This is a genomic window from Enterobacter sp. KBR-315C3_2022 (assembly GCF_041399425.1).
Classification (GTDB): domain Bacteria; phylum Pseudomonadota; class Gammaproteobacteria; order Enterobacterales; family Enterobacteriaceae; genus Enterobacter.
Genome location: NZ_JBGKEB010000007.1, coordinates 170,703 through 225,085 on the forward strand (window position 1 = coordinate 170,703; position 54,383 = coordinate 225,085).

45 protein-coding genes and 5 tRNA genes (1 of these 50 only partly in view) are annotated in these 54,383 nt (G+C 57.4%); 29 read left to right on the forward strand and 21 right to left on the reverse strand.

The genetic code is table 11. The annotated features are described in order from the left end of the window. The 3 genes from AB8804_RS09970 to selB form a co-directional block, all read left to right on the forward strand. Nucleotides 1-598, forward strand: partial view of a glutathione S-transferase gene (locus tag AB8804_RS09970; protein ID WP_371185501.1) — the 3' portion only. Its footprint begins 11 nt before the window's first position; 598 of the gene's 609 nt are visible here — the last part of the coding sequence; its start codon lies off the left edge, out of view; its stop codon occupies nucleotides 596-598. A 102-nt stretch (nucleotides 599-700) separates the two neighbouring features. Beyond that, nucleotides 701-2,086 (forward strand): L-seryl-tRNA(Sec) selenium transferase, encoded by a 1,386-nt coding sequence (gene selA / locus AB8804_RS09975; protein WP_371185504.1) that lies wholly within the window; start codon nucleotides 701-703, stop codon nucleotides 2,084-2,086. Then, nucleotides 2,083-3,921 carry a selenocysteine-specific translation elongation factor gene (selB, locus tag AB8804_RS09980; protein WP_371185507.1) on the forward strand — a complete coding sequence of 613 codons (1,839 nt, stop codon included), beginning with the start codon at nucleotides 2,083-2,085 and terminating at the stop codon, nucleotides 3,919-3,921. Before selA ends, selB begins: the two co-directional genes overlap by 4 nt. 42 nt (nucleotides 3,922-3,963) lie before the next feature. Here the strand turns inward: selB and AB8804_RS09985 are convergent, their stop codons facing one another. Next, on the reverse strand, nucleotides 3,964-4,251 hold the full coding sequence (locus AB8804_RS09985) for a hypothetical protein (RefSeq protein ID WP_371185509.1): 288 nt from the start codon (nucleotides 4,249-4,251) through the stop codon (nucleotides 3,964-3,966). 175 nt (nucleotides 4,252-4,426) lie between these two features. After that, entirely contained in the window at nucleotides 4,427-5,404 is a 978-nt protein-coding gene (locus AB8804_RS09990; protein ID WP_371185511.1) for a LysR family transcriptional regulator, read from the reverse strand. A gap of 117 nt (nucleotides 5,405-5,521) precedes the next feature. Between AB8804_RS09990 and AB8804_RS09995 the strand changes: the two genes are divergently transcribed. After that, nucleotides 5,522-6,262, forward strand: a complete 741-nt coding sequence (locus AB8804_RS09995) for a MipA/OmpV family protein (protein ID WP_371185513.1) — start codon at nucleotides 5,522-5,524, stop codon at nucleotides 6,260-6,262. Between the two features lie 108 nt (nucleotides 6,263-6,370). Beyond that, nucleotides 6,371-6,832, forward strand: coding sequence for a 4Fe-4S dicluster domain-containing protein (locus AB8804_RS10000; protein ID WP_371185516.1), 462 nt, complete (start codon nucleotides 6,371-6,373; stop codon nucleotides 6,830-6,832). On the opposite strand, the gene AB8804_RS10005 is transcribed toward AB8804_RS10000, so the two are convergent. From AB8804_RS10005 to AB8804_RS10020, 4 genes are all read right to left on the reverse strand, one after another. Beyond that, nucleotides 6,816-8,534, reverse strand: coding sequence for a ShlB/FhaC/HecB family hemolysin secretion/activation protein (locus tag AB8804_RS10005; protein ID WP_371185518.1), 1,719 nt, complete (start codon nucleotides 8,532-8,534; stop codon nucleotides 6,816-6,818). The genes AB8804_RS10000 and AB8804_RS10005 overlap by 17 nt on opposite strands. A 90-nt stretch (nucleotides 8,535-8,624) precedes the next feature. Further along, complete coding sequence (locus AB8804_RS10010) at nucleotides 8,625-9,509, reverse strand: collagen-like triple helix repeat-containing protein (RefSeq protein ID WP_371185521.1); 885 nt, start codon at nucleotides 9,507-9,509, stop codon at nucleotides 8,625-8,627. 684 nt (nucleotides 9,510-10,193) lie between these two features. Further along, nucleotides 10,194-11,450, reverse strand: coding sequence for a valine--pyruvate transaminase (avtA, locus tag AB8804_RS10015; RefSeq protein WP_371185523.1), 1,257 nt, complete (start codon nucleotides 11,448-11,450; stop codon nucleotides 10,194-10,196). A 232-nt stretch (nucleotides 11,451-11,682) separates the two neighbouring features. Next, nucleotides 11,683-13,713 (reverse strand): alpha-amylase, encoded by a 2,031-nt coding sequence (locus AB8804_RS10020; protein WP_371185525.1) that lies wholly within the window; start codon nucleotides 13,711-13,713, stop codon nucleotides 11,683-11,685. 314 nt (nucleotides 13,714-14,027) lie between these two features. Here AB8804_RS10020 and AB8804_RS10025 point away from each other — a divergent pair, with 314 nt between their 5' ends. After that, entirely contained in the window at nucleotides 14,028-14,855 is an 828-nt protein-coding gene (locus AB8804_RS10025) for a protein bax (protein WP_371185527.1), read from the forward strand. Between the two features lie 41 nt (nucleotides 14,856-14,896). Here the strand turns inward: AB8804_RS10025 and xylR are convergent, their stop codons facing one another. From xylR to xylF, 4 genes are all read right to left on the reverse strand, one after another. After that, nucleotides 14,897-16,075: a D-xylose utilization transcriptional activator XylR gene (xylR, locus tag AB8804_RS10030; RefSeq protein WP_371185529.1), complete on the reverse strand. Its 1,179-nt coding sequence runs from the start codon at nucleotides 16,073-16,075 to the stop codon at nucleotides 14,897-14,899. A 32-nt stretch (nucleotides 16,076-16,107) separates the two neighbouring features. Continuing rightward, entirely contained in the window at nucleotides 16,108-17,289 is a 1,182-nt protein-coding gene (gene xylH / locus AB8804_RS10035) for a xylose ABC transporter permease XylH (RefSeq protein ID WP_371185531.1), read from the reverse strand. Continuing rightward, the gene (locus AB8804_RS10040) at nucleotides 17,267-18,808 is read right to left on the reverse strand and encodes a xylose ABC transporter ATP-binding protein (protein ID WP_371185533.1); all 1,542 of its coding nucleotides are present in this window, start codon (nucleotides 18,806-18,808) and stop codon (nucleotides 17,267-17,269) included. Before AB8804_RS10040 ends, xylH begins: the two co-directional genes overlap by 23 nt. A 72-nt stretch (nucleotides 18,809-18,880) precedes the next feature. Then, on the reverse strand, nucleotides 18,881-19,873 hold the full coding sequence (gene xylF / locus AB8804_RS10045; RefSeq protein WP_371185535.1) for a D-xylose ABC transporter substrate-binding protein: 993 nt from the start codon (nucleotides 19,871-19,873) through the stop codon (nucleotides 18,881-18,883). A 371-nt stretch (nucleotides 19,874-20,244) separates the two neighbouring features. Between xylF and xylA the strand changes: the two genes are divergently transcribed. Both xylA and xylB read left to right on the forward strand, forming a co-directional pair. Then, nucleotides 20,245-21,567: a xylose isomerase gene (gene xylA / locus AB8804_RS10050; RefSeq protein ID WP_371185605.1), complete on the forward strand. Its 1,323-nt coding sequence runs from the start codon at nucleotides 20,245-20,247 to the stop codon at nucleotides 21,565-21,567. A 60-nt stretch (nucleotides 21,568-21,627) separates the two neighbouring features. Next, complete coding sequence (gene xylB / locus AB8804_RS10055; protein WP_371185537.1) at nucleotides 21,628-23,082, forward strand: xylulokinase; 1,455 nt, start codon at nucleotides 21,628-21,630, stop codon at nucleotides 23,080-23,082. A 52-nt stretch (nucleotides 23,083-23,134) separates the two neighbouring features. Here the strand turns inward: xylB and AB8804_RS10060 are convergent, their stop codons facing one another. Next, nucleotides 23,135-24,130, reverse strand: coding sequence for an acyltransferase (locus AB8804_RS10060; RefSeq protein WP_371185539.1), 996 nt, complete (start codon nucleotides 24,128-24,130; stop codon nucleotides 23,135-23,137). Between the two features lie 202 nt (nucleotides 24,131-24,332). On the opposite strand from AB8804_RS10060, the gene AB8804_RS10065 reads away from it, so the two are divergent. The 4 genes from AB8804_RS10065 (at nucleotide 24,333) to AB8804_RS10080 (ending at nucleotide 29,622) form a co-directional block, all read left to right on the forward strand. Next, on the forward strand, nucleotides 24,333-24,620 hold the full coding sequence (locus tag AB8804_RS10065; protein ID WP_371185607.1) for a YsaB family lipoprotein: 288 nt from the start codon (nucleotides 24,333-24,335) through the stop codon (nucleotides 24,618-24,620). Between the two features lie 161 nt (nucleotides 24,621-24,781). After that, nucleotides 24,782-25,693 carry a glycine--tRNA ligase subunit alpha gene (gene glyQ, locus AB8804_RS10070; RefSeq protein ID WP_003860141.1) on the forward strand — a complete coding sequence of 304 codons (912 nt, stop codon included), beginning with the start codon at nucleotides 24,782-24,784 and terminating at the stop codon, nucleotides 25,691-25,693. Nucleotides 25,694-25,702: 9 nt separating this feature from the next. Beyond that, nucleotides 25,703-27,772, forward strand: coding sequence for a glycine--tRNA ligase subunit beta (gene glyS / locus AB8804_RS10075; protein ID WP_371185545.1), 2,070 nt, complete (start codon nucleotides 25,703-25,705; stop codon nucleotides 27,770-27,772). A 230-nt stretch (nucleotides 27,773-28,002) separates the two neighbouring features. Continuing rightward, nucleotides 28,003-29,622, forward strand: coding sequence for an ABC-F family ATP-binding cassette domain-containing protein (locus tag AB8804_RS10080; protein WP_371185547.1), 1,620 nt, complete (start codon nucleotides 28,003-28,005; stop codon nucleotides 29,620-29,622). Between the two features lie 41 nt (nucleotides 29,623-29,663). Here AB8804_RS10080 and AB8804_RS10085 read toward each other — a convergent pair whose 3' ends face one another. Further along, nucleotides 29,664-29,951 carry an HTH-type transcriptional regulator gene (locus tag AB8804_RS10085; RefSeq protein WP_371185550.1) on the reverse strand — a complete coding sequence of 96 codons (288 nt, stop codon included), beginning with the start codon at nucleotides 29,949-29,951 and terminating at the stop codon, nucleotides 29,664-29,666. A gap of 332 nt (nucleotides 29,952-30,283) precedes the next feature. Between AB8804_RS10085 and AB8804_RS10090 the strand changes: the two genes are divergently transcribed. After that, complete coding sequence (locus tag AB8804_RS10090; RefSeq protein WP_371185552.1) at nucleotides 30,284-30,994, forward strand: DUF3053 domain-containing protein; 711 nt, start codon at nucleotides 30,284-30,286, stop codon at nucleotides 30,992-30,994. A gap of 245 nt (nucleotides 30,995-31,239) precedes the next feature. Beyond that, nucleotides 31,240-31,452: an RNA chaperone/antiterminator CspA gene (gene cspA / locus AB8804_RS10095; RefSeq protein WP_003860775.1), complete on the forward strand. Its 213-nt coding sequence runs from the start codon at nucleotides 31,240-31,242 to the stop codon at nucleotides 31,450-31,452. 58 nt (nucleotides 31,453-31,510) lie between these two features. Here the strand turns inward: cspA and ghrB are convergent, their stop codons facing one another. The 6 genes from ghrB to AB8804_RS10125 all read right to left on the reverse strand — a co-directional run bounded on the left by ghrB (nucleotide 31,511) and on the right by AB8804_RS10125 (nucleotide 37,613). Then, complete coding sequence (ghrB, locus tag AB8804_RS10100) at nucleotides 31,511-32,485, reverse strand: glyoxylate/hydroxypyruvate reductase GhrB (protein WP_371185557.1); 975 nt, start codon at nucleotides 32,483-32,485, stop codon at nucleotides 31,511-31,513. Between the two features lie 26 nt (nucleotides 32,486-32,511). Next, the gene (locus AB8804_RS10105; RefSeq protein ID WP_371185559.1) at nucleotides 32,512-33,792 is read right to left on the reverse strand and encodes an MFS transporter; all 1,281 of its coding nucleotides are present in this window, start codon (nucleotides 33,790-33,792) and stop codon (nucleotides 32,512-32,514) included. A gap of 169 nt (nucleotides 33,793-33,961) precedes the next feature. Continuing rightward, nucleotides 33,962-34,900: a sugar kinase gene (locus AB8804_RS10110; RefSeq protein WP_371185561.1), complete on the reverse strand. Its 939-nt coding sequence runs from the start codon at nucleotides 34,898-34,900 to the stop codon at nucleotides 33,962-33,964. A gap of 3 nt (nucleotides 34,901-34,903) precedes the next feature. After that, nucleotides 34,904-35,653 (reverse strand): sugar phosphate isomerase/epimerase family protein, encoded by a 750-nt coding sequence (locus AB8804_RS10115; RefSeq protein WP_371185564.1) that lies wholly within the window; start codon nucleotides 35,651-35,653, stop codon nucleotides 34,904-34,906. Nucleotides 35,654-35,754: 101 nt separating this feature from the next. After that, the gene (locus AB8804_RS10120) at nucleotides 35,755-36,771 is read right to left on the reverse strand and encodes a LacI family DNA-binding transcriptional regulator (RefSeq protein ID WP_371185566.1); all 1,017 of its coding nucleotides are present in this window, start codon (nucleotides 36,769-36,771) and stop codon (nucleotides 35,755-35,757) included. A gap of 179 nt (nucleotides 36,772-36,950) precedes the next feature. After that, nucleotides 36,951-37,613: an OmpA family lipoprotein gene (locus tag AB8804_RS10125; protein WP_371185568.1), complete on the reverse strand. Its 663-nt coding sequence runs from the start codon at nucleotides 37,611-37,613 to the stop codon at nucleotides 36,951-36,953. A 212-nt stretch (nucleotides 37,614-37,825) separates the two neighbouring features. On the opposite strand from AB8804_RS10125, the gene AB8804_RS10130 reads away from it, so the two are divergent. Further along, on the forward strand, nucleotides 37,826-40,105 hold the full coding sequence (locus tag AB8804_RS10130; protein WP_371185609.1) for a molybdopterin guanine dinucleotide-containing S/N-oxide reductase: 2,280 nt from the start codon (nucleotides 37,826-37,828) through the stop codon (nucleotides 40,103-40,105). On the opposite strand, the gene AB8804_RS10135 is transcribed toward AB8804_RS10130, so the two are convergent. Both AB8804_RS10135 and tag read right to left on the reverse strand, forming a co-directional pair. Further along, nucleotides 40,074-40,514 (reverse strand): N-acetyltransferase, encoded by a 441-nt coding sequence (locus AB8804_RS10135; RefSeq protein WP_371185570.1) that lies wholly within the window; start codon nucleotides 40,512-40,514, stop codon nucleotides 40,074-40,076. The genes AB8804_RS10130 and AB8804_RS10135 overlap by 32 nt on opposite strands. Next, nucleotides 40,492-41,073: a DNA-3-methyladenine glycosylase I gene (gene tag / locus AB8804_RS10140; protein WP_371185572.1), complete on the reverse strand. Its 582-nt coding sequence runs from the start codon at nucleotides 41,071-41,073 to the stop codon at nucleotides 40,492-40,494. Before tag ends, AB8804_RS10135 begins: the two co-directional genes overlap by 23 nt. Nucleotides 41,074-41,233: 160 nt before the next feature. Here tag and AB8804_RS10145 point away from each other — a divergent pair, with 160 nt between their 5' ends. The 9 genes from AB8804_RS10145 to dppF all read left to right on the forward strand — a co-directional run bounded on the left by AB8804_RS10145 (nucleotide 41,234) and on the right by dppF (nucleotide 51,841). Continuing rightward, nucleotides 41,234-41,938: an autotransporter domain-containing protein gene (locus AB8804_RS10145; RefSeq protein WP_371185574.1), complete on the forward strand. Its 705-nt coding sequence runs from the start codon at nucleotides 41,234-41,236 to the stop codon at nucleotides 41,936-41,938. Between the two features lie 239 nt (nucleotides 41,939-42,177). Then, complete coding sequence (locus AB8804_RS10150) at nucleotides 42,178-43,380, forward strand: MFS transporter (protein WP_371185576.1); 1,203 nt, start codon at nucleotides 42,178-42,180, stop codon at nucleotides 43,378-43,380. Between the two features lie 259 nt (nucleotides 43,381-43,639). Beyond that, nucleotides 43,640-45,331 (forward strand): kdo(2)-lipid A phosphoethanolamine 7''-transferase, encoded by a 1,692-nt coding sequence (eptB, locus tag AB8804_RS10155; protein ID WP_371185579.1) that lies wholly within the window; start codon nucleotides 43,640-43,642, stop codon nucleotides 45,329-45,331. An 89-nt stretch (nucleotides 45,332-45,420) separates the two neighbouring features. Further along, nucleotides 45,421-45,497 (forward strand) — tRNA-Pro (locus AB8804_RS10160). Nucleotides 45,498-46,151: 654 nt separating this feature from the next. Continuing rightward, entirely contained in the window at nucleotides 46,152-47,759 is a 1,608-nt protein-coding gene (gene dppA, locus AB8804_RS10165; RefSeq protein ID WP_371185581.1) for a dipeptide ABC transporter periplasmic-binding protein DppA, read from the forward strand. A 161-nt stretch (nucleotides 47,760-47,920) separates the two neighbouring features. Next, nucleotides 47,921-48,940: a dipeptide ABC transporter permease DppB gene (dppB, locus tag AB8804_RS10170; protein WP_112011960.1), complete on the forward strand. Its 1,020-nt coding sequence runs from the start codon at nucleotides 47,921-47,923 to the stop codon at nucleotides 48,938-48,940. A gap of 9 nt (nucleotides 48,941-48,949) precedes the next feature. Continuing rightward, the gene (dppC, locus tag AB8804_RS10175) at nucleotides 48,950-49,852 is read left to right on the forward strand and encodes a dipeptide ABC transporter permease DppC (RefSeq protein ID WP_371185583.1); all 903 of its coding nucleotides are present in this window, start codon (nucleotides 48,950-48,952) and stop codon (nucleotides 49,850-49,852) included. A gap of 10 nt (nucleotides 49,853-49,862) precedes the next feature. Then, complete coding sequence (dppD, locus tag AB8804_RS10180) at nucleotides 49,863-50,846, forward strand: dipeptide ABC transporter ATP-binding protein (protein WP_371185585.1); 984 nt, start codon at nucleotides 49,863-49,865, stop codon at nucleotides 50,844-50,846. After that, the gene (gene dppF, locus AB8804_RS10185) at nucleotides 50,843-51,841 is read left to right on the forward strand and encodes a dipeptide ABC transporter ATP-binding subunit DppF (protein WP_371185587.1); all 999 of its coding nucleotides are present in this window, start codon (nucleotides 50,843-50,845) and stop codon (nucleotides 51,839-51,841) included. The genes dppD and dppF overlap by 4 nt, the downstream gene beginning before the upstream one ends. A gap of 44 nt (nucleotides 51,842-51,885) precedes the next feature. Here the strand turns inward: dppF and coaA are convergent, their stop codons facing one another. Next, nucleotides 51,886-52,836: a type I pantothenate kinase gene (gene coaA / locus AB8804_RS10190; protein WP_371185590.1), complete on the reverse strand. Its 951-nt coding sequence runs from the start codon at nucleotides 52,834-52,836 to the stop codon at nucleotides 51,886-51,888. A gap of 316 nt (nucleotides 52,837-53,152) precedes the next feature. On the opposite strand from coaA, the gene AB8804_RS10195 reads away from it, so the two are divergent. From AB8804_RS10195 to AB8804_RS10215, 5 genes are all read left to right on the forward strand, one after another. Continuing rightward, a tRNA-Thr gene (locus tag AB8804_RS10195) sits at nucleotides 53,153-53,228 on the forward strand. A gap of 8 nt (nucleotides 53,229-53,236) precedes the next feature. Next, nucleotides 53,237-53,321, forward strand: a tRNA-Tyr gene (locus tag AB8804_RS10200). A gap of 117 nt (nucleotides 53,322-53,438) precedes the next feature. Continuing rightward, nucleotides 53,439-53,513: transfer RNA gene (locus AB8804_RS10205), tRNA-Gly, on the forward strand. Nucleotides 53,514-53,519: 6 nt separating this feature from the next. Then, nucleotides 53,520-53,595 (forward strand) — tRNA-Thr (locus tag AB8804_RS10210). A gap of 117 nt (nucleotides 53,596-53,712) precedes the next feature. Continuing rightward, nucleotides 53,713-54,383, forward strand: a 671-nt coding sequence (locus tag AB8804_RS10215) for a GTP-binding protein (RefSeq protein ID WP_371185592.1), incomplete at its 3' end; no start/stop codon positions are given.

Sequence of the window (54,383 nt, forward strand, 5' to 3'; positions counted from 1 at the left end):
CGGCAGCTATACCAGTCCTTTCGTGCGTAAAATTTCGATTCTTCTGCTGGAGAAGGGGATCGACTTTGAGTTTGTGAATGAACAGCCTTACAGCGCGGAGAGCGGCGTTGCGCGGTATAACCCGCTGGGGAAAGTCCCTGCGCTGGTCACCGACGAAGGCGAGTACTGGTTTGATTCCCCGATTATTGCGGAGTATATCGAGCTGCTGGGCATCGCCCCGGCGATGGTGCCCGCTGAACCCAAAGCGGCGTTGGCCATCAGGCAGATTGAGGCGCTCGCCGATGGCATTATGGACGCCGCGCTTGCCTCCGTGCGCGAGCAGGCGAGGCCCGCCGCGCAGCAGTCGGAGACGGAGCTGCTGCGCCAGCGCGAAAAAATCAGCCGCAGCCTGGACCTGTGCGAGCAATGGATTCAGGCAGGAAAAATCAACAACGATGACGTGAATCTGGCGACGATCGCCATCGCCTGCGCCATCGGCTACCTCAATTTTCGCCGCGTCTCACCGGGCTGGTGCGTGGAGCGCCCGCTGCTGGTGAAGCTGGCCGAAACGCTATTCCAGCGCGAGAGCTTTGCGCGTACCGAACCGCCAAAGGCTTGATTCGGGTTATAACACTTCGCGGCGAGAGGTTGTACAATCCCTCCCCATGCTAACTCCCTCTCCCGTCGGGAGGGGGGTGAAATTTACTCGCCGGGCGCTTCCATGACTACTCATCACTCCCTCTACAGCCAAATTCCTGCTACCGACCGTCTGCTTCGTCAGCCCGATATTCTCAGCGCGCTGGGGCGATTCGGTCATACCGCGACGGTGGAGATGCTGCGCCTGCTTCAGGACGAAGCCCGGCGGCATATTCAGGCAGAAAATACGCTCCCCGACTGGTGCGACGCGTGGGGGCAGGAAGTTGAAAACAGGCTGGTTGAGAATGCGCAAAGCGCCCTTCGCCCGGTCATTAACCTGACCGGAACGGTGCTGCACACCAACCTGGGCCGCGCGCAGCAGGCTGAAGAGGCCGTTGAGGCGGTTGAGCGGGCCATGCGCTCGCCGGTTACGCTGGAGTACGATCTTGACGGCGCGGGCCGCGGCCACCGCGATCGCGCGCTGGCGGATCTCCTGTGCCAGCTGACCGGCGCGGAAGATGCCTGCATTGTGAACAACAATGCGGCCGCCGTGCTGCTGATGCTGGCCGCCACGGCGAGCGGTAAAGAGGTCGTCGTCTCGCGCGGGGAGCTGGTGGAGATCGGCGGGGCGTTTCGCATTCCGGACGTAATGCGCCAGGCGGGCTGCACCCTGCACGAGGTGGGCACCACGAACCGCACCCACGCCAAAGATTATCGCGCGGCGGTAAACGAAAACACCGCGCTGCTGATGAAGGTGCATACCAGCAATTACCAGATTGAAGGCTTCACCAAAGTGGTCGAAGAGGCCGAGCTTGCCGCGATCGGGCGCGAGCTAAACGTGCCGGTGATAGCCGATCTCGGCAGCGGTTCGCTGGTGGACTTAAGCCAGTACGGGCTGCCAAAAGAGCCGATGCCGCAGGAGATGATTGCGGCGGGCGTGAGCCTGGTGAGTTTTTCCGGCGACAAGCTGCTCGGCGGGCCGCAGGCGGGGATCATCGTCGGTACGCGGGAGCTGATTGCCCGGCTGCAGCAGCATCCGCTCAAGCGCGCGCTGCGCGCCGATAAAATGACGCTCGCCGCGCTGGAAGCTACGCTGCGTCTGTATCTGCACCCGGAGAAGCTGGCTGAGCGCCTGCCGACGCTGCGTTTGCTCGCGCGCGATGCGGCGTCTATCCACGCCCGGGCGGAGCAGCTGCTCCCGCAGGTTGCGCCGCATTATCCCAGCTTTGAGCTTCACGTGGAGCCGTGCCAGTCGCAGATCGGCAGCGGATCGTTGCCCGTCGATCGGCTGCCCAGCGCGGCGATCACGTTTACGCCGCGCGACGGACGCGGTAGCCAGCTTGAGGCGCTCTCGGCCCGCAGGCGAGCGCTGCCCGTGCCGGTTATTGGCCGCATCTACGACGGGCGCATGTGGCTGGATTTACGTTGTCTTGAAGATGAAAAACGGTTTCTGGAGATGCTGTTGAAATGATCATTGCCACTGCCGGTCACGTTGACCACGGAAAAACGACGCTATTGCAGGCGCTCACGGGCGTGAATGCCGACCGCCTGCCGGAAGAGAAGAAGCGCGGGATGACCATCGATCTGGGCTATGCCTACTGGCCCCAGGCCGATGGCCGCGTGCTGGGCTTTATCGACGTGCCGGGCCACGAAAAGTTTCTCGCGAATATGCTGGCAGGCGTGGGCGGCATTGACCACGCGCTGCTGGTGGTGGCGTGCGATGACGGCGTGATGGCGCAAACGCGCGAACACCTCGCCATACTCCAGCTGACCGGAAATCCGCAGCTGACGGTGGCGCTGACCAAAGCCGATCGCGTGGATGATTCCCGTATTGAAGAGGTGCGCAGCGCGGTGCAGTTGACCCTGCGTGAATTTGGCTTTGCCGATGCGTCGCTTTTCGTCACCGTGGCGACGCAGGGGCGCGGTATCGACGCGCTTCGCCAGCACCTGCAGCAGCTTTCCGCCCGCGAGCCTGCCGGTCAGCACAGCTTCCGCCTGGCTATCGATCGGGCATTCACCGTTAAGGGCGCGGGGCTTGTGGTCACCGGGACGGCCCTGAGCGGTGAGGTGAAGGTGGGGGATACCCTGTGGCTGACGGGCGTCAACAAACCGATGCGCGTGCGCAGCCTGCATGCGCAGAACCAGCCCGCGGAACAGGCCCACGCCGGGCAGCGCATTGCGCTGAACATCGCGGGGGATGCCGAGAAAGAACAGCTGAATCGCGGCGACTGGCTGCTGGCCGACGCGCCGCCCGAGCCGTCCGAGCGGGTGATTGTCGCCCTGCAAACGCATACGCCGCTGACGCAGTGGCAGCCGCTGCACATCCACCATGCGGCCAGCCACATTACCGGGCGCGTCTCCCTGCTGGAAAACGATCTGGCCGAGCTGGTGTTAGACAGCCCGCTCTGGCTTGCGGATAACGACCGTCTGGTGCTGCGCGATATTTCCGCGCGGGAAACGCTGGCTGGCGCGCGCGTGGTGGCGCTCAATCCGCCGCGCCGCGGCAAGCGCAAGCCGGAGTATCTGCAGTGGCTGGCGTCGCTCGCGCAGGCTGCGGACGATAAGACCGCGCTGAATGTTCACCTTGAGCGGGGTGCGGTGAATCTCGCCGACTTCGCGTGGGCGCGCCAGCTGAGCGGCGATGGCCTGCGCGCGCTGACGCAGGAGCCGGGCTTTATCCAGGCCGGATACAACCTGCTGAGCGCGCCCGTCGCGGCGCGCTGGCAGCGCAAAATCCTCAGCACGCTCGCCACCTATCATGCGCAGCATCAGGACGAGCCGGGTCCGGGGCGCGAGCGCCTGCGGCGCATGGCGCTGCCCATGGAAGACGAGGCGCTGGTGCTGCTGCTGATTGAAAACATGCGCGAAAGCGGCGTGATTAGCAGCCACCACGGCTGGCTGCATCTGCCGGATCACAAAGCCGGCTTCACGGCCGAGCAGGAGGCTATCTGGCAACGGGCGGCGCCGCTGTTTGGCGACGAGCCGTGGTGGGTACGCGACCTGGCGCGCGAAACCCACGCTGACGAGCAGATGATGCGCCAGGTGCTGCGGCACGCGGCGCAGCAGGGGCTGATAGTGGCGATCGTGAAGGATCGTTATTACCGCAACGATCGCATCGTGGCGTTTGCGAACCTGATCCGCGAGCTGGATCGGGAGCGCGGTTCAACCTGCGCGGCGGACTTCCGCGATCGGCTCAACGTCGGGCGAAAGCTGGCGATTCAAATCCTGGAATATTTTAACCGCATCGGCTTTACGCGCCGCCGCGGCAACGACCATATCCTCCGCGACGCGCGGCTGTTCCCTTAAGCTGCTCAGAAATGACGTGCGGGGCAAAATGCCCCGCAAGCTTCATGAGGGGTTAGCCACTGCAATTTTTCTTCCTTTGTTTAATATTCGCTGTATTAGTCTGATTACAATTTGATATCCAATGATTGTAACTGCTGTGCTTACGACAAGAAGCGCTATCCCTACAAAACCCTCAATATCATGCTCGCCAAAATAAGCTGCAGCGTGCTTCCAGAATTCAATTTGTACCTGCGTTGCTGGATCTGACGGTCTAAAGGCTAAAAAAGTTATCAGAAAAAGTGTAATTACAATTAGGATCCTAAGTCCCAACGGTGCACGTCTGGTTTCCATTTAAAATCACCTCAATTGTTCCAAACGACATTAAACCATTCGAAAGCTTAACTTCCTGAGTCGATACTACAGCCTGGCGTATAGCCAAAAAATCAGTTCTATGTCGAAGAGTTATACATCCTAACGAAATTCCAGGCGAGTCGCGCGCTGGTTCAGATATCCATTTATGAGCGCTTTATGGAGAGGATGATTCGTCGGGCGCAGAATAATGTTTGGCGGCATGAGCTATTTGCTGGCGCAGGCAATTCAGTATGCCGTCCAGGACAAGCTGCACGCGCCAGGGCTGGTATTCGCGTTTACGGAAAATCGCCGTGAGATCCAGCCACCACTCCTCCTGATGCGGGAAGCAGGGTACCAGCGTGCCGCTCAGGATCTCGTTTTTCAGGCTTTCTTCTGGCGCAAAAACTATACCCAGATGATTTCTCGCCAGCTCAAGCGCGGATTGCGTATTGTCGCAAATATAGTTACCGGTCACCCTGTAATCCTGTATTTCATCGCTATCATGGCTTCTGAATCGCCAAATATTGGCATCATCTACCAGCATTGAATCTATCAGAATACACGAGTGGTTAATTAACTCTTTAGGACTGCTAATCGGATGTTTTTCTAAATATTCCGCAGTCGCAAATGCCGTGATTGAATAGTGTGCTAATTTGCTGGCCACCAAACTTTCGTCTTTAGGCTGGGCGTAGGTAATTAAAATATCACAGTCATCGGGGAACGAGACGCCTTCAGAATATTCATTGCGGGCCAGATTGGAGGTTTTTAGCGAAATGCGAATATCACCGATATCCTTAATCTGATGAATCACCTGGCGTGCCAGATAGTTCACAATTCCCGTAGGGGCGTAAACGGTTACTTTTCCGCGCTTCTCATGCTTATAATCTGCAATGAAATTAATCAGCTGGCTATGTTTATCAAGCGTGGCATTAACGTAGGGAAGTAACGCCTCGCCAAACTGGGTCAGCGCCAGCTGCCGGGTGGTGCGCTCAAATACTTTGAGGCCGATACGCGTTTCAAAATCAGACAGGTATTTACTGACGTTAGCCTGCGCCATGCCTAACAGCGCGGCGGCATCGCCAATACTGTGCGTTGCGGCAATCACGGAAATGATTTTTAGCTCACGGTTTTTTAACTGTAGCTTATTCATCATCAGAACCCATCTATATGATTTTATATATAATATTATATAAACAGCGGCATTGCATTGATAATTTTGTAACCATTATTATTCGCCTCGCTTGCTTGGCGTTTAAATGGATCGCATGGAATGATAATCAAAAAGAATTTACTTATTGCTGCCGCGTTATTTGCATCATCATCCGCAATGGCCGGTGAATTTTCACTGGGTGCGGGAGCGGTATTTAATGAGTCTCCTTACAAAGGCTATAACAAAAATACCACGGCGGTGCCATTAATAAGCTATGAAGGCGATAGCTTTTATATCCGTCAGACGACGGGCGGATGGATCCTGTGGAAAGACGGCAAGAATGAAATAAGCCTCACCGCCTCCTGGATGCCGCTGCACTTTGATCCTGATGATAACGACGATGCCCGGATGAAACAGCTCGATGAGCGCAAGGCCTCCGCGTTTTTGGGCGGCGCTTATTACCGCCACGAACGCTGGGGAAGCCTGAAAGTGGCCGCGTCCGGTGATGCGATGGACGAGAGCGGCGGGATCGTCGGCGAGGTATCTTATTTCCATCCCGTCCGCATGGAGCGCCTGACGCTGATCCCCTCTGTAGGGGTGTTTTACAGTGACGCAAGCTATAACGATTACTACTACGGCGTGTCGGGCAGCGAATCTCGCCGCAGCGGCCTGAATCAGTATTCTGCCGGTGACAGCTGGAGCCCTTATGTCGGCCTCGCCGCAAAGTATCAGCTCACGCAGAGCCTTTTCCTGACGGCCAGCGCGGTCTACAACGTGCTGCCTGATGACGTGAAAAACAGCCCGATGATTGACCGTGACGACAGCTTTACGCTGCTGACGGGCGTGAGCTGGCGTTTTTAAAAAAAGCGCCACGCTTCAGGTTTATTTCTTCTTCTACCGTTTCGATCATGGCAGCGACGCGCGTACCTCTGGCAAGCTTACCTAATGATCGGCATGAGGAGGGAAGGGATGAACCGATTTATCATGGCGGATGCGGCGAAATGCATCGGGTGCCGAACCTGCGAAGCCGCCTGCGCGGTGGTGCACCAGGATAGCGACGCCGTTTCTGCGGCGACGTTTTGTCCCCGCATTCGCGTGGTGAAAGGGGATGCCTATACCACGGCGGTGGGCTGTCATCAGTGTGAAGACGCACCGTGCGCGAACGTATGCCCTACGCGGGCTATTCACCGCCATGCCGGGGCCTGGTGGGTAGAGCAGGCGCGCTGTATCGGGTGCAAAAGCTGCGTGGTGGCGTGCCCGTTTGGCGCGATGCAGGTTCGCCTGGTCGACAACCGCGCTCGGGCGCTAAAGTGCGATTTGTGCGCCCATCGCGAAGGCGGACCCGCCTGCGTTGAGGCGTGTCCGACCCGCGCGCTGCGCTGCGTAGATCCTGCCCGGCTACGGGCTGAGAAACTTACTGCATATTGTTGAAATTCCAGGTGAACGTCAGGCTGTAGCGCCAGTCCCGGCTACGGCTGTCCGTCGGAACATCTCTTGTGGGCCTTGCCGCCTCCACCGTGACGCTATAATGGCGCGTGTCGCCTATCATCACGCCGGTGGCGATCGAACCGAGCCGCTGGTGCGGCAGACCGGGTGAGTTAAACCACGTTTGCGCGGTATCGGCCAGAACGTAGGGCTGGATAGTGGTCAGCCAGGCGCTCTCTTTTCGCATATGAATGTAGCGCAACTCGACCTGTCCACCGTAGCCGTAATCCCCGCTCGCTTCACCGTCCTGGTATCCGCGCCCGAAGCGCTGCGCGCCAAAGCTGACGCGCTCGGGTTCCGGCAGGGAGTTGTTTGACCAGTCGCCCTCCCAGGAGGTAGAAAGCCGCCACTTGTCGGCAAACAGCCAGGCCGCGTCCACCGCGCTCTTGGTCAGCGTAAAATTGATATCGGATGCCGGAGCGGAAACAATGTCTGCCCCCATGGCGTCGACGCCCTGGCGAACGTTGAGCCGTCCGCTGAGGCTGGCGGTGGTAAACTGGTGCGCGCCGTTGATCCCCACTTCCAGCGCCGGGTAGCGCGCGTGCTGATTAAGCGAATCAAGCTTATAGGTATTGCCCAGCAGCCTGGCCTGCAGATCGTAATCATCCTGACGGTCGGTATAATCAAAACCGCCGGTGACGTTAATTTGTGATTTCTGCGTCAGCAGCAGCGGGTAGCCGAAGGTTGCGCCGCCGTTGTACTGCGTTGTTTTTTGTCGGGCATCAACCGTCAGGTTGTTGGGCAAATAGAGCAGGGGCGTAAAGTCCTGCGGATCTTCACGGTAATAGCTGCCCTTTAGCTGCATCGTCAGCCCTTCATCGTTTAAAAACTGCTGCCAGTTCAGGCCGACATAGTTTTTCCGCGTGCTGCGATCCAGCGGCACCAGGGTCGCCACGCCAAGCTGATCGCCATAGCTTGTCATGTTGCTGAGCGTGCCGTTCAGCATCATCAAGTTTTGCCCCTTGCGGGTATCAACCGTCGAGGCAATATCCCAGCTGCGCTGCTGGTTTCCGGTTATCTGCATTGCCGCCGCGCCATAGATATTGGTCGGCAGCTGCGCGTTGGCCGTCACCGGAACGTTGGGCGTGCGCGTCATCAGCTGGCTATAGCGATCGAACGTGTCCTGGGACAGCGGTTTTTCGGCCATGATTTTTTCAGACAGCCTTTTTAGCCGCGCGGCAACGTTGGGGTTGTTGCTGATAATATCGCTGTGGGCGACGTAGCCTTCGACCAGAACAATTTTAATATTCCCCTGCTGAAAATTATCATCCGGCAGCCAGGCGTAGGAGAGGGGATAACCGTCTGCCTTATAGCGCGCGGTGATGTCGTTCACCAGTCCCGCCAGCGTTTTTAACAGCACCGTTTTCCCGGCATAGGGGCGAAACGGCGCAAGCAGCTCCTGCAATGGATAACGCGTGCCGCCAATAAACTGGATGTGATTAATCGTTATCGGCGTTTCCGGCGTTAGCCTCGACTGTGGTTTTTCAACCTTAACCTTTGGCTGCGGGGTTTGCTCTTCAGGCACCGACGCAACGCCAGGAGAAACTTGCGCGGGGTTATTCGGATCGATAATAGAAGGCAGCGTATCGGCGCGGGCCATGCTCAGCACGACCAGCCCCGTCAGCGAAAAAAGGAAGTGGTTTTTCATCGCGCGCTATCCCTGTTCATAACCCCATGAAGGGGCAAGCTTTGCTGTACTCTGCGCCCCCGTTACAGGGGCGCAGAAAGGCGATAACACTTAATGTTTTGGCGTCAGCAGACCCGTGGTGAGGCTGTTCAGTCCGTTGAGCGGGTTTGTCGTTGACGTATTTTGAGTCGAGGTTGTGCCTGCATTGGCCGTCACGCCCGCGGTCAGGGTATTCAGCGTGGTGTTGACCGTTGCCCCCAGGCCGTTGCTGGTGGCCGTGACGTTGGCATTGGCGTTAAGGGAGCCCGTGCCGCCGCCGCTTCCTCCGGTTGTTGTCGATGCCGGTTTCACTAAGGTTCCGGTATCCGTGACCGTCTGGCCGACGTTTTGAACAACCTGGCCAACGCCGTTCAGCCCGCTATTGCTGCTGCTCAAGCTGGTGCCCACGCCGCTGACGGTATGACCCACCTCAGACAGCAGGCCGCTAACCGGCGTACCCAGCCCGGTTGTGGTTCCGACGCCTTGCGTCACGCCCTGCACGCCACCCAGCGTCTTATTGACGACCGTTGTGGTACCGGTTGTGACCTGCGCGATCGCCGGGCTGCTCACCGCGCTGGTTAACCCGGTGCCTGTGCCGCTGACCAGCTGCCCGGCGCTGTTGACCACGCTGCCCGTCAGGCCTGTTACGCCGCTAACCGGCGTGCCAGACGTGCTGCTCGCCAGGCCCGTACCCACGGATGAGACGGTATTGCCCAGGGACGTAACCGAGGTGGTGACGCCCTTAACCGTGGTGCCCACACCGTTGACGTTACCCGGATTGCCAATGCCGGTAGTGACGCCCGTGCCGACCGTGGAGACGGCGCTACCGACGCCGCTGACGGTGGTCGAAACGGTTGAGGTCACGGGATTGTTTGTCGGAATCTGGCTTCCAAGGTCGCCCAGCGTTGAGCCGACGCTGGTGACGGTTTTGCCGGTATCACCCAGTAGGGTATTCACGCCCGCGGTGGTTGTGCCGCCGCTGCCAGAACCTGTGCCCCCTCCTGAGCCATTGCCTGAACCTGATCCTGTTCCTGTTCCCCCTCCGGAACCAGAGCCAGACCCCGATCCTGAGCCAGAACCCGTGCCGCCTCCCGAACCGGAACCCGTTCCCGATCCCGTTCCATTGCCCGAGCCGGAGCCGCCGCTGCCTGAACCTCCGTTATTTGCGGTCGTACCGCCTCCATCACCCGAACCGCCGCTGCTGCCGGTCGTCGGGTTATTTTTGGCCGTTGAGTGAGATCCGCCACCACTTCCGCTGCAGGCAGACAGAGAGAACGCGAGCAGTACCGCAGCAGCAATTATGCTGATGCGACTAGCATTATTAGGTCGCATAAAAATACTCCACGCAATAGAACGCCGAGCGGCGTAATAATGAGTATATGCAGTATTTTTAAATTTATGCTGAGGCGTGAGATTTTATATTAAGGCGGAATGCGTCTCAGAATTTATTTTAAATTAAACAAGCTATTAGTTAATTTAAAATTGTAGGCATGCTTCATTTGGTCTTAATTAATACAGTAAAAATAAAATCACAGGAATCATCTTAAATGATGCCGCGAAGCAAGTTCGGAAAAATAATATTGTTAATACAGGATTTAGATCACGGAAAAATAAGGCTCTTCAATTGAAGAGCCTTATTTTTTAACAATTGCCTTCCCGCCACGCTTTTTCAATCTCTTCGGCAAGAATCTTCACGCCCGCTTCGATTTTTTCAGGATCGGGCACGTAGTTCATGCGCATGCACTGGTGCGTATGCGGCCACGGTTTATCCAGCCCCGGGAAGAAGTAATCGCCCGGCACCATCAGCACGCCGCGTTTTTTCAGGCGCTGGTAAAGCAGCTCGGTGGTGATCGGCAGATCTTTAAACCACAGCCAGAGGAATATCGCGCCCTCCGGCTTGTGGATCAGGCAGCGTTCTTCAGGCAAATAGCGACGAAGGGTGACGATCGTCTCCTGCACGCGCTGATAGTAGAACGGCTTGATGACCTCGTTAGACAGGCGCAGCAGGTCGTTGCGCTTAATCATCTCGCACATCATCGCCGGGCCAATCCCGCCGGGAGAAAGGCTGATAATGCCGTTCATGTTGGTAATGGCGGTGATGATTTTTTCATTGGCGATGATGATCCCGCAGCGGCTGCCCGGCAGGCCAAGCTTGGAGAGGCTCATGCACAGCACGATGTTCGGATTCCACAGCGGGCGCGCTTCGCTAAAGATAATGCCGGGGAACGGCACGCCGTAGGCGTTATCGATGACCAGCGGGATGCCGTGCTGGTTTGCCAGCGCGTCCAGCTTCATCAGCTCGTCGTCGGTAATGACGTTACCGGTCGGGTTGGTGGGGCGCGAGACGCAGATCATGCCCGTCTCTTCGCCAATATGCAGATGTTCAAAATCCACGTGATACTTGAACTGGCCTTCCGGCAGCAGCTCGATGTTCGGTCGCGCTGAGACAAACAGATCTTCTTCGAGGCCGGAATCCGCGTAGCCGATGTACTCCGGCGCCAGCGGGAACAGAACTTTTCGCGTGGTGCCGTCCGCGCGGCGACCTGCAAACAGATTGAACAAGTAGAAAAAAGCGCTCTGGCTGCCGTTCGTCAGTGCAATATTCTGTGGTCCGATATCCCAGCCTTGCTCTTCGCGCAGCATATCGGCGAGCAGTTTCAGCAGCTCGGTTTTACCCTGAGGGCCATCGTAATTGCAAAGCGCGTCGGTGGCTTTGCCGCTTTCCAGCATCTGCGCCAGCAGCGTCTGGAAATAGGTATTCATCTCCGGAATTTGAGCCGGGTTTCCGCCGCCGAGCATGATGGCACCCGGCGTGCGCAGCCCGTCGTTGAGATCTTCCATCAGGCGGGTAATGCCTGAATGGCGGGTAAATTTGTCGCCGAAAAGTGAAAACGTCATAGCAGGTGATCTAATGTGCTTATTTTGAGAGTGGGTAACCATAACGCTAGCACCGTGCGGGTGCAAATCGGCGGGTGTGGTCGGATTTGTTTTTTTATGTGGTGGGTTTGGATTTATTCAGTGAATAGTTCTGGTGAAGTTTACCCCTCACCCTAACCCTCTCCCCAGAGGGGAGAGGGGATCGCCAGGAGCCGTCTTTTCTCCCTCGCCCTTTTGGGGAGAGGGGACAGAATCAGAAATTGCCCGCCCACACCACCATCGCTTTATCGCCCTTGTGCTCGCGCACAAAGCCGTATCCTTCCTTCAGCGGCAGAGTTTTTTGCGTGCCTTCACCTATCGCCGGATGACGGGTGCGGAACTGGCCTAGAATCTGCCAGTGCGCGACGGTCGCGGCCTGCTTACCCGCGATCGCCTGCCAGTTCATGTCTGAACGGGTTCCCTGAAGCGGGTCAGAGCCGGTTGGGCCAAACGGACGCGCTGATTCATCACCGTAATAGATCTGCACGCTGCCCGGCGTCAGCAGAAGCAGCTCTGCGGCGCGCCGGCCGCCCTCGCGGAACAGGCGGGTATCGTGCGAGGAGAGGTAGCTCAGCACGTTAAAGCTCTGCAGTTTGTCCGCCATTTGCTGCCACGTCGGGTCGATATCGGCCAGGCAATCTACCGCTTTTGCCGCCTGCTCCTGATAATCGAAGTTGATCATCGCGTCAAAGCCGTGGCGGTAATAGTCGCTCTGCATAACGCCGTGGCCCCAGGATTCTCCGGTCATCCAGAACGGCGCGTTATCGAGCTTTTTATCGGGATTTGACGCTTTCCACGCCGCCAGCGCCTGGCTCGCCTGATCCTTCAGCTGCTGCCACGCGTCAAGCTCCACGTGTTTGGCGGTATCGACGCGGAAACCGTCGATACCGTAATCCCGCACCCACTGGCTAAGCCAGTGGGTCAGGTAGTCGCGCGGCGTATAACCCGGTATCGCTTTAGCCTGGGTGTCGGGCTTTAGCTGGTAAAAGTTCGGCAGGCCGGAAGGCGTCGTCGATTCCGTTTTCAGGTCAGGGAGGAACGCCAGCGACATTGTTAAATCATCAAAGCCCGGGCTGTCGTAATCGCCGATATCGGTGCGAATCCATTTTTTACCCCACCATTTTTCCCACGCCGCCTTATCGCTGAAGTTGATGTAGTCGTTAAAGCTGTGCCAGCTTTGCCCCGCGCCCGGCTTCCAGTCCGTCCAGCGTTCACCCAGCGTTTTTTTCAGCTCATCGCCCTGCAGGTACAAGGCGCCAAAATGGTACTCCTGCATGTCGGCCAGCGTGGCGTAGCCCGCGTGGTTCATCACGATGTCGAACAATACGCGGATGCCGCGCCTGTGCGCTTCGTCGACAAGCTGGCGTAAATCGTCTTCGGTGCCCATGTTGGCATCCAGTTTCGTCCAGTCCTGCGTGTAGTAGCCGTGATAGGCGTAGTGAGGGAAGTCGCCTTTCGTCCCGCCGCCGACCCAGCCGTGGATCTGCTCCAGCGGGGAGCTTATCCAGAGCGCGTTAACGCCTAATTTTTCCAGATAATCGAGCCTGCTGGTCAGCCCCTTGAGATCGCCGCCGTGAAAGGTGCCAATCTCCTGCATTCCGTCTTTGTGGCGGCCATAGCTGTTATCATTTGTCGGATCGCCGTTGACGAAGCGGTCGGTAAGCACGAAATAGACGGTGGCGTTTTGCCAGCTAAAGGGGGCGGGCTTGTCGGTTTCGGCGCGCTCAAGCAGCAGCAGGCCGTTGCTGGTGGCCGCGGGCTGGAGGGTAATTTTGCCCTTTTGTACCGTGGCGATCTGCTTACTGTAGAAATCCCGCACCGCGGAGCCTTCCGGGAACGTATTGCCCACGTCAATGGTCAGCGGCTTGCCGTCCCATTTTGGGCACTGGCGCGCCGCGCTGGAGGCAGGTTTTTCAGCCGCGCTTTGCACCGTCAGCATGAGCGTTGGCGTGCCGGAGCGCGTATCAATGCGCATCTGATAAGCACCGTCGCGGAACAAACGCCACTGCGGCGGCGTTCCTTCACAGGGTTTTAGCGACAGCATCTCATTGAGTTTTATCGCATCAGCCGGCTGCCAGCACGCGTTGTCAAAACGTAGCGTCAAAGGGCGGGTACCCTTCGTCAGCTCTGCCGTACTGGTGAAGATACCGGCCTCGTCCGCGTTGAATGCGTCAAAGCCCGCCGACGACCAGCCGGCTTGTGCCACTGCAGGTAAGAGCAAAAGAGCCAAAGCGGTGCGTTTCATTCCATTTTCCTGTCGCGGGATTTTTGACCAGTCTGCCACCCGCCGCAAATGAAAAAATCCTCCTCTGACGCGTTCGGGCAGGAGGATGTAAAAGGATGAGTGATCCCGCGCAAATCCAGAGAGTTATCTGCGATATCGCACACAATTTTCTGGATTTGACGTTTTAATGAGCACGTTTTAGATGACATAGTTTCGGAATTGGACTATTTCTATACGTGCTCTTGCAGTCTATTTTTGGTATGATTTGAGATTCCGCTCTCAATATCGAGAAAAAAATAAGGTGTTGGAATGATGAAATCCAGCCAGGAGACCTAATGATATCGACTCCCATTCGACGATATGGGGCTTCGATACTCATGTTACTCACCCTTGCATTTTCGGGTGGGGTGCTTGCGAAGACGCACACGGATACAACGAGTAAGAAAGCCCACGACATAAAGACGACGAGTAAAAGTAAGGTTAGCAGTAAACAAGAGTATTCTCGCAATAGTGCAAAGAGTAGTTCACTTCCTGATTTGCGAAAATACCCTTCCGGGACACCACGAAAAAAAGCGTTTCTCCGGACGGTAATGCCTTATATTACAAGTCAAAATGCTGCGATTACCGCCGATCGTAACTGGCTTATTTCTAAGCAGTACGACAGCCGCTGGTCGCCGTCCGAACGCACGCGTCTGCAAAATATCACCAAACGCTACAAGGTGAGCTGGAACGGTAACACCCGCCGTGTGCCGTGGAATTCGCTGCTTGAACGCGTGGATATTATTCCCGGCAGCATGGTTGCCACCATGGCTGCTGCTGAAAGCGGCTGGGGAACCTCTAAGCTTGCGCGAAGCAACAACAACCTTTTCGGCATGAAGTGCATGAAAGGACGTTGTACCAATGCGCCGGGTAAAGTGAAAGGGTATTCCCAGTTTGAATCGGTGAAGGATTCCGTTAACGCCTATGTCGTTAACCTGAATACGCACCCTGCCTACTCGTCGTTCCGTAAGTCGCGCGCTCAGCTGCGTAAAGCGGATCAGGAAGTTACGGCAAGCACCATGATTCACAAGCTGAAAGGGTATTCCACGCAGGGTCAACGCTATAACAACTATTTGTTTGCGATGTATCAGGATAACCAGCGCTTAATTGCCGCACACATGTAATTCAAATAAAAACGCCTTCCTGCCGGAAGGCGTTTTCTTTTTTAAATCAACACTTCACTGTGACGTTCCCGATACTCTTTTGGCGTGGTGTCATACTCTTTTCGGAATACTGAATAGAAGTATTGCAGCGAGGGATACCCGCACATCTGTGAAATTTCATTGATGGAGAGCGACGTAGAAATTAACAGGCTTCGCGCTTTCTCCAGCTTTTCAGCGTGAATAACCGCATGAATGGTTTCGCCCACCTCTTCCTTAAAGCGCTTCTCAAGATTGGAGCGTGAAATGCCCACCGAATCCAGCACCTGATCGACCTTAATGCCCTTGCAGGCATTGTTGCGAATGTAGTGCATGGCCTGAATCACCGCCGGGTCGCTGAGCGAGCGGTAGTCGGTTGAGCGGCGCTCCACCACGCGAACCGGCGGAACCAGCAGGCGCTGAAGCGGTAATGCCTCGTTATCCAGCAGCCGGTGAAGCAGCTTGGCGGCCTGGTAGCCCATCTGGCGCGTGCCCTGCGCCACGGAAGAGAGCGCCACGCGCGACAGATAGCGCGTGAGCTCTTCGTTATCAATGCCGATCACGCAGAGCTTTTCCGGCACCGGGATATGGAGGTGTTCGCACACCTGCAGCACGTGGCGCGCCCGGGCGTCGGTGACGGCGATAATCCCGGTTTGCGGCGGCAGCGTTTGCAGCCAGTCCGCCAGGCGGTTTTGCGCGTGCTGCCAGTTTTCCGGCGCCGTCTCCAGCCCCTGATACACCACCCCGCGGTACTTCTCCTGTGCGACGATCTGGCAAAACGCATGCTCGCGCTCCACCGCCCAGCGCTTGCCGCTGGACGCCGGCAGGCCGTAGAACGCAAAGCGGTGCACGCCTTTCTCTTTTAAGTGCAAAAAGGCGCTCTCGACCAGCGCGTGATTATCGGTGGCGATGTAGTGAACGGGCGGGTAGTTCTCGGGAGCGTGGTAAGAGCCGCCAACGCCAACGATGGGAACGCCGACGTCCGTCAGCAGCTGCTCAATGACGGGGTCGTCATAATCCGCGATAACCCCGTCCCCCAGCCAGTCTTTAATGTTTTCAAGACGCGTGCGGAAATCTTCTTCAATAAAGATATCCCACTCGGACTGCGACGCCTGCAAATATTCCCCAACGCCCTCTACAACCTGACGGTCATAGGCTTTGTTGGCATTGAATAACAACGTTATGCGGTGACGCTTTTCAAACATGGCCTAATTTCCAGAATAAAAGATTGTTGTTTTCATGCCCGTCGCTTGGTCGCAGAATCCATCCACACGGCGAGCAGCAGAATGGCACCCTTGACGATGTACTGCCAGAACGTCGGGACGTCCATCATACTCATTCCGTTATCCAGCGACGCCATAATAAATGCGCCCATCACCGCGCCTGCCACGCTGCCCACGCCGCCTGCGAGGCTGGTTCCACCGATCACGCACGCCGCGATAGCATCCAGTTCCGCAATGTTACCCGCAGACGGTGAACCCGCCCCCAGGCGCGAGCTGAGGATCAGCCCCGCGATGGCAACCATCAGGCCGTTGATGGCAAAGACCGCCAGCTTGGTGCGTTCAACGTTAATGCCCGACAGCCGAGCGGCTTCGATATTGCCGCCGATGGCGTAAATGCGGCGCCCAAAGGCCGTGCGCGTGGCCATAAACATGCCGCCCAGCAGCAGGAGCGCGAGCAGCAGAACCGGCGTCGGCACGCCGCGATAGTCGTTCAGCAGCCAGATGGCACCCAGCACGATAACAGCGGTAAGCGCCTGGCGGCCAACGGCGGAGGTTGGTGCCGGAGACGCTAAGCCCAGCGCCTGTCGGCGCATGCGCCCGCGCCACTGCCAGGCAACGAAGGCCATCAGGCCGATAACCCCGAGCGTGAATCCAAGGCCGTCAGAGAGATAGCTCTGCCCAATCTGCGACATGGCGGCGCTGGTTGGGGAAACCGTGGTGCCGTTGGTAATCCCGATTAAAATGCCGCGAAACGCCAGCATCCCCGCCAGGGTGACGATGAACGACGGCACCTTGCGATAGGCCACCCACCAGCCGTTCCATGCGCCGAGCAGCAATCCAAGAACCAGCGTAACGGCAACGGTCAAAGGCAGCGGCCAGCCAAGCCATACGTCGAATATCGCGGCCACGCCGCCGAGCAGGCCCATCATCGACCCCACCGAGAGATCAATCTCCGCGGAGATAATGACGAAAACCATCCCCACGGCCAGAATGCCGGTGATCGCGGTCTGGCGCAGCAGGTTAGAGACATTGCGGGCGCTCAGATACGAACCGTCCGTCATCCAGGTGAAAAACAGCATGATGACGATGATGGCGGCAATCATCACGAAAACCTGCAGGTTTAGCGCCTTAAGTCCTGCAAACGCGCCGGGCGTCGGGACTGCGGCTTTGATGTCAGACGGGTTGCTTTTCGACATGGCGTTCGCTCCTTAATGCGGCTTCCATGACCTTTTCCTGGGTCAGGCCCCGGTTGGTCAGGTTGGCTTTTAGCTTGCCTTCGTGCATGACCAAAATGCGGTCGCTCAGGCCCAGCACCTCAGGTAATTCAGACGAGATAACAATGACGGCAATCCCTTGCTGCACAAGCTGGTTAATCAGCTTGTAGATTTCGTACTTCGCGCCGATATCAATCCCGCGCGTTGGCTCATCCAGAATCAGGATGCGCGGATTTAAAAGCAGGCAGCGCGCCAGAATGGCCTTCTGCTGATTGCCGCCGCTCAGGCGTCCGATGGCCAGCTCCGGAGAGGAGGTTTTCACCTTGAGTCGCGCAAGAGAATCCAGGATGCACCGCTGCTCGGCCGCATCGTCCAGGCTGCTCAGCGCACCGGAGAACTGGTTAAGCGCGGCCAGCGTGACGTTTTTTCCGACGGCCATGACGGGCACGATGCCTTCTTTTTTCCGGTCCTCCGGCACCATCGCAAGACCGTGCGCAATCGCCTGCTGGCAGTTGCTGATTTTTACCGGCTGGCCGTCCATATACACGGAGCCTTCCCAGCGGCCCGGCCAGACGCCGAACAGGCACTGCACGGCTTCGGTACGTCCGGCCCCCACCAGGCCCGCGATGCCGAGGATCTCGCCGCGATGGAGTGAGAAAGAGACGTTATTGACGCGTTTGATATGGCGATTAACGGGATGCCACGCGGTCAGGTTTTCCACCCGCAGCACCTCTTCGCCCACGGCGTGAGGCTCGTTCGGATAAAGCGCGGTCAGTTCGCGTCCGACCATCATGGTGATGATGTCATCTTCGCTCATCCCTGCCGCGTCGCGCGTGCCGATGTGCTGCCCGTCGCGGATCACGCAGATGGTGTCGGAAATGGCCTTCACCTCGTTAAGCTTGTGCGAAATATAGATGCAGGCGATGCCGTGGTTTTGCAGACCGCGGATGATGTTGAGCAGGACTGCGGTTTCCTGCTCGGTGAGCGAGGCGGTTGGCTCATCCAGAATCAGTAGCCGCACCTGTTTATTCAGCGCCTTAGCGATTTCAACGAGCTGCTGCTGGCCGAGGCCGAGATCGCCCACGCGCGTGTCGGGTGAAATCGCAAGGCTGACCTGCGCCAGCAGCTTTTCGCAGCGCAGCGTCATGGTGTCGTAATCGAGCACGCCGCGACGTGAAATTTCCGCGCCGAGGAAGATGTTCTCCAGCACGGTAAGGTGCTTCACCAGCGCGAGCTCCTGGTGAATGATGGCGATCCCCTTGCGTTCGGTATCGCGGATGTGTGAAGCCTGAATCACTTCGCCAGCAAACACGATTTCACCGTCATAGCTGCCGTAAGGGTAAATGCCGCACAGCACCTTCATCAGCGTCGATTTGCCGGACCCGTTTTCACCGCATAGCGACACCACCTCGCCGGGGTTCAGCCGCAGGCTCACGTTATCGACGGCTTTCACCGTGCCAAAGGCTTTGGTGATGCTTTTCATTTCAAGTAAATAAGGCATAACTGCTCCACATGACCGAAGGAAAATACCGGGCTGGTCGATGCGCCCCCGCTCTGCAGGGGCGGCGCGGGATTACAGTTCACTCTTTTTATGGAAACCGTCTTTAATCACGGTGGCGTCAATGTTCTCTTTATTGACTTCAATCGGGGTAAGCAGGCGAGCCGGAACGTCCTTCAGGCCGTTATTCAGGGTGGAATCCGCTTTAGGCTGCTGGCCATTTCCCAGCTCGACGGCAATATCTGCGGCCGTATTGGCAAGCTCGGTAATCGGCTTATACACCGTCATGGTCTGCGTGCCGGCAATAATGCGCTTCACGCCCGCGAGGTCGGCATCCTGGCCTGAAATCGCCACTTTGCCCGCAAGGCCCTGCGCGCTCAGCGCCTGAATGGCACCGCCTGCGGTTGCATCGTTGGAGGCCACGACGGCATCGATTTTGTTATTGTTGGCGGTCAGCGCGTTTTCCATAATTTTCAGCGCATTTTCCGGCAGCCAGCCGTCGGCCCACTGATCGCCGACCACTTTAATTTTTCCGTCGTCGATATACGGCTTAAGCACCTTCATCTGGCCTTCACGGAACAATTTAGCGTTGTTATCCACCGGGGAGCCGCCCATCAGGAAATAATTTCCCTGAGGAACCTTGTCGATCAGGCTTTTAGCCTGCAGTTCGCCGACTTTTTCATTATCAAATGAAATATAAAAATCGATATCGGCATTATTAATCATGCGATCGTAAGCCAGAACTTTAATTCCTTCCTGTTTGGCTTCTTTAACAACGTTACTGAGCACCTGGCCGTTGTAAGGGATAATGACCAGCACGTCGACACCGCGGTTGATCATATTTTCAATTTGCGACATTTGCGTTTCTTCGTTGCCGTTGGCCGACTGTACAAAGACCTGCGCGCCGAGTGATTCCGCTTTTTTAACAAAAATATCGCGATCTTTTTGCCAGCGTTCCAGGCGAAGGTCGTCAATCGCCATGCCGATTTTGACCTCTTTAGCGTGACCGGCAAAGCTTGCGAGCAGGAGAGTCGTGCAGAGCGTAAGGGTTAAGTTCTTTATCTTCATAATTATTGTGCCTTTTTGTAGGGGTATGTGTTGCTGAGATAAAAGAAACATTTACTGCTGAGACGCAGCAAATTTTTAACGTGGAAAGCCTTGCTGGCAATTACAGATTTTTATCTTCTCGTTACGATATTTGGTTTATTTCTCAATTTATGACCGCGATCGGATTTTAAAATGCGTAACGTACTAATTACATTTGATTCTGGAATAAGCCCCGAGAAAAAGTTTTCTCGCGCATTATTTTGCGAGCCAGCGCACAGTTGTGCATTCTCTCAATAGCAGTGTGAAATAACGTAATTGAGCAAGCTGGAATGTCTATTCACTATTACTCCAGTATCGACTACTCGCCGCATCTCTTGATTATGGAGCTCAATATGCAAGCTTATTTCGACCAACTCGATCGCGTTCGTTATGAAGGCCCGAAAACGACCAATCCCTTAGCCTTCCGTCATTACAATCCGGATGAGCTGGTGCTGGGTAAGCGCATGGAAGATCACCTGCGCTTTGCCGCCTGTTACTGGCACACCTTCTGCTGGAACGGTGCGGATATGTTCGGCGTTGGCGCCTTCGATCGTCCGTGGCAGCAGCCGGGCGAGGCCATCGAGCTGGCGAAGCGTAAAGCGGACGTGGCGTTTGAATTTTTCCACAAGCTGAACGTGCCGTACTACTGCTTCCACGATGTGGATGTGTCGCCGGAAGGCGCATCGCTGAAAGAGTACCTGAATAACTTTGCCCAGATGGTGGACGTGCTGGCGGCAAAACAGCAGGAAAGCGGCGTGAAGCTGCTGTGGGGTACCGCAAACTGCTTCACCAACCCGCGCTATGGCGCAGGGGCGGCAACCAATCCCGATCCAGAGGTATTCAGCTGGGCGGCCACGCAGGTAGTGACGGCGATGAACGCAACGCACCAGCTGGGCGGCGAAAACTACGTGCTGTGGGGTGGCCGTGAAGGGTATGAAACCCTGCTGAACACCGACCTGCGTCAGGAGCGCGAGCAGATTGGCCGCTTCATGCAGATGGTGGTCGACCATAAGCACAAAATCGGCTTCCGCGGCACGCTGCTGATTGAACCGAAGCCGCAGGAGCCAACCAAACATCAGTACGACTATGACGTGGCGACCGTTTACGGCTTCCTGAAGCAGTTTGGCCTGGAAAAAGAGATCAAGGTCAACATTGAGGCAAACCACGCGACGCTGGCGGGCCACTCCTTCCATCATGAAATCGCCTCTGCAATCGCGCTGGGGATCTTCGGCTCCGTAGACGCTAACCGCGGCGACGCGCAGCTCGGCTGGGATACCGACCAGTTCCCGAACAGCGTGGAGGAGAACGCGCTGGTGATGTACGAAATCGTCAAAGCGGGCGGCTTTACCACCGGCGGGCTTAACTTTGATGCCAAAGTGCGTCGCCAGAGCACCGATAAATACGATCTGTTCTACGGCCACATTGGCGCAATGGACACGATGGCGCTGGCGCTGAAGGTGGCGGCCCGTATGATTGAAGACGGCGAGCTGGATAAGCGCGTGGCAAAGCGCTACGGCGGCTGGAACAGTGAGCTGGGCCAGCAAATTTTGAAAGGCCAGTTATCGCTCGCCGACATCGCGAAGTACGCTGAACAGCATCAGCTCGCGCCGCAGCATCAGAGCGGGCATCAGGAACTGCTGGAGAACCTGGTCAACCACTACCTGTTCGATAAATAACGGCACGTAGGCCCGGTACGCGCAGCGCCGCCGGGCATTTTCAGTTAAGGAATCCACTCTATGTACATCGGGATCGATCTGGGCACGTCGGGCGTAAAAGTCATTCTCCTGAGCGAGCAGGGCGAGGTATTAGCCACGCAGACGGAAAAGCTGCAGGTTTCACGTCCGCATCCGCTTTGGTCAGAGCAAGACCCTGAGCAGTGGTGGCAGGCGACGGACCGCGCAATGAAAGCGTTAGGCGAGCAGCACGGCCTGCAAGGCGTAAAGGCGCTGGGGATTGCTGGTCAAATGCACGGCGCAACGCTGCTGGACGGCCAGCACCGCGTGCTGCGCCCGGCGATCCTCTGGAACGACGGCCGCTGCGCGGAAGAGTGCGCCCTCCTCGAGGCGAAGGTGCTGAACTCGCGCGATATCACCGGCAACCTGATGATGCCCGGCTTCACGGCGCCTAAACTCCTGTGGGTGCAGCGCCACGAACCGGAGATTTTCCGGCAGGTGGCGAAAGTGCTGCTGCCAAAAGATTATCTGCGTTTTCGCATGACGGGCGATTTCGCCAGCGATATGTCTGACGCGGCGGGCACGATGTGGCTCGACGTGGCGAAGCGCGACTGGAGCGAGGCGATGCTCAATGCCTGCCAGCTCACGCGTGACCATATGCCCGCGCTCTTTGAAGGCAGCGAGGTTACGGGAGCGCTGCTGCCATCCGTTGCTGAGCGCTGGAATATGCCCGCCGTACCGGTTATTGCCGGTGGTGGCGATAACGCTGCGGGGGCGGTCGGCGTCGGCATGGTTGACGCCGGGCAGGCAATGCTTTCGCTCGGGACGTCCGGGGTTTACTTCGCGGTGAGCGATGGCTATCGCAGCAATCCTGAAAGCGCGGTACACAGTTTCTGCCATGCGCTGCCGGGCAAATGGCACCTGATGTCGGTGATGCTGAGTGCGGCATCGTGCCTTGACTGGGCGGCGAAGCTTACCGGCATGGACGATGTTCCTGCGCTTATCGCCGCCGCACAGCGTGCGGATGAAAGCGCGGGTGCCGTCTGGTTTTTACCTTACCTTTCCGGCGAGCGGACGCCGCATAACAATCCGGAAGCAAAGGGCGTGTTCTTTGGCTTAACGCACCAGCACGGCCCGGCAGAGCTGGCGCGTGCGGTGCTTGAGGGCGTGGGATATGCGCTGGCGGACGGCATGGACGTGGTGCACGACTGCGGGTTAAAACCGACCAGCATCACGCTGATTGGCGGCGGCGCGCGCAGCGCCTACTGGCGGCAGATGCTGGCGGATATCAGCGGCCTGCAGCTTGATTACCGCACCGGCGGTGACGTGGGGCCAGCGCTCGGCGCGGCGCGGCTGGCGCAGATCGCGATGAACCCTGATAAGCCGTTGAGCTCGCTTTTGCCGCAGTTACCGCTTGAACAGCAGCATCTTCCAGATGCGAAAAACCATGCGCTTTACGCTGAGCGGCGCGCGGTGTTCCGCACGATTTATCAGCAGCTTTTGCCGCTGATGTCTTAAACAAAAGCCGGGTGGCGCTGCGCTTACCCGGCCTACAATTCATGGGCTTATGCTAGCTCACAAACCTGCGCGTATCGATTTTTTGCAGCAGCATCGACAGCAGCAGGCTGACGGCCAGCGTGGCGGTGAAAATCCAGACGATATCCAGCGCGGGCCAGCTTTTCAGCTCCACGCCCCGCGTGCGCAGCGCGTGGATCACCAGCGCGTGAAAACCGTAAATCCCCAGAGAGTGACGAGAGATGAGCGCCAGTACCGGAAGAGGGCGCTTGTTCAGCGTATTTTTTACCAGCGTCAGCAGCGCCACGGCGCAGATAAAGACCATCGGGCCGCAGTAGAGATACCAGGTATCGGCAAAGTTGCCGCGCCACTGCAGCTCGTGCAGCGTTCCACGCGATATGACCACCACGCCGATAATAAACAGCGCCGCGCACAGCCCGCTTAGCCCGCGCTTGTGGGTATCCATCATGCCGATCGCACGCCCCAGCATGCCGTAGAGAATGTAGTAAAACGTGTCGCCGCTGATGTACAGGTTCACCGGCAGCCACTCAACGCCGCCTATTTTCTGCGAAACGGTATTCGGGTTCGCCACGATCCCAACCACCACCATCAGCGCCAGCAGCATCTTGCCGCTGACGTTTTTTACCTGAATCAGAGGTGAAACCAGGTAGATAACGATAATGGCGAAGAAAAACCACAGATGGTAGAACACCGGTTTTTGCAAAAGGTTTTTAAGTCCTGATTCGGCGTTGATTGAGGTGAAGAGGATGATATAAAGCAGTGCGACGGTGCTGTAGAACGCCAGGCATGACGCAATGCGAATAAAGTGTTTTGGCTGCGCGCTACGTTCGCCAAAAAAAAGAAAGCCTGAAATCATAAAGAACAGCGGCACGCTGACGCGGGAAGCGGAGTTGAGAATATTCGCGATATCCCAGCTAGCGGGGCTGATGCTGTGGGCATTAGTGACATACCAGGTCGTGGTATGGATCATCACCACCATCAGGCACGCGATGCCCCGCAGGTTATCGATCCAGCTAATTTTTGACTGCATCAGTTCCTCTGTATTCCTTGTAAAAACAGTGTGACCGCCAGAGCGCCTAAGCTTTCCGTTAGAAAAATCTGACTTTTGCTGACTAAACTTGCACGAAGGCAATGAGATTCGCAGAATCCCCAACCGTAATCTATAAAAGCAGTGATATTAAAAATAACAGCCACAGACCAGGGCGGTAATAAAAATGATGATTAAGCGCGTGATGACGCTCGCTCTGCTGCTTACGCTTGCAGGATGCAGTGGCTCGCCAGAAGTACCTGTGCAAAAGGCGCAGCAGGGTAAATTAAGCCCGCAGTCCTCTCTGAATATGGAGCAGTTGTGCAAGGACCAGGCTGCACGGCGCTATAACTCGGGCGCGGAGAATATCAGCGTCACCGGCTTCGAACGCTTTCAGGGAAGCTATGAGATGAGGGGCAATACCGCGCGTAAAGAGGGCTTTGTCTGCTCTTTTGACGCGGACGGCCAGTTTTTGCATCTCTCTATGCGCTAACCTGCGCGTATATTCAACAGCCAGACCGCCTGAGGGGGCTGGCTCGCAGGCTTAATTTCCCAATTTTCCCTAAACAGCCCCGTTTCGTACTGTATATCTTGCAGTCAGCGGGTATACTGATCCCTTCCATTTAAAACCACACGTATCCAGCACGAAATACTATGCAAAAGTTTGATACCAAGACCTTTCAGGGCCTGATCCTGACCTTGCAGGATTACTGGGCTCGCCAGGGCTGCACCATTGTTCAACCGTTGGACATGGAAGTTGGCGCAGGCACTTCACACCCGATGACCAGCCTGCGCGCGCTGGGGCCAGAGCCAATGGCGACTGCCTATGTGCAGCCATCCCGCCGTCCTACCGATGGCCGCTACGGCGAAAACCCGAACCGCCTGCAGCACTACTATCAGTTCCAGGTGGTGATTAAGCCTTCTCCGGACAATATTCAGGAGCTGTACCTTGGGTCGCTGAAAGAGCTGGGCATGGATCCAACCATCCACGACATCCGCTTCGTGGAAGATAACTGGGAAAACCCAACGCTGGGTGCCTGGGGTCTGGGCTGGGAAGTGTGGCTGAACGGCATGGAAGTGACGCAGTTTACCTACTTCCAGCAGGTTGGCGGCCTGGAGTGTAAACCGATCACCGGTGAAATCACCTACGGTCTGGAACGTCTGGCGATGTACATTCAGGGCGTAGACAGCGTTTACGACCTGGTCTGGAGCGACGGCCCGCTGGGTAAAACCACCTACGGCGACGTGTTCCATCAGAACGAAGTGGAGCAATCCACCTATAACTTCGAATACGCGGACGTGGACTTCCTGTTCACCTGCTTCGAGCAGTACGAGAAAGAAGCGCAGCAGCTGCTGGCGCTGGAGACTCCGCTGCCGCTGCCAGCCTACGAGCGTATTCTGAAGGCCGCCCACAGCTTCAACCTGCTGGACGCCCGCAAAGCCATCTCCGTGACTGAACGTCAGCGCTACATTCTGCGTATTCGTACCCTGACCAAAGCCGTTGCAGAAGCTTACTACGCGTCCCGTGAAGCCCTTGGCTTCCCGATGTGCAACCGAAACAAATAAGAGGCGGCCATGTCTGAAAAAACTTTCCTGGTGGAAATCGGCACCGAAGAGCTGCCACCAAAAGCCCTGCGCAGCCTGGCTGAATCTTTTGCTGCGAACGTGACCGCCGAGCTGGATAACGCTGGCCTGGCGCACGGTAAAATTGAGTGGTTTGCCGCACCGCGCCGTCTGGCGCTGAAGGTGGCTAACCTGGCGGCATCCCAGCCGGATCGCGAAGTTGAAAAACGCGGCCCGGCGATTGCCCAGGCGTTTGACGCCGAAGGCAAACCGAGCAAAGCGGCCGAAGGCTGGGCGCGCGGCTGCGGTATCACCGTCGATCAGGCCGAGCGTCTGACCACCGACAAAGGCGAATGGCTGCTGTATCGCGCCCATGTCAAAGGCGAAAGTGCGGAAGCGCTGCTGCCAAACATGGTTGCCACCTCACTGGCCAAGCTGCCGATTCCTAAGCTGATGCGCTGGGGCGCGTCCGACGTGCACTTCGTGCGTCCGGTTCACACCGTGACCCTGCTGCTGGGTGATGCCGTAATCCCTGCCACCATCCTGGGCGTGGCGTCCGATCGCGTGATCCGCGGCCACCGCTTTATGGGCGAGCCGGAGTTCACCATCGATAACGCCGACCAGTATCCGCAGATCCTGCTGGAGCGCGGCAAAGTCATCGCCGACTACGAGCAGCGTAAAGCAAAAATCAAAGCGGACGCGGAAGAGGCGGCGCGCAAGATTGGCGGTAACGCTGACCTGAGCGAAAGCCTGCTGGAAGAAGTCACCTCGCTGGTGGAATGGCCGGTGGTGCTGACCGCGAAGTTCGAAGAGAAGTTCCTGGCCGTGCCGGCGGAAGCGCTGGTGTACACCATGAAGGGCGACCAGAAGTACTTCCCGGTCTACGCCAACGACGGCAAGCTGCTGCCAAACTTCATCTTCGTCGCCAACATCGAATCGAAAGATCCGATCCAGATTATCTCCGGTAACGAGAAAGTGGTGCGTCCACGCCTGGCTGATGCCGAGTTCTTCTTCAACACCGACCGTAAAAAGCGCCTGGAAGATAACCTGCCGCGCCTGCAGACCGTGCTGTTCCAGCAGCAGCTGGGCACGCTGCGCGACAAGACCGACCGCATTGCGGAGCTGTCCGGCTGGATCGCCCGTGAAATCGGAGCGGACGTGAACCACGCGACCCGCGCGGGCCTGCTCTCCAAGTGCGACCTGATGACCAACATGGTGTTCGAATTTACCGACACCCAGGGCGTGATGGGCATGCACTACGCGCGTCACGATGGTGAAGCGGAAGACGTGGCTGTCGCCCTGAACGAGCAGTATCAGCCGCGCTTTGCCGGTGACGATCTGCCGTCTAACCCGGTGGCCTGCGCCGTGGCGATTGCCGACAAAATGGACACCCTGGCGGGTATCTTCGGCATCGGCCAGCATCCGAAAGGCGATAAAGACCCGTTTGCGCTGCGTCGTGCCGCGCTGGGCGTGCTGCGCATCATCGTTGAGAAGAACCTTAACCTCGATCTGCAGACCCTGACCGAAGAAGCGGTGCGTCTGTACGGCGACAAGCTGACCAACGCGAAGGTCGTCGATGACGTGATCGACTTTATGCTCGGTCGTTTCCGCGCCTGGTATCAGGACGAAGGCTACACCGTCGACACCATTCAGGCGGTGCTGGCGCGTCGTCCAACCCGTCCGGCTGATTTCGACGCGCGCATGAAGGCGGTGTCCCACTTCCGCACGCTGGAAGCGGCGGCAGCGCTGGCTGCGGCCAACAAGCGCGTATCCAACATTCTGGCGAAATCCGACGAGACGCTGAACGAGCGCGTGCACGCGGCAGCGCTGAAAGAGCCGGAAGAGATCGCCCTCGCCATGCAGGTTGTGGTGCTGAGCGACAAGCTGGAGCCGTACTTCGCGGAAGGCCGCTACCAGGAAGCGCTGGTGGAGCTGGCCGAGCTGCGCGAGCCGGTGGATGCGTTCTTCGAGAAGGTTATGGTCAACGTGGAAGACAAAGCGCTGCGCGTTAACCGCCTGACGATGCTTGAAAAACTGCGCGAGCTGTTCCTGCGCGTGGCGGATATTTCGCTGCTGCAGTAACCGCCCGCTCGGGCCTGGACAGGTTCAAAACCCGCTTCGGCGGGTTTTTTTATGGCGCACTGCTGAAAAATTAACCTTGAAACGCCCGGTAAAATGCCGCTATCCTTACCGCGTTAAATTTCTCCCCAGGAGCGCCCCCCAAAAATGAACAAACACGACTGATGAATTTCGATCCTTGCTAAACGCCACCGCGTCGGCAGGGGATGTTTTGATTTCATTCAGGAGTGCTTATGGCTCATTTTGCGCAGCCCCCTTCTTTTATTTTGCATCAGGTCACCTGTCAGTTTGCGACGGGCGATATCCTTTTTGGCCCGCTGAATCTCGCGCTGGAGCCGTCCCTTTGCGGGCTGGTGGGGCGTAACGGGAGCGGAAAAACGCGTCTTTTGCGCCTGCTCGCGGGGATAGACGCCCCCGCCAGCGGCCATATTGAGCGTTTTGGCTCGTTTGCCTACGTGGCGCAGCAGCACGACATTTCCCCGCACGCCACGCTGGCAGAGCTCCTCGGCCTTTCCGTAATCTTCGCCGCAAGAGCGCGCATCGACAGCGGTGATTACCGGGCAGACGATCTGAACATCCTCGACGGACGCTGGGATGTAGCCGAGCGTTTGCGTGCTGCCTTTAGCGATGCAAAGCTTCCGCCCTTTGAGCCGAACAGGCCCGCCGCAGAGCTGAGCGGCGGCGAGCGCATCCGCGCGCTGCTTTGCGGAGCGTTTACCGCGGGAGCGGATTTCCTGCTGCTGGATGAACCGACCAACCACCTCGATCGTCAGGGGCGGACGTGGTTTTACGAGCAGCTTGACCGACATCCCGGCGGCGCGCTGGTGGCGTCCCACGATCGTGAGCTGCTCTCCCGGGTGCCGCGCATTCTTGAGCTCAGCGCCGCTGGCCTGCGCAGCTTCGGAGGCCACTACGCGGACTACCAGCGCCAGCGCGATGCCGAGCAGCAGGCCGCCCGCTCGGCCCTGGAGCACGCGGCGACCGAACGCAAACGCACCCGCGCGCGTATGCAAAAAGAGCATGACGACAGCCAGCGGCGCTCGGCAAAAACGCTGCGCACCGTTGATACGCTCAACATCGCCTCGTTCGAACGGGTCAAATACAAAGGCGCGGCAAAGGAGCGCATCGGCTCATGGAAAAAGCAGCATAGCGATCAAAACGATGCGCTGAATGCCGCCGTGAACAAGGCGCGCGAGCGGGTGGAGGAGGATAACCCGGTCATGTTCACCCTGCCGGGCAGCCGCATCGCCGAAGGAAAACAGGTGCTGGTGCTTGAGGATCTGGTGCTGCCGCATGTGGATATCCCTCCGCTGAACTGGCGAATGGATGGCCCGATGCGCGTGGCGCTGCGCGGGCCGAACGGCTGCGGGAAATCCACCCTGCTGAAGGCGATCCTGGGAACGGAGCCTGCGGTTTCTGGCACCTGCCAGCGGTCGGTGGCGTGCGCATATCTCGATCAGCATCTGTCGCAGCTGGATCTCTCCCTGTCGGTGATGGCGCATCTCAACCTGAGCAATACGCTGCTGGAAGAGGGCGCGCTGCGCACGCGTCTGGCGCAGCTGCAGCTGGGGGCGGATAAAGTGACGCTTCCGCTGGCCGAGCTGAGCGGCGGTGAACGCCTGAAGGCCGCGCTTGCCTGCGCGCTGTGGCGAGAAGAGGCCGCACGGCTGCTATTGCTGGATGAACCGACAAACCATCTGGATTTGGCATCCGTACAGGCGATCGAGGCGGCGCTCGCCGAGTTTCCCGGCGCGCTGCTGGTCGTATCACATGATGATGCTTTCCTGAAAGGGCTTAGGCTGACGCATGAGCTGGCGTGGCGAGAAAACTGCTGGCGGTGTGAAAGGCTTTAAAACACAAACCCCCGCAACGGCGGGGGCGGCAACAAACTTTTTTACGCTATCTGCTTGCTGAGGGCAGGGTTCGCCTGAATCAGGCTCATCAGCTTTAACTCGCTTGGCGTGGGCTTTTCGCGTTTCGATTCCCACTCCAGCACCATCGCCACGCTGACGCCCATGGCTCTGGCAAATTCATCCGTTTTGAGTCCGGACCCTTTGCGTAAACGCTCAAATTCCGTAAAGGGATTGGACTTCTGTTGCAGCGTAATCGTCTGCGGCACATCTTTAAAAATAATCTGTTCCAGGCTGCTCAGCAGCTCAAACTCAGGATCTTTTAATTCCATTGAGAACTCCTCTTAAATCACACTGCGGGATCGTGAACAACAGAGAGCCTGTTAAGAATAGTCTCTGGAACAAACATAGGATCGTCACGGGTGTGATTAATTGTGCGGTAATAAATGCTTTATGCGTTTCAGCTCTCAGAAGGGCGAGGCTAATTCCCTGATTAGGCTTAGGTACGCTAACCAGCGTATTTTTTTGTAAATAGTCATAAATAAAACGGCAATAGCCGTAATGCGTGAAAAGGGTATCTTGCAGCGCTGACCTGGACTATTCTTGTAAGCCGTCAGGCACGCGTGTGCCGGTGTACGCTTTTTTGGGTGAAAGGAGTAATAAAATGGCGACAGGAAAGTCCTGCTCTCGCTGGTTTGCGCCTATTGCGGCGTTGTTGATGGTAGTTAGCCTGAGTGGGTGTTTCGATAAAGAAGGCGATCAGCGCAAAGCGTTTATCGATTTTCTGCAGAATACCGTGATGCGCAGCGGCGAGCGTTTGCCAACGCTGACTGCGGATCAGAAAAAACAGTTTGGTCCCTTCGTGTCCGATTACGCGATCCTTTACGGCTATTCCCAACAGGTGAGCCAGGCGATGGATTCCGGCATTCGTCCGGTTGTGGACAGCGTGAATGCCATTCGTGCGCCGCAGGATTACATGACCCAGCGCGAGCCGCTGCGTCAGTCCAACGGGGCGCTCGGCGTGCTGAGCCAGCAGCTGCAGAATGCTAAAATGCAGGCTGATGCGTCACGCTCCGCGCTGAAGCAGGGCGAGGATCTTAAGCCGGTCTTCGACAAAGTGTATGAGAAAGTGGTGACGAAGCCGTCCGACGCCCTGCAGCCGCTGATCCCGGCCGCGCAGATTTTCACTCAGCAGCTTGTGCAGGTGGGTGATTTTATTTCTCAGCAGGGTACGCAGGTGAGCTTTGTCTCCAACGGCATCCAGTTCCCGACTTCCCAGCAGGCAAGCGAATACAACAGCCTGATTGGGCCGCTGGCATCCCAGCACCAGGCCTTTAGCCAGGCGTGGAGTGCGGCAGTCGCCGCGACGGAATAAGTGTAAAACCCCGCTTCAGGCGGGGTTTTTTTATCATTGATCAAAATAACGCTTGTCATTCATCTACCACATCGGTATAACTATCCCCGTCGGTTTGTTACACAGACCTAAAGCAGTTTAGTTAAGCAGTCCAGATTGTTATCCATAGATACCCTTCGTAGTGACCCTTCCTTCATCGCTTAAAAATCTGTAACGCAATCCATCAAGCCGGAAGGCACAATATATTTGTTAATAAGGTAATTTCTATGTCTGCTAAAATGACTGGTCTGGTAAAATGGTTCAACGCTGATAAAGGTTTCGGCTTCATCACTCCTGACGATGGCTCTAAAGACGTGTTCGTACACTTCTCTGCTATCCAGAACGATGGCTACAAATCTCTGGACGAAGGTCAGAAAGTGTCCTTCACCATCGAAAGCGGCGCTAAAGGCCCAGCAGCTGGTAACGTTGTAAGCCTGTAAGCTTCCAACCCAGTAGCACAAAATTCAAAAACCCGCCTTCTGGCGGGTTTTTTCGTTTCTAGCCCTGAACCTGCGGGTTCACGCAGTTTCTCTCGACCCTTCCGCCCAGCGCGGCGATCAGGTTATCCACGGCGGTGGCCGCCATGTTGTAGCGCGTCTCATGGGTTGCCGAACCGATGTGCGGCAGCGCAACCACGTTTGGCAGGCTGAGCAGCGGCGAATCGACGGGCAGCGGCTCCTGCTCAAACACGTCCAGACCGGCCGCGTGGATTTCACCCTTTTGCAGCGCCTCAATCAGCGCCTTTTCATCCACTACCGGGCCGCGACCCGCGTTAATGAAAATGGCCGACTTCTTCATCTTCTCAAATGCCGACTTGCCGATCAGATGATGCGTTTCGTCCGTGAGCGGCAGGATAAGACACACGTAGTCCGCTTCCTGCAACAGCGCGTCCAGCTCGCAGTAGCGGGCGTTGAAGCGCTCTTCCGCTTCGCCGTGGTGGCGACGGGCGTTGTACAGAATCGGCATGTTGAAGCCGAAATGGGCGCGCTGCGCTAACTCCAGGCCTATGCGGCCCATGCCGACAATCCCCAGCGTTTTGCCGTGAACGTCGACGCCGAACCAGTCCGGCCCAATGCTTTTGGTCCATTCACCGGCCTTAACGCGCTCTGCCACTTCAACCACCCGGCGGGCGGTGGTAAGGACGAGCGCCATCAGCGTGTCGGCGACGGTTTCCGTCAGGGCGTGCGGCGTATGCATCAGCAGGATCTTACGCGCGTTGAGGGCGTCCACGTCGAAGTTGTCATATCCCACGGAGACCGTGGAGGTCGCACGAAGCTTCGGCATTTTCACCAGCAGCGCGGCATCCACCTTCTCGCTTGAGCCCAGCAGCCCTTCGGCGCGGGCGAACGCGTCCGCATGCTGGGCGACCGTCTCCGGGCTGAGGTCCTTCACCTGCGTCACGGCGAAGTGGTCTTCCAGGCGTTTATGCAGATCGTCTGGCAGTGCTTTATACAAAATGACGGACGGCTTCATGCTAATCTCCGTTGATTTTTAAAGGGTCAGGCGTGGCGTGCGCCGACGGGCAATTGCTGATTATTAGCAGGCTTCACAATCAGAGTTAGCCATACTGAGGCGAAAAGCGCCACCCCCATGAAAATGTACGAGGCTGACGGGCTGCCGGTTGCGCCGTTCAGGTAGCCGACAAACCAGGAGCCGAAGAATGACCCGAGCGCGCCCATGCTGTTGATCAGCGCCATCGCGCCGCCTGCTACGTTGCGCGGCAGCATCTCCGGGATGATGGCGAAGAAAGGACCGTACGGGGCGTACATGGCGGCACCCGCAATCACCAGCAGGGTATAAGAGATCCAGAAGTGGTTCGCGCCGACGGCCCAGGAGCCGATAAAGGCAAAGGCGGCAATCAGCAGCAGCGGCCAGACGAACAGCTTGCGGTTTTGCAGCTTGTCCGACGCCCATGAGCAGACAATCATAGCGATGGTGGCGGCCAGATACGGCACGGAAGACAGCCAGCCCACTTCCACCATGCCGAGGTTTTCACCGCCGCTGCGGATAATGGACGGCAGCCACAGCACGAAGCCATACACGCCGATGCTCCAGGTAAAATACTGAGCGCAGAGCAAAATCACGTTGCGCGAGCGGAAGGCTTCGCCATAGTTACGCACCGCCTTCAGCCCCTGCTGCTCCTTGTCGAGCTGCGCCTGCAGCGCGGCTTTTTCATCTTCCGAGAGCCATTTCGCCTGCGCGGGTTTGTCTTTCACCAGCACCCACCAGCAGAAGGCCCAAATCACCGCCGGTACGCCCTCGATGATAAACATCTCGCGCCAGCCGAAGGACTGGATCAGGTAGCCGGAGACGACCGACATCCACAGCACGGTGACCGGATTACCGAGGATCAGGAAGGTGTTGGCGCGCGAACGTTCGGACTTCGTGAACCAGTTGCTGATGTAGATCAGCATGGCGGGCATGACCGCCGCCTCCACCACGCCGAGAATAAAGCGAATGGCGGCCAGCGCGGGAATGTTGTTGACCACGCCGGTCAGTGACGCACAGCCGCCCCATAAAATCAGGCAGATAAAGATCAGCTTGCGCACGCTGCGGCGTTCCGCATAGATCGCGCCGGGGATCTGGAAGAAGAAGTAGCCCAGGAAGAAGAGGGCGCCCAGCAGCGAGGAGACGCCTTTGGTGATCCCCAGATCCTCGGTGATCCCCGCGGCGGATGCAAAGCTGAAGTTTGCGCGGTCAAGGTACGCCAGGCTGTACGTGATAAACACGATCGGCATGATGTACCACCAGCGTTTTACTGCATTGGTTGAACTGTTCATAGGCTTGCCTCTGTTGTTGAGGTTGTGACCGCCGTTGTCTGTAGGGTACACGGTGGCTTGTTTTGTTGGGTGCGATTTATGCCCCCTCACCCCGGCCCTCTTCCCAACGGGGAGAGGGTGTCGCAAGTTCCCTCTCCCCTTTGGGGAGAGGGTTAGGGTGAGGGGAAATTTAGATGCCGAGTTCTGCTCGTGTGGGCAGCCCTTCGCTGTCGCCCTGCACCTGAATGGCCAGCGAGCCGATTTTGTTGCCTCGCGCGACGGCGTCCCGCAATGATTTTCCTTCCAGCAGGGCGCTCACCACGCCGACGGCAAATCCGTCGCCAGCGCCCACGGTGTCGACCACGTTCTCCACTTTTACGGCGGCGACGGCACCCTGCTCGCCGTCTGCAGTTTTGAACCACGCGCCGTCGGCACCGGTTTTCAGCACCACAGCCTTCACGCCTTTGTTCAGGTAGAAATCAGCAATCCCCTCCGGCGTATTTTGCCCGGTCAGGATCATGCCCTCCTTCACGCCGGGCAGAACCCAGTCGGACTGGAAGGCGAGGCGGTTAAGCTTTTCGATCATCTCCGCTTCGCTTTTCCACAGCACCGGCCGCAGGTTGGGGTCGAACGAGATCGTCTTGCCCTGCGCCTTCATCGTTGCGGCAGCGTGATCCAGAAGTTCATATGAGCTGGCAGACAGCGCCGCCGCGACGCCGCTAAGGTGCAGGTGGCGCGCGCAGGCAAAATAGCCGGCGTGATAGTCGCTCACCGAGAGGTGGCTTGCCGCCGAGCCTTTACGGAAATACTCCACGATGGGATCGGTTCCATTTTCGACTTTCGATTTCAGCTGAAAGCCGGTTGGGAAGCGGGCATCAAGCGTTACGCCAGCGGCGTCGATGCCCTCTTTTTTCAGCGAGTCCAGAATGAAATGGCCAAAGCTGTCATCGCCCACGCGGCTGACCCAGCCGACGCTCAGCCCCAGGCGCGCCAGGCCGGTAGCGACGTTGAGCTCCGCGCCCGCCACGCGCTTGATAAAGTGCTCAACCGCGCGCAGCTCGCCCGTTTCGGTGGCGACAAACATGCCCATGGCTTCGCCAATGGTGATGACATCCAGCGTCTTGTGCATGGTTTACTCCTCACGCAGCAGGTTAACGTAGCGGCGGGTGACGGCGGTTAAGTCCGGTCCCTCCAGCGGAAATTCGATGCCGCGCGGGGCGTCGGCAGGCAGTTGATCCAGCAGCGCCAGCCAGCGCGCGTCGGTGGCGTCGGGGGCAACGGCGCGGAAGCGATCGTTGTGCGGTACGGCGGCTTTCACGTGAATGTAGCTGACGGCCGGAGCCAGTTGGCGCGCGGCCTCCTCAGGCGAATCCCCAACCCACAGCCAGTTGCCCATGTCGAACGTCAGCGTGACGGGCAGCGCCATGACCCGGCAGGCCGCCTTGAAGCGCTGCATAGGGGCGAGCTGGCCGCAGTCGGTCTGGTCATTTTCAACGACCAGCGCCATGCCGCTCTCGTTCAGCAGCGCGCGCAGGGCTTCAAGGGGATGTTTATCGCGGAAATGGCCGAGTGAAACCTTCAGCCACAGGGCGTTGATCGCGCTGGCTTCTGCCAGATAGGCGGGAAGGTCGGGGTTGAGCGTACCGTCGGGCATAAACAGGGCGGCTGGGGCGGAATAACACGCCAGCAGGCCCAGCAGTTCTATCGACTCACCGAGTGCGGGCAGGGCCTGCAGCTCGCCGGGGCTAAACAGCTCGCGGCGAATCTCTACGCCATCGGCGCCTGCGCCAGCAATCACGGGAAGCATCGCCCGCTGTCCGCCTGCCCGTCGTACCTGGTCCGCGCCGTACGCGGCGGTGACCACCATTATTTTCCTGCTCATTGCCCGGCTCCATCACGTCATCAATACTATTACGCTAGATGGAACCGGTTCCAAAGAAAAGATCGGGATGTTGAATTTATGATCGGTATCACGAAGGGAAATTAACGCGCCGTTGAGCCGCGAACGATCAGCTCGCCGGAGAAGACCCGCTCGCGCACGGCGTCGCTGGTGCCTTCAATGCGGCGAACCACCTGTTCTACAGCAGCATAGCCAATCTGCCAGGTGGGCTGTTTGAGGGTGGTAATGCCGACGCCCGCCAGCTCGGCCCATTCAAGCTCATCAAAGCCGAGCAGGCCAATATCGCTGCCCCAGTGCAGGCCGATGCGCTTCAGGGAGCGGGCAACCTGCAGCGTGAGCGCGCCGTTGGCGGAAATCACCGCTTTGCGCATGCCGCGATGGCGGGTGTGAAACTGGCGCAGAAGATTGTCGAGCTGGTCGGCTTCGTGCAGCGGGGTCTCTGCATTTTCGGCGATAATGCCGGGAAAACGTGCCAGCGTGGCGCGAAACGCGCCCAGGCGTTCGCGGCGGGTATTCACCATGCCCAGCGGCTCGCTCAGAAACAGGATCGCTTCAAACCCCTGCTCAATAAGATGCTCCGTGGCGGTGGTGGCCGCCTGAACGTTATCCAGCCCGACGACGTCGCAGGCAAATTCCGGGATTTTACGGTCGATCAGCACCATCGGCAGGGAGGACTGCTGCAGGCGGTTCAGCCCCTCTTCGCGCATGCCGACCGCGTTAACCACGATGCCTTCAACCTGGTAGCTGCGCAGCAGATCGAGATAGTGCTGCTCCTGGTCGACCTCGTTGTTGGTATTACATACCAGCGGCGTAAAGCCTTTTTCGCGGCAGGCGGCTTCGATGCCGCTGAGGACGTTAACCGAGTAGGGATTGGTGATATCGGCGATGATCAGCCCAATCAGGCGGGTGCGGCCGCGCTTGAGCCCGCGCGCCATGATGCTGGGGCGGTAGTCGAGATCGGCGATGGCCTGCTCAATGCGTGCCAGCAGCGCGTCGGACAGCAGGTGCTTCTCGCCGTTGAGGTAGCGCGAAATGCTGGTTTTTCCGGTTTTCGCGGCTTTCGCCACGTCGCTGATGGTGGCCCGTGCTGATTTGCTCATCGCTGATGTCCCTGAGGTAAGTGAGAACACCTTAGCGGGAAAATCTGGCGAATCAAGCATTTTGCCGGGTGGCGCTGCGCTTAGCGGAGGTTGCGGTCTGATGCCCTCACCACAATCCTCTCCCACGGGAGAGGGCGCAAACGCTAAAAACGGCAACGGGGTTGCCGTTTTGCTTTTACCTACTGAATCGGGCTTAACGTAATCTCTACGCGACGGTTCTGCGCTTTGCCTTCCGCCGTGCTGTTGCTGGCGATTGGATTTGCCGGACCCATACCGCGGGTGCGGATGCGGCTGGCGTCCACGCCCTGCGTAATCAGCGAGCTGGCGACGGAATCCGCGCGCTGCTGCGACAGGCGCATGTTCAGATCCTGGCTGCCGGTGCTGTCGGTGTAGCCCATCACGTTGACGGCGGTCTTGTTGTACTCTTTCAGCACCATCGCCACGCCGGTCAGGGTGTTCGCTCCGGCAGGCTTCAGGGTTGCGCTGCTGCTGTCGAAGGTGACGTTGTTAGGCATGTTAAGGATGATGTTATCCCCGCTGCGCGTCACGCTGACGCCGGTGCCTTTCATCTTGTCACGCAGCTTGGCTTCCTGCACGTCCATGTAATAGCCGACGCCGCCGCCCAGGGCTGCGCCTGCCGCCGCGCCAATCAGCGCGCCTTTGCCGCGATCTTTCTTAGAAGAGGAGAGGGCGCCAACGCCTGCGCCCACCAGTGAACCAAGACCTGCGCCGATGCCGGATTTCCCCGCTTCGCGCTCGCCGGTGTAAGGGTTGGTTGTGCAGCCTGAAACGGCCAGGGCGCCGCTCACCAGAGCAGCAATGACGAGAACACGTTTTTTCATCTTATTTCCTTAATCCTTTTTATTCTTTGCCACGACGCGCGCGGCAGTTGATTATGACGTCCGGATACGGAGAAAATTCCGGGTATAACTCTGAAATTTGTGACAAACCTTAAACAGCCTCAGCAAGAAGGCCGTAAAACCTGCAGACAACCAGGAGCGCACGCTTGATCACCTCAACAAAAACGATTCTGACCGCCGCCCACTGGGGGCCGATGCTGGTCGAAACGGACGGCGAAAATGTGCTGTCATCCCGCGGGGCGCTGCCCACGCAGCACCCTAATTCTCTGCAAACCGCGGTGCGCGATCAGGTGCACAGCAAAACCCGCGTGCGCTGGCCGATGGTGCGCAAAGGCTTTTTGGCCTCCCCGGATAAGCCGCAGGGCGTGCGCGGGCAGGATGAGTTTGTGCGCGTGAGCTGGGACGACGCGCTGGCGCTGATCCACGCGCAGCACAAGCGCATCCGCGACGGCTATGGCCCGTCGTCCATCTTCGCTGGCTCGTACGGCTGGCGCTCTAACGGCGTGCTGCATAAGGCATCGACCCTGCTGCAGCGCTACATGAGCCTGGCCGGCGGCTATACCGGTCACCTGGGGGATTACTCCACCGGCGCGGCGCAGGCGATCATGCCGTACGTCGTCGGCGGGAATGAGGTTTACCAGCAGCAGACCAGCTGGCCGCTAGTGCTGGAACATACTGACGTGGTGGTGCTGTGGAGCGCCAACCCGCTCAACACGCTGAAGATTGCGTGGAACGCCAGCGACGAGCAGGGCATTGGCTATTTTGACGCGCTGCGTAAAAGCGGCAAACGCATCCTCTGCATTGATCCGATGCGCTCAGAAACGATGGACTTCCTCGGCGACAGCGCCGAGTGGATTGCGCCGCACATGGGGACCGACGTGGCGATGATGCTGGGCATCGCGCATACGCTGGTCGAAAACGGCTGGCACGACGTGGATTTCCTTTCGCGCTGCACCACGGGCTTCGACACGTTCGCGGATTACCTGACGGGTCAATCCGACGGCACGGCCAAAACGGCCGAGTGGGCGGCGGAGATTTGCGGCGTTAATGCCGATAAAATTCGCGAACTGGCGACATTGTTCCATAAAAATACGACGATGCTGATGTCCGGCTGGGGAATGCAGCGCCAGCAGTTTGGCGAGCAGAAGCACTGGATGCTGGTGACGCTCGCGGCGATGCTCGGGCAGATCGGCACGCCGGGCGGCGGCTTCGGCCTCTCCTACCATTTTGCCAACGGCGGAAATCCTACCCGTAAGGCGGCGGTGCTGGCCTCGCTCCAGGGATCGGTGCCGGGCGGCGTGGACGCGGTTGATAAAATTCCGGTGGCGCGCATCGTGGAGGCGCTGGAAAACCCCGGCGGGTTCTATCAGCACAACGGGCTGGATCGCCACTTCCCGGACATTAAGTTCATCTGGTGGGCGGGCGGCGCAAACTTTACCCATCATCAGGATACCAACCGCCTGATCCGCGCCTGGCAGAAGCCGGAGCTGATAGTGATCTCCGAGTGCTTCTGGACCGCGTCAGCCAGGCATGCGGATATCGTTCTTCCGGCGACGACGTCGTTCGAGCGTAACGATCTCACCATGACCGGGGATTACAGCAACCAGCATATGGTGCCGATGAAGCGCGTGGTGGCGCCGCGCGACGAAGCGCGTGACGACTTCGAGGTGTTTGCCGAACTGAGCGAGCGATGGGAACGCGGCGGGCGCGAGCGCTTTACCGAAGGCAAATCGGAGCTGCAATGGCTGGAAACGTTCTATCAGATCGCCGGACAGCGCGGTGCCGCGCAGGGCGTCACGCTGCCGCCGTTCGCCGAGTTCTGGGAAAAGAATGCTCTCTTCGAAATGCCTGAAAGCGAGCAGAACGCGCGGTTCATTCGCTTCGCCGATTTCCGCCGCGACCCCGAGGGGCATCCGCTGAAAACCGAAAGCGGGAAGATTGTGATCCACAGCGACCGCATCGCCGGTTTTGGCTATGCCGACTGCCCGCCGCATCCGAAATGGCTTGAGCCGGACGAGTGGCACGGCAACGCGCAGCTTGACCAGCTGCAGGTGCTCTCTGCCCATCCGGCGCATCGCCTGCACAGCCAGCTTAACTATTCGTCGCTGCGCGAGGAGTACGCGGTCGCCGGGCGCGAGCCTGTCACCCTGAATGCAGAAGATGCGAAAGCGCGCGGGATTGAGAGCGGAGACGTGGTCCGCGTGTGGAACGCGCGCGGCCAGGTGCTGGCGGGCGCGGTGGTCAGCGACGGGATCAGGCCCGGCGTGCTCTGCATTCATCAGGGGGCCTGGCCGGACCTGGAGCCGAGCGAAGGCGGCATTTGTAAAAATGGCGCGGTTAACGTGCTGACCAAAGATCTCCCCAGCTCGAAGCTGGGGAACGGCTGCGCGGGGAATACGGCGCTGGCGTGGGTTGAGAAGTATACCGGGCCGGAACTTACGCTTACGGCGTTTGATCCGCCTCCCAGCTCATGATCCAGGTGGGGTGCTGGGTGTCATCCTGCCAGGCGCTGTCTTCAATGCGAAAACCCTGGGAGTGGTAGAAATTCACCGCCCGCACGTTCTTCTGGTACACCTCCAGGCTTAAGTTCGGGTAGCGCTGTTGAACGTGGTTCAGCAGCGCGCGCCCGAGGCCCTTGCCGATGAATGCCGGGGCGACAAACAGCGCGCCGACGAAGTGCGATGCCATCACGCTGACAAAACCGCGCGGTTTTCCATCCTCTTCCCAGACCCACGTTTCGGCGGAGGGGAGGTAAACGTCCCGCACCATGGCCTCATTCTCTTTCCAGTAGCCAGCGTCGATAAACGGATGCGCCTCGGTGGTGCTTTCAAGCCACAGGCTCAGCAGCGGCGCGGTGTTCTCATTTTGCCATTTGCGGATCATGCTGGTCTCCGGGGTAACACATGCAGCCGGTGATGTGGTCGTTCACCAGGCCGCACGCCTGCATGAAGGAGTAACAGATCGTGGTGCCGACAAACTTGAAGCCTCTTTTTTTCAGCGCCTTAGAGAGCGCGTCTGAGGCGGGCGTAGAGGTGGGGATGTCAGCCAGCGTGGCGGCACGCGAGACCTGCGGAGTGTTATCGACGAAGGACCAGACAAACGCTGAGAATGGCTCGCCGCTTTGCTCCATGGCGAGGTACGCGCGGGCGTTACCAATAATCGCCTGAATTTTACCGCGATGGCGGATGATCCCGGCATCCTGAACCAGCCTCTCTACGTCCTCTTCGGTCATCGCCGCGACGGCGACGGGATCGAACCGGTGGAAGGCGTTGCGATAGTTCTCTCTTTTTTTCAGCACCGTAATCCAGGACAGGCCCGCCTGCTGGCCCTCAAGGCAGATCATCTCGAAGAGTTTTTGGCCGTCGGTCTCCGGCACGCCCCATTCCCTGTCGTGATAGTCGATATAAAGCTGATCCTGGCTTACCCAGCCGCAACGTTGCATAGGTTATCTCCGTTAGTAATCCTGAAACCGCAAAAAATTCAATCGATCCGGCTTGACGCGCCTGCTAAAGAGACAATAGTTAATACAGGGCTATCTGTCCTCATACCTCTCTCTACAACGACAAAAATCGCCGAACTCGGCTCTCTCTGGAGTCGCTTTGATGATGATAAAAAAAATAAGTGGTCGCCATGCGGTCGTCGCGCTGGCGGGAACCGTAGTCTGTACTTTTTTTTCTAACACAGCGTCTGCCTGGCAACAGGAATATATCGTTTCGGACCCCCAGAGTAATACGTCAGAACGCTATACATGGGACGCCGATCACCAACCTCGCTATGACGATATTCTTGCGGAGCGTATTCGTACGTCGCAAAACGGCGCGGGATTCGCCTTCAGCGCGCCTTCCGGTACCGCGGCGGAAGAGACCTCCGCCATGAGTCTGGGCTGGAATTTTCCCGTTGCCGGAAATGTCACTACCGGGCCGGTCGCCGCCTGGCGCTACGACGGGACGCCGCCGACCATGATGAACGAGTTTGGCGATAGCATGACGACGCAGTCTCTCACCGATCCGCTCTGGCATGCCAGCGTCAGCTCGCTCGGCTGGCGGGTGGATTCGCAGTACGGCGGCCTGCGGCCCTGGGCGCAAATTAGCTATAACCAGCAGTTTGGCGAGAACCAGTGGAAATCCCAGTTCGGCATGTCGCAGTCGCCCGCTGCCCAGCAGTACGGCAACTGGATGGATGTGACCGTTGGCGCCGACATGCTGCTTAACACGCACATGGCGGCGTATGCCTCTTTGTCCCAGGCGGATAATTCAGCGACGGGAGAAAACGTGCTATACAGCCTGGGCGTGAGCGCCAAATTTTAGGGTTGTTAATTTTCTTTGATGTCGCGGTAACATCGTAGTTACAATGATGGCCGGGGTTTCAGCGATAGCGCTTACTCACATTTTTGCGATTCGCTCTCCGGCAAGGTCATTCATTCCCGATTCCAGGCATTTCATTCCGCCCTGCCTGCACTTCATGCCGTTTTACCCCATCCACGTCAGGGTTTTGTTTATCGTTGTCCTCAGTGAACTTCCTTAATTTCTCTTGCGGGACAACTGCCATGAACACATCAACCTATAACCGCACGCGTTGGCTGACGCTATTTGGCACCATTGTTACCCAGTTTGCGCTGGGGTCGGTTTACACCTGGAGCCTGTTTAACAGCGCCCTCTCGGACAAATTAGGGGCTTCCGTAAGCCAGGTGGCTTTCTCCTTTGGCCTGCTGAGCCTCGGCCTTGCGATCTCTTCCTCCGTAGCCGGGAAACTTCAGGAGCGGTTTGGCGTTAAGCGCGTGACGATGGCCTCCGGGATCTTACTCGGCGTGGGCTTTTTCCTCACCGCGCACTCCAACAACCTGCTGATGCTGTGGCTGAGCGCCGGGGTGCTGGTGGGGCTGGCCGATGGCGCGGGTTATCTGTTGACGCTCTCCAACTGCGTGAAATGGTTCCCGGAGCGTAAAGGGTTAATTTCGGCCTTTGCGATAGGCTCTTACGGCCTGGGCAGCCTTGGGTTTAAGTTTATCGATTCCCAGCTGCTGGCCTCCGTCGGCCTCGAAAATACGTTTATGATCTGGGGCGCAATCGTGCTGGTGATGATTCTGTTCGGCGCGACGCTGATGAAAGATGCGCCGCAGCAGGAAGTGAAAACGGTTAACGGCGTGGTGGAGAATGACTTCACGCTGGCGCAATCCATGCGTAAGCCGCAGTACTGGATGCTGGCGGTGATGTTCCTGACGGCGTGCATGAGCGGTCTGTACGTGATTGGCGTGGCGAAAGATATCGCCCAGGGCATGGTAAAACTGGATGTGGCCACCGCGGCCAATGCGGTGACGGTGATTTCCATCGCCAACCTGTCTGGCCGCCTGGTGCTGGGCATTTTGTCAGACAAGATGTCGCGTATCCGGGTGATCACGCTGGGGCAGGTGATTTCGCTGGTGGGGATGGCCGCGCTGCTGTTCGCTCCGCTTAACGAAGCCACGTTTTTCGCCGCGATAGCCTGCGTGGCCTTTAACTTCGGCGGCACGATCACGGTCTTCCCGTCGCTGGTGAGCGAGTTCTTTGGCCTGAACAACCTGGCGAAAAACTACGGCGTGATTTACCTCGGCTTCGGCATCGGCAGCATCTGCGGTTCGCTGATTGCCTCGCTGTTTGGCGGCTTCTACGTGACGTTCTGCGTGATATTCGCCCTGCTTATCCTTTCACTGGCGCTATCAACAACCATTCGCCAGCCGCAGCGCGAGGTCTTTAACGAAGCGCATGCGTAATGGGATATAAAAAAGGCCGGACTTCCGGCCTTTTTCATTGGCTGAAAACGCCCCCCGTTCAATATTACCCGCCGTTCCGCTTTCCTTTTTTGTAAAAAACTGTACCGATCACATTCTCTGCTGCCACTTTTCTCGTTTGCTGTGGTCTACTTACCACGCTTGTAGAAGATTCCTACAAAATCCCTTAAGCGCATATTTACGCTGTCCACTTTTAATACGAAGTTGACGGTGGTTCTGTCCCTTTTTCCGGGTTGCTTGCATGAAATACATTAAATCGATGGCGCAACAAAAGCTCTGCTTTTTGCTGGCGTTGTACATCGGCCTGTTTATGAATGGCGCCGTTTTTTTCCGTCGGTTTGACGGTTACGCGCAAGATTTCACCGTCTGGAAAGGAATTGCAGCGGTTGTCGAACTGGTCGCTGCGGTTTTAGTCACCTTCTTTTTATTCCGCATTCTCTCTTTGTTTGGTCGCCGCGTGTGGCGAGTGCTGGCGACGCTTGTCGTGCTGTGCTCGGCGGGTGCCAGCTATTACATGACCTTTATGAACGTGGTGATCGGCTACGGCATTATCGCCTCGGTGATGACCACGGATATTGACCTCTCAAAAGAGGTCGTTGGCCTGCATTTCATTCTCTGGCTGGTGGCGGTGAGCGCCTTGCCGCTGCTGCTTATCTGGAGCAACCGCTGCCGCTATACCCTGGTGCATCAAATCCGCACGCCGGGCAAGCGCTTCAGAAGCGTTGCGCTGGTGCTGCTGGCGGGCCTGATGGTGTGGGGACCGATTCGCCTGCTGGACGTGAAGCAGAAGAATGACGAGCGTACCTCCGGCGTGGATATGCCGAGCTACGGCGGCGTGGTGGCGAACTCGTATCTGCCTTCCAACTGGATTTCCGCGCTGGGGCTGTACGCCTGGGCGCAGGTGGATGAGTCCTCTGACAACAAATCGCTGATGAACCCGGCGAAAAAGTTCCGCTATGTGGCGCCGAAGGATATCGACGATACCTATGTCGTCTTTATCATTGGTGAAACCACGCGCTGGGATCACATGGGCATTCTGGGCTATGACCGCGACACGACGCCGAAGCTGGCGCAGGAGAAAAACCTTGTCGCCTACCGTGGCTACTCGTGTGATACCGCAACGAAGCTCTCCTTACGCTGCATGTTCGTGCGTCAGGGCGGGGCGAGCGATAACCCTCAGCGCACGCTGAAGGAACAGAACGTCTTCTCGGTGCTGCACCAGCTTGGGTTTACCTCCGATCTCTACGCAATGCAGAGCGAGATGTGGTTCTACAGCAATACCATGGCGCAGAACATTGCCTACCGCGAGCAGATTGGCGCGGAGCCGCGCAACCGCGGCAAGAGCGTGGACGATATGCTGCTGATCGACGAGATGAAAAACTCGCTGGACGGCAACCCGGACGGCAAGCACCTGATTATCCTCCATACCAAAGGGTCGCACTTTAACTACACCCAGCGTTATCCGCGCAGCTTCGCAAAATGGACGCCGGAATGTGTTGGCGTCGATAAGGACTGCAGCAAGGAGCAGCTGATCAACTCCTTCGATAACTCGGTGACGTACGTTGACCACTTCATTGATACCGTCATTGACCAGGTGCGCGATAAGAAAGCGATTGTGTTCTATGCCTCCGATCACGGTGAGTCGATTAACGAGTACGAACACCTGCACGGCACGCCGCGCAAAATGGCGCCGCCGGAGCAGTTCCGCGTCCCGATGATGGTGTGGATGTCCGACAAGTATCTGGAAGATCCGGAAAAAGCGAAGATGTTTGCTCACCTGAAGAAAGAGGCCGCGATGAAGGTGCCGCGCCGCCACGTTGAGCTGTACGACACCATCTTAGGCTGCCTGGGCTATACGTCGCCTGACGGTGGAATTAACGAAAATAACAACTGGTGTAAACTCCCTGATAACACCAGTAAAGCCGCTCACTAGCAGGTGGCGAGTTTATCGCCAAACGAACGGCTTTTTTAATTTAAGGGATTGACGAGGGCGCACCCCAGCAGTAAGATGCGCTCCGCATTCGGCGAGTAGCGCAGCTTGGTAGCGCAACTGGTTTGGGACCAGTGGGTCGGAGGTTCGAATCCTCTCTCGCCGACCACATTCGAAACCCTGCTCTTAGAGCAGGGTTTTTTGCATCTGGAAAAGAGTCAACGCAAGGTTAGCCCTTTTCACATTAGCGCGTTACTTATCTTAACTTACCAAAATACCCCTTATCCCCGCTTACCCCTGCCTGATAACGATTTTGTGACATAATCCATTGTAATTTTTTATATATAGATTGATCTTTTTTCGCGTTGCTTATGGATAACCTCAGCATTTTTCGCTGTGCGTTTTAACGTTCATGGAATTTAGTGCTCAGATAATCACCATTCCGCAAGAAAGTTTACCCAATCTGAATAAAAGTTAATCACTGGATGTTGCGAAATATGAAGAGAGTTATGCTGCAGGTTACGGAGTAGCATAAATTTCCCTGCTGAAAACCGGCGTATAGAGTTTTTTTAATCTTTGTTTGCGGTTTCTCACACTCAGCGTAAATCCCCGTCACCTGTATTGACGTTTTCACATTCTGTTGACAGATTGTAGGGCACGAGGGGCACTTCAGGGACGATCTGCGCTGCAACTCCGACGCACTTCTGAAAGGATTCTCCATCCCTTTAACGCCTTCGGGCACCACCGACCAGACCGGGTAAAAAATAAATAAAGGTCAGGCGGCGTAACACAACAAAGCAAAACATCACATTGGAGCAGAATAATGAGTATTTCCTTGAAGAAGTCAGGGATGCTGAAGCTTGGTCTGAGCCTGGTGGCCATGACCGTTGCCGCAAGCGTACAGGCAAAAACCCTGGTTTATTGTTCTGAAGGCTCGCCGGAAGGCTTTAACCCACAGCTGTTCACCTCTGGTACAACCTACGACGCAAGCTCTGTACCTATTTATAACCGTCTGGTTGAATTTAAAACCGGCACCACGGAAGTCATTCCGGGCCTGGCTGAAAAGTGGGATATCAGCGAAGACGGTAAAACCTATACCTTCCACCTGCGCCAGGGCGTGAAGTGGCAGGACAACAAAGAATTTAAGCCTACGCGCGACATGAATGCCGACGACGTGGTGTTCTCCTTCGATCGTCAGAAAAACGCGCAGAACCCGTACCACAAGGTGTCCGGCGGCAGCTATGAATACTTCGAAGGGATGGGTCTGCCTGACCTGATCTCTGAAGTGAAGAAAGTGGACGATAACACCGTTCAGTTCGTGCTGACTCGTCCTGAAGCGCCATTCCTGGCCGACCTGGCCATGGACTTCGCCTCTATTCTTTCGAAAGAATATGCGGACAACATGCTGAAAGCGGGCACGCCGGAAAAAGTGGACCTGAACCCAATCGGTACCGGCCCGTTCCAGCTCCAGCAGTACCAGAAAGACTCCCGTATTTTGTACAAAGCGTTTGAAGGCTACTGGGGCACCAAGCCGAAGATTGACCGTCTGGTCTTCTCCATTACCCCAGACGCCTCCGTGCGTTACGCAAAACTGCAGAAAAACGAATGTCAGGTAATGCCATACCCGAACCCGGCTGACATCGCGCGCATGAAGCAGGACAAGAACATCAACCTACTTGAGCAGGCTGGCCTGAACGTCGGCTATCTCTCCTTCAACACCGAGAAGAAGCCGTTTGATGACGTGAAGGTGCGTCAGGCGCTGACCTACGCGGTGAATAAAGAAGCGATCATCAAAGCCGTTTATCAGGGCGCGGGCGTTGCCGCGAAGAACCTGATCCCACCAACCATGTGGGGCTATAACGACGACATCAAGGACTACACCTACGATCCTGAGAAAGCAAAAGCGCTGCTGAAAGAAGCGGGCCAGGATAAAGGCTTCACCGTTGAGCTGTGGGCGATGCCGGTACAGCGTCCGTATAACCCGAACGCGCGCCGCATGGCGGAGATGGTTCAGGCCGACTGGGCGAAGGTTGGCGTACAGGCCAAGATCGTGACCTACGAGTGGGGTGAGTACCTGAAGCGCGCCAAGGCGGGCGAGCACCAGGCGGTGATGATGGGCTGGACCGGCGACAACGGGGATCCGGACAACTTCTTCGCCACCCTGTTCAGCTGCGCGGCGGCGAAAGACGGCTCCAACTACTCCCGCTGGTGCTACAAGCCGTTTGAAGACCTGATCCAGCCGGCGCGTGCGACCGACGATCACAACAAACGTATTGAACTGTACAAGCAGGCTCAGGTTGTTATGCACGATCAGGCTCCGGCACTGATTGTGGCTCATTCCACCGTGTACGAGCCAGTGCGTAAAGAAGTGAAGGGCTACGTGGTTGATCCGCTGGGCAAACACCACTTCGAAAACGTGTCTGTTGAATAATAAGTAGGGTGTTCTCCCTCTCCCTCTTGGAGAGGGCAGGGGTGAGGGTCGTGCATGCATCCCCTCACCCTAACCCTCTCCCAATGGGAGAGGGAATTTACATTTGTGAGCAATACAGACGTCACGCCACTGGTCGTGCGTCATCAGAGAGAATCCGGGTTATGTTGCAGTTCATCCTCCGACGTCTGGGACTTGTCATCCCCACGTTTATCGGTATTACCCTTCTCACGTTTGCCTTCGTCCATATGATCCCCGGCGACCCGGTGATGATCATGGCGGGCGAGCGCGGGATTTCCCCTGAGCGTCATGCGCAGCTGCTGGCTGAACTCGGACTTGATAAGCCGATGTGGCAGCAATACCTCCATTACATCTGGGGCGTTATGCACGGCGATTTAGGGATTTCGCTGAAGAGCCGCCTTCCGGTATGGGATGAGTTCGTGCCGCGTTTTAAAGCGACGCTGGAACTCGGCGTCTGCGCCATGATATTTGCGACAGCGGTGGGTATCCCCGTTGGCGTTCTGGCCGCCGTTAAGCGCGGTTCCATTTTCGACCACACGGCCGTCGGCCTGGCGCTGACCGGCTACTCCATGCCTATCTTCTGGTGGGGCATGATGCTGATCATGCTGGTTTCGGTGCAGTGGAACCTGACGCCCGTCTCCGGGCGCGTCAGCGACATGGTCTTCCTTGACGACACCAACCCGTTAACCGGCTTTATGCTGATCGACACGGCGATTTGGGGCGAAGAGGGCAACTTTATCGATGCGGTTGCGCACATGATCCTGCCAGCGATGGTGCTGGGGACGATTCCCCTCGCGGTTATCGTGCGTATGACGCGCTCCTCCATGCTGGAAGTGCTGGGCGAGGATTACATTCGCACCGCGCGCGCAAAGGGGCTGACCCGCATGCGCGTCATTATTATCCACGCGCTGCGCAACGCGATGCTGCCGGTGGTCACCGTTATCGGCCTGCAGGTGGGCACGCTGCTGGCGGGGGCGATTCTGACCGAAACGATCTTCTCCTGGCCGGGCCTCGGGCGCTGGCTGATTGACGCACTTCAGCGCCGTGACTATCCGGTGGTGCAGGGCGGCGTATTGCTGGTGGCGACGATGATTATTCTCGTCAACCTGCTGGTCGATTTGCTGTACGGCGTGGTGAACCCGCGTATTCGTCATAAGAAGTAAGGGGCCATCATGTCACAGGTTTCTGAAAACAAAGCTGTAGCTGCACCGGTGCCAATGACGCCGCTGCAGGAGTTCTGGCACTACTTCAAGCGCAACAAAGGCGCGGTGGTTGGGCTGGCCTATGTCACCATCATGATTCTGATCGCGGTGTTTGCGAACGTGCTCGCACCGTATAACCCGGCGGATCAGTTCCGCGATGCGCTGCTCGCGCCACCGGCCTGGCAGGACGGCGGTAGCCTGACGCACCTGTTAGGTACCGACGACGTGGGCCGCGACGTGCTGTCTCGTCTGATGTACGGCGCGCGCCTGTCGCTGCTGGTCGGCTGCCTGGTTGTGGTGCTGTCGCTGGTGATGGGGATTGTGCTCGGCCTGGTGGCCGGCTACTTCGGCGGCATCGTGGATAACATCATCATGCGCGTCGTCGACATCATGCTGGCGCTGCCGAGCCTGCTGCTGGCGCTGGTGCTGGTGGCGATCTTCGGCCCGTCGATCGGTAACGCCGCGCTGGCGCTCACCTTCGTGGCGCTTCCCCACTACGTGCGATTAACCCGCGCGGCGGTGCTGGTGGAAGTAAACCGCGATTACGTGACCGCTTCCCGCGTCGCGGGCGCCGGTGCGATGCGCCAGATGTTCGTTAACATTTTCCCGAACTGCCTCGCGCCGCTGATCGTTCAGGCGTCGCTCGGCTTCTCTAACGCCATTCTCGATATGGCCGCTCTTGGCTTCCTTGGCATGGGTGCGCAGCCGCCAACGCCGGAATGGGGCACCATGCTCTCCGACGTGTTGCAGTTCGCGCAAAGCGCCTGGTGGGTCGTCACCTTCCCGGGTCTGGCGATTCTGCTGACGGTGCTGGCATTTAACCTGATGGGTGATGGCCTGCGTGATGCGCTTGATCCCAAACTGAAGCAGTAAGAGGCACGAGATGGCGTTATTAAATGTAGATAAATTATCGGTGCACTTCGGCGACGAAGGCACACCGTTTCGCGCCGTGGACCGCATCAGCTACAGCGTAAATCAGGGCGAAGTGGTTGGCATTGTCGGCGAGTCTGGGTCCGGTAAGTCGGTAAGCTCGCTGGCGATTATGGGGCTGATTGATTACCCGGGCCGCGTGATGGCGGAAAACCTCGAGTTTAACGGCCAGGATCTGAAGCGGATTTCCGAGAAACAGCGCCGCCAGCTGGTGGGTGCGGAAGTGGCGATGATTTTCCAGGACCCGATGACCAGCCTGAACCCGTGCTATACCGTCGGTTTCCAGATTATGGAAGCGATTAAGGTGCATCAGGGCGGTAATAAGAAAACCCGGCGTCAGCGCGCGATCGATCTGCTGAACCTGGTGGGCATTCCCGATCCGTCCTCGCGGCTGGACGTATATCCGCACCAGCTCTCCGGTGGGATGAGCCAGCGCGTGATGATCGCCATGGCGATTGCCTGTCGGCCAAAGCTGCTGATTGCGGATGAACCGACAACGGCGCTGGACGTGACCATTCAGGCGCAGATCATCGAGCTGCTGCTCGAGCTCCAGCAGAAAGAGAACATGGCGCTGGTGCTGATTACGCACGACCTGGCGCTGGTGGCGGAAGCCGCGCACAAAATCATCGTCATGTACGCGGGGCAGGTGGTGGAGACCGGACGTTCGCACGATATCTTCCGCGCGCCGCGCCATCCGTATACGCAGGCGCTTTTGCGCGCGCTGCCGGAGTTCGCTCAGGACAAAGCGCGTCTGGCCTCGCTGCCGGGCGTGGTTCCGGGCAAATATGACCGTCCGCAGGGCTGTCTGCTGAATCCGCGCTGTCCGTATGCCACCGACAAATGCCGTGCGGAAGAGCCGGAGCTGAACCTGCTGGCTGACGGCCGTCAGTCGAAATGCCACTACCCACTCGATGATGCCGGGAGGCCAACGCTATGAGTACGCAGCAAATGCTGTTGCAGGCCATCGACCTGAAAAAACATTACCCGGTGAAGAAAGGGTTGTTTGCCCCCGAGCGCCTGGTGAAGGCGCTGGACGGCGTCTCCTTTACCCTCGAACGCGGTAAAACGCTGGCGGTGGTGGGCGAGTCCGGCTGTGGGAAGTCCACGCTGGGCCGCCTGCTGACGATGATCGAAACGCCTACCGGCGGCGAGCTTTATTATCAGGGACAGGACCTGCTTAAGCACGATCCGCAGGCGCAGAAGCTGCGTCGCCAGAAGATTCAGATCGTGTTCCAGAACCCGTACGGCTCGCTGAACCCGCGTAAAAAGGTGGGGCAGATTCTGGAAGAGCCGCTGCTGATTAACTCCAGCCTGAGCAAAGAGCAGCGCCGTGAAAAAGCGCTGGCGATGATGGCGAAAGTTGGGCTTAAAACCGAGCACTACGATCGCTATCCGCACATGTTCTCCGGCGGCCAGCGGCAGCGTATTGCCATCGCCCGCGGCCTGATGCTCGACCCGGACGTGGTGATTGCCGATGAACCGGTTTCGGCGCTCGACGTCTCCGTGCGCGCGCAGGTGCTGAACCTGATGATGGATCTGCAGCAGGAGCTGGGGCTATCGTACGTGTTTATCTCCCACGATCTCTCCGTGGTGGAGCACATTGCCGATGAGGTGATGGTGATGTACTTAGGGCGCTGCGTGGAGAAGGGGACCAAGGACCAGATCTTTAATAACCCTCGTCACCCGTATACGCAGGCGCTGCTGTCTGCGACGCCGCGCCTGAACCCGGACGATCGCCGTGAGCGCATCAAGCTGACCGGCGAACTGCCGAGCCCGCTCAATCCGCCTCCGGGATGTGCGTTCAACGCCCGCTGCCGTCGTCGCTTTGGCCCCTGCACGCAGCTGCAACCGCAGCTGAAGGACTACGGCGGTCAGCTGGTTGCCTGCTTCGCGGTCGATCAGGATGAAAACGGCGAAAAGCCGCAGGCGTAAATAAAAAAACCGGCGATAAGCCGGTTTTTTTTATCTCTGCACGATTATTTTCGCAAACGAATCTGGTCGACGGCGTGCTTCTCACTTTTGGTGAGGATCAGGCTCGCGCGCTCGCGCGTCGGGAGAATGTTCTCCTTCAGGTTCACGTAGTTAATCTCATTCCACAGCCCCGTTGCCACGTTGATAGCCTCTTCTTCAGAGAGCTGGGCATAGTTATGGAAGTAGGAGTCAGGATCGGTGAACGCGCCCTCGCGGAACTTCAGGAAGCGGTTGATATACCAGCTTTGCAGTAAATCTTCCGGCGCATCGACGTAGATCGAGAAATCGACGAAGTCAGAAACGAATACGTGATGCGGGTCGTGAGGATAGTCCATGCCGCTTTGCAGCACGTTGAGCCCTTCCAGAATCAGGATATCCGGCTGTACGACCATTTTGTCGCCGTCCGGGATGCGATCGTAAATCAGGTGGGAATAGACCGGGGCCGTCACGTTTGGCGCGCCTGATTTCAGGTCAGAGACAAACTTCACTAGTCGATGCATATCGTAGGAGAGCGGGAAGCCCTTCTTCTTCATCAGGCCGCGTTCTTTGAGCACTTCATTCGGATGCAGGAAGCCGTCGGTGGTGATCAGCTCAACGCTGCGGTGCTCCGGCCAGCGGCTCAATAACGCCTGCAGCACGCGCGCGGTGGTGCTTTTCCCGACCGCCACGCTGCCCGCAATGCTGATGATATAAGGAATACGCTGGCCGTTAGTGCCGAGGAACTGCTCGAGCACCGCCTGGCGGCGAAGGTTGGAGCTAATATAGAAGTTTAGCAAGCGAGAGAGTGGGAGATAGATTTCCGCCACTTCCTCCAGGGAGAGATCTTCGTTTATCCCCTTTAACCGTGCGATTTCACCTTCCGTCAGAGTCATCGGAACGGAATCACGCAGGGCGGCCCACTGGCTGCGGTTAAACTGAAGATAAGGTGTCATTAACGTTTGCTCTTTTTTGCTCATAAGCATGCTTCAGTGAGCCATCACAACACAGCCGGGTCATGACTCATTACAGAGTTAATTTGGACAATGGGCAGGAGGTTAACACCAGATGACAGGAATAATAAGAAAAAATATGGGAAGCGGTGCGTTACGCGTGAGCCGTCACGGTAAGGTTTATGCAGGTCAATACAGGCTTCTATGCTGAATATTTGACCTCTGATGGCTGAATTTCCAGCGCTTAACCCTCCTTTCGAATAAAATGTGAGCGAAAGAACGTTTTGTGCAATTTTTTAGTTGCATGACAGCGCATGTCTCCATAGAATGCGCGCTACTTGATGCCGACTTAGCTCAGTAGGTAGAGCAACTGACTTGTAATCAGTAGGTCACCAGTTCGATTCCGGTAGTCGGCACCATCAAGTCCGGTGGGGTTCCCGAGCGGCCAAAGGGAGCAGACTGTAAATCTGCCGTCACAGACTTCGAAGGTTCGAATCCTTCCCCCACCACCACTTTCTGGCAGCAAATATGCCGCCGGAGCTGGTTGGAAAAATTGACCAGCTCGAACTTAAAAAGAGAGAAATCTCTTTTTTTGTTACAGAAAGAACTGGGTAGCCGAGTTTCAGGATGCGGGCATCGTATAATGGCTATTACCTCAGCCTTCCAAGCTGATGATGCGGGTTCGATTCCCGCTGCCCGCTCCAATACGTGCTGATATGGCTCAGTTGGTAGAGCGCACCCTTGGTAAGGGTGAGGTCCCCAGTTCGACTCTGGGTATCAGCACCACTTCACTTCTCCCTCCCTTTCTCTCTGTTTCAATATAAATGTATTCAACAGTTCAGGCATTTCGCCTGGTTGATGTGGTGATATCACCGATTTATCCGTGTCTTAGAGGGACAATCGATGTCTAAAGAAAAGTTTGAACGTACAAAACCGCACGTTAACGTCGGTACTATCGGCCACGTTGACCATGGTAAAACAACGCTGACCGCTGCAATCACTACCGTACTGGCTAAAACCTACGGTGGTTCTGCTCGCGCATTCGACCAGATCGATAACGCACCAGAAGAAAAAGCGCGTGGTATCACCATCAACACGTCTCACGTTGAATATGACACCCCGACTCGCCACTACGCACACGTAGACTGCCCAGGCCACGCCGACTATGTTAAAAACATGATCACCGGTGCTGCGCAGATGGACGGCGCGATCCTGGTTGTTGCTGCGACTGACGGTCCTATGCCTCAGACTCGTGAGCACATCCTGCTGGGTCGTCAGGTAGGCGTTCCTTTCATCATCGTGTTCCTGAACAAATGCGACATGGTTGATGACGAAGAGCTGCTGGAACTGGTAGAGATGGAAGTTCGTGAACTGCTGTCTCAGTACGATTTCCCAGGCGACGACACTCCAATCGTTCGTGGTTCTGCGCTGAAAGCGCTGGAAGGCGAAGCTGAGTGGGAAGCGAAAATCATCGAACTGGCTGGCTACCTGGATTCTTACATCCCAGAACCAGAGCGTGCGATTGACAAGCCATTCCTGCTGCCAATCGAAGACGTATTCTCCATCTCCGGTCG

Excerpts from the sequence above, each read along its gene's own strand:
- selA (WP_371185504.1), top strand. The coding sequence starts at position 701 with ATGACTACTCATCACTCCCTCTACAGCCAAATTCCTGCTACCGACCGT.
- selB (WP_371185507.1), top strand. The coding sequence starts at position 2,083 with ATGATCATTGCCACTGCCGGTCACGTTGACCACGGAAAAACGACGCTA.
- AB8804_RS09985 (WP_371185509.1), bottom strand. The coding sequence starts at position 4,251 with ATGGAAACCAGACGTGCACCGTTGGGACTTAGGATCCTAATTGTAATT.
- AB8804_RS09990 (WP_371185511.1), bottom strand. The coding sequence starts at position 5,404 with ATGATGAATAAGCTACAGTTAAAAAACCGTGAGCTAAAAATCATTTCC.
- AB8804_RS09995 (WP_371185513.1), top strand. The coding sequence starts at position 5,522 with ATGATAATCAAAAAGAATTTACTTATTGCTGCCGCGTTATTTGCATCA.
- AB8804_RS10000 (WP_371185516.1), top strand. The coding sequence starts at position 6,371 with ATGAACCGATTTATCATGGCGGATGCGGCGAAATGCATCGGGTGCCGA.
- AB8804_RS10005 (WP_371185518.1), bottom strand. The coding sequence starts at position 8,534 with ATGAAAAACCACTTCCTTTTTTCGCTGACGGGGCTGGTCGTGCTGAGC.
- avtA (WP_371185523.1), bottom strand. The coding sequence starts at position 11,450 with ATGACGTTTTCACTTTTCGGCGACAAATTTACCCGCCATTCAGGCATT.
- AB8804_RS10020 (WP_371185525.1), bottom strand. The coding sequence starts at position 13,713 with ATGAAACGCACCGCTTTGGCTCTTTTGCTCTTACCTGCAGTGGCACAA.
- AB8804_RS10025 (WP_371185527.1), top strand. The coding sequence starts at position 14,028 with ATGATATCGACTCCCATTCGACGATATGGGGCTTCGATACTCATGTTA.
- xylR (WP_371185529.1), bottom strand. The coding sequence starts at position 16,075 with ATGTTTGAAAAGCGTCACCGCATAACGTTGTTATTCAATGCCAACAAA.
- xylH (WP_371185531.1), bottom strand. The coding sequence starts at position 17,289 with ATGTCGAAAAGCAACCCGTCTGACATCAAAGCCGCAGTCCCGACGCCC.
- AB8804_RS10040 (WP_371185533.1), bottom strand. The coding sequence starts at position 18,808 with ATGCCTTATTTACTTGAAATGAAAAGCATCACCAAAGCCTTTGGCACG.
- xylF (WP_371185535.1), bottom strand. The coding sequence starts at position 19,873 with ATGAAGATAAAGAACTTAACCCTTACGCTCTGCACGACTCTCCTGCTC.
- xylA (WP_371185605.1), top strand. The coding sequence starts at position 20,245 with ATGCAAGCTTATTTCGACCAACTCGATCGCGTTCGTTATGAAGGCCCG.
- xylB (WP_371185537.1), top strand. The coding sequence starts at position 21,628 with ATGTACATCGGGATCGATCTGGGCACGTCGGGCGTAAAAGTCATTCTC.
- AB8804_RS10060 (WP_371185539.1), bottom strand. The coding sequence starts at position 24,130 with ATGCAGTCAAAAATTAGCTGGATCGATAACCTGCGGGGCATCGCGTGC.
- AB8804_RS10065 (WP_371185607.1), top strand. The coding sequence starts at position 24,333 with ATGACGCTCGCTCTGCTGCTTACGCTTGCAGGATGCAGTGGCTCGCCA.
- glyQ (WP_003860141.1), top strand. The coding sequence starts at position 24,782 with ATGCAAAAGTTTGATACCAAGACCTTTCAGGGCCTGATCCTGACCTTG.
- glyS (WP_371185545.1), top strand. The coding sequence starts at position 25,703 with ATGTCTGAAAAAACTTTCCTGGTGGAAATCGGCACCGAAGAGCTGCCA.
- AB8804_RS10080 (WP_371185547.1), top strand. The coding sequence starts at position 28,003 with ATGGCTCATTTTGCGCAGCCCCCTTCTTTTATTTTGCATCAGGTCACC.
- AB8804_RS10085 (WP_371185550.1), bottom strand. The coding sequence starts at position 29,951 with ATGGAATTAAAAGATCCTGAGTTTGAGCTGCTGAGCAGCCTGGAACAG.
- AB8804_RS10090 (WP_371185552.1), top strand. The coding sequence starts at position 30,284 with ATGGCGACAGGAAAGTCCTGCTCTCGCTGGTTTGCGCCTATTGCGGCG.
- cspA (WP_003860775.1), top strand. The coding sequence starts at position 31,240 with ATGTCTGCTAAAATGACTGGTCTGGTAAAATGGTTCAACGCTGATAAA.
- ghrB (WP_371185557.1), bottom strand. The coding sequence starts at position 32,485 with ATGAAGCCGTCCGTCATTTTGTATAAAGCACTGCCAGACGATCTGCAT.
- AB8804_RS10105 (WP_371185559.1), bottom strand. The coding sequence starts at position 33,792 with ATGAACAGTTCAACCAATGCAGTAAAACGCTGGTGGTACATCATGCCG.
- AB8804_RS10110 (WP_371185561.1), bottom strand. The coding sequence starts at position 34,900 with ATGCACAAGACGCTGGATGTCATCACCATTGGCGAAGCCATGGGCATG.
- AB8804_RS10115 (WP_371185564.1), bottom strand. The coding sequence starts at position 35,653 with ATGAGCAGGAAAATAATGGTGGTCACCGCCGCGTACGGCGCGGACCAG.
- AB8804_RS10120 (WP_371185566.1), bottom strand. The coding sequence starts at position 36,771 with ATGAGCAAATCAGCACGGGCCACCATCAGCGACGTGGCGAAAGCCGCG.
- AB8804_RS10125 (WP_371185568.1), bottom strand. The coding sequence starts at position 37,613 with ATGAAAAAACGTGTTCTCGTCATTGCTGCTCTGGTGAGCGGCGCCCTG.
- AB8804_RS10130 (WP_371185609.1), top strand. The coding sequence starts at position 37,826 with ATGCTGGTCGAAACGGACGGCGAAAATGTGCTGTCATCCCGCGGGGCG.
- AB8804_RS10135 (WP_371185570.1), bottom strand. The coding sequence starts at position 40,514 with ATGATCCGCAAATGGCAAAATGAGAACACCGCGCCGCTGCTGAGCCTG.
- tag (WP_371185572.1), bottom strand. The coding sequence starts at position 41,073 with ATGCAACGTTGCGGCTGGGTAAGCCAGGATCAGCTTTATATCGACTAT.
- AB8804_RS10145 (WP_371185574.1), top strand. The coding sequence starts at position 41,234 with ATGATGATAAAAAAAATAAGTGGTCGCCATGCGGTCGTCGCGCTGGCG.
- AB8804_RS10150 (WP_371185576.1), top strand. The coding sequence starts at position 42,178 with ATGAACACATCAACCTATAACCGCACGCGTTGGCTGACGCTATTTGGC.
- eptB (WP_371185579.1), top strand. The coding sequence starts at position 43,640 with ATGAAATACATTAAATCGATGGCGCAACAAAAGCTCTGCTTTTTGCTG.
- dppA (WP_371185581.1), top strand. The coding sequence starts at position 46,152 with ATGAGTATTTCCTTGAAGAAGTCAGGGATGCTGAAGCTTGGTCTGAGC.
- dppB (WP_112011960.1), top strand. The coding sequence starts at position 47,921 with ATGTTGCAGTTCATCCTCCGACGTCTGGGACTTGTCATCCCCACGTTT.
- dppC (WP_371185583.1), top strand. The coding sequence starts at position 48,950 with ATGTCACAGGTTTCTGAAAACAAAGCTGTAGCTGCACCGGTGCCAATG.
- dppD (WP_371185585.1), top strand. The coding sequence starts at position 49,863 with ATGGCGTTATTAAATGTAGATAAATTATCGGTGCACTTCGGCGACGAA.
- dppF (WP_371185587.1), top strand. The coding sequence starts at position 50,843 with ATGAGTACGCAGCAAATGCTGTTGCAGGCCATCGACCTGAAAAAACAT.
- coaA (WP_371185590.1), bottom strand. The coding sequence starts at position 52,836 with ATGAGCAAAAAAGAGCAAACGTTAATGACACCTTATCTTCAGTTTAAC.